Raw genomic sequence first — 55,408 nt, 5'->3', positions numbered from 1 at the left:
CGGCGGCCGACCAGCGCTCTCGCGGTTTTCTGCTGGGCGCCACGGCCGGCCGTACGACGCTCGGCGGCGAAGGCCTGCAGCATCAGGACGGTCACAGCCTCTTGATGGCCTCGACGGTGCCGAACTGTCGCTCTTACGACCCGGCCACGGCCGGCGAGTTCGCCGTCATCCTCGACCATGGCATGCGCCAGATGCTCGAGCAGCAGGAAGACTGCTTCTACTACGTGACGCTGATGAACGAAAACCAGGCCCAGCCGTCCTTGCCGGACGGGGTGGCGCAGGACGTGATCAAGGGTCTGTATCGCTGCGATGGCACGAGCGGCGAGGCACAGCTCAGGTTGCTGGGCTCCGGCACGATCTTTCACGAAGTCGCGCAGGCGGCCGCATTGCTCGCCGCCGACTGGGGGGTGCACGCCGAAGTGTGGAGCGCCACGAGCTATGCCGAACTCGCACGGGATGCAAGGGCCGTGGAACGCTGGAATCGGCTGCATCCTGGCGAGACGCCTCGTGTGAGCCATCTCGAAAGCTGCCTGTCGGGGCAGCGGCCCATCGTGGCTGCCAGCGACTACGTTCGCGCCTGGCCGCAACTGGTGGCACCGTACCTCGACGCCCGGTTCGTGGCCCTCGGCACCGACGGCTTCGGCCGCAGCGACACGCGTTCGGCGCTGCGCGCATTCTTCGAGATCGACCGCCACCACGTCGTCCTCGCAGCGCTTTCTTCGCTCGCACGCAACGGTGTCATCGAATCCAGCGTGTGCGCGCACGCGATGGAGCGCTACCAGATCAGGGTCGCCGACCACGCGCCTTGGGAGTGCTGAGCCGAAGCGCAAGCGCGCTTGGCCGTCATGTCAGCTATGCTGAAAGGGTTACCTCTTCCTCCACGTCCCTTCCGAGCAGAGGTCTTTGGGTCTGCCGGTCCAGCGAAGCATTAGCGAGGTCCACCTTTCATGGCCAGTCCTATTCCCGCCACCCTGATCCCCGGAGACGGCATCGGTCCCGAGATCGTCGATGCCGTGCTTGCGGCGCTGGATGCGCTCAAGGCGCCCTTCGCATGGGACCGCCAGATCGCCGGCCTCGAAGGCGTCAAGACTGCCGGCGACCCGCTGCCGCAAGCCACCCTCGACAGCATCCGCCGCACGCGGCTGGCACTCAAGGGCCCGCTGGAAACGCCCTCGGGCGGAGGCTATCGCTCATCGAACGTCCGTCTGCGCGAGGAGTTCAAGCTCTACGCCAACCTGCGGCCGGCCCTGACCATCATTCCGGGCGGGCGCTTCGACAAGATCGACCTCGTGGTGGTGCGCGAAAACCTCGAGGGGCTGTACATCGGTCACGAGCACTTCGTGCAGATCGACGATGACCCGCACGCCGTGGCCATGGCCACCGGCATCAACACCCGCGCCGGCAGCCGCCGACTGCTGGAGTTCGCCTTCGAGCACGCCGTCGCCACCGGCCGCAAGAAGGTGACGATCGTGCACAAGGCCAACATCATGAAGGCGCTCACCGGCATTTTCCTGGAGACCGGCCTCGAACTGTATGAGCGCAAATACAAGGGCCGCTTCGAACTCGACACCCTCATCGTCGACGCCTGCGCGATGAAACTGGTGCTCAACCCCTGGCAGTTCGACGTACTGGTCACGACCAACCTGTTCGGCGACATCCTGTCCGACCTGGTGGCGGGGCTCGTCGGCGGCCTGGGCATGGCCCCCGGTGCCAACATCGGCGCCGACGCGGCCATTTTCGAAGCGGTGCACGGTTCGGCCCCCGACATCGCCGGCAAAGGCATCGCCAACCCGACCGCGCTGCTGCTGGCCGCGGCGATGATGCTCGATCACGTCCAGCTCACCGAGAAGGCCACGCAGCTGCGTCGCGCGCTCGACGCCACGCTGAACGTCGACAAGGTGCGTACCGGCGATCTGGGCGGCACCGCGACCACGGCCGCCTTCACCAGCGCGCTCGTGAGCCGGATCACGAACGGCTGAACCCCCCGATCGGTTCAGCGTCGCAGCGCAAGGCTCGAACGACACCAGGGAAACGTCCTGTCGTTCATGCTGCGCGGATCGTGCACGCGAAGCCGGCCGCTCCCGCGCGCGATTCGCTGAAAGCGCCGAGTCAGTAGCCCGGCGCGTAATGGCTTGCATGAGACACCCTCGAGCCGTGCCGGACGAGCCCACCGGCAAGCCGTCGACCGCGGATCCCGGGCGCGGCGGGAGCGAGCAGCCGAGCGGCGCTGACGCAAGCCCCGGCGCTCGCGACGCCGAGCAGCTGCGCCAGGCTCGGGAGCTTCGACACCTCGAACTGGATCGGTTCTACAGCGAGAACTACTCGGCGCGTTCCCGCTGATCTCGGACGTCATGCGGCAGCGCACGGCAGGGAGCCGCGGCGGATCGACATAGACTGGCGACATGCCGAAGCGACACCCGAGAAATGGCGCGCCCCGCGGTGTGCGTGCGAGCGCCGCATGCTGAGCGAGATCACCGCCCTGCCCAATGTGCAGTGGCCCTATGTCGCCGTCCTGGTGAGGCTGGCGCTGGCGCTGGCGCTGGGTCTGCTGATCGGCCTGGAGCGTGAACGGCGCGGCAAGGAGGCCGGCCTGCGCACGTTCGGCTTCATCTCGCTCATGGGCGCGATGAGCGGCTCGCTCGGCGACAACTTCGCACTGCTCAGCCTTTGCATGGCAGGCCTGCTGGCCATCTTCCTGAACGTGCAGACGCTGCGCGCCAACCAGGGCACGGAGCTGACCACTTCGGCCGCGATGCTGGTCACCTGCCTGGCCGGCGTGCTGTGCGGCCAGGGCCACACCATCACCCCGGCAGCGGTGATGGTGATCGCCACCGCCCTGCTGGCCTGGAAGGAACGGCTGGCGGGCTTCTCGATGGGCCTGACGGAGGGCGAGCTGCGCTCGGCGCTGCTGCTGGCGATCCTGGCGATCGTGATCTACCCGGCGCTGCCGCAGGGCACGATCGGTCCGTGGCAGCTGATCGAGCCGCGCGCGGCCTGGGTGACCGTGATCCTGATCTCCGGCATCGGCTTCGTGAACTACATCCTGTGGAAGGTCTACGGCGCACGCGGCGCGGAGCTGTCCGGATTCCTCGGCGGCCTGGTCAACAGCAACTTCACCGTCATCGAGTTGTCCACCCGGGTGCGCGAGTCCCAGGGACGGCTGCTCGATCCGGCCTACCGCGGCATCCTGCTCGCCACCACCGCGATGGTGGCGCGCAACGCGGGCCTGCTGCTGATCCTGGCCCCGCTCGCCTTGCTGAGTTCACTGGCGGCCTTCCTGCTGATGCTGTTGACCGGCGCCGCGACGGTGCTGCTGAGCTACCGCCTGCGGGACCGCGCGTCGGCGCAGGAAACCACCGCCATCCGGCTGACGCTGCCGTTCTCGCTGCCGGTCGCGCTGAAGTACGGCTTCCTGTTCCTGCTGCTGCACATGCTCGGCAACGTCATGCAGCGGGAGTTCGGGGAAATGGGCTTCTACGCCGTCAGCGTGCTCGGCGGCCTGATGTCCAGCGCCAGTGCCGTGGCGGCGGCCGCCAACCTGGCCACGCAGGGGGCCATCTCGCCCCTCGTGGCGGGCAACGGCGCCATCGTCGCATCGTTCACCAGCGTGGTCTTCAGTCTGTCGTTCGTGCTGCGCACGCGCAACCGCGCGCTCGTCGGCAAGCTCGCGCTGGTGATGCTGTGCATCGCGGCGGCGGGCGTGCTCGGTGTCGTCGCGCGCGAGCGCCTGGAGCCGATCGTCACGCGGTGGATTCCCGGCGTGCAGCAACTCGGCCCGTCGAACAGGCCCTGAAACGAGCGCAGAGAAGATTCACGCAATCCCAGGCAATGAACGCGCGCCTCGCCCGTCTCGCAATCCTCGCGCTCGTGGTCGTCTACGGGGTGTTTGTCGGCCACTCCACGGCCCGTTGGGCGCCGCCGCCGAGAATCGGCGACTTCCTGTTCATGGTCTCGCTCACGCCGCTGTCGTACGTCTGGTACTTCCTCGACGCCAGGGAGCGCAACTATCCGCGCAGCTCCGGCCTCGGTGCAGCAGTCATCTTGATGGCGATGCTTGCCGTGCCCTACTACCTCGTTCGCAGCCGGCCCGCGGGCGCTCGGCTCCAAGCGGTGCTGCACTATGTCGGGTTCGTCGTGCTCTCGCTGATCCTGTTCTTTACCGCGGCGCTGCTGCTGGTGCTCGTGTCGCAGGTCGGCTGACCTGCCCGAGCGGCGGTCACTTCGTGTTCGTCGGCCACCGCGGCAACCCCGCGGTATCGAAGGCCGTGCCGCTCCCGCACGGGAGCGCGGCACGGCTCAGGCTCGCAGGGTGCGCTTGAAGAACGCCACCGTGCGCTGCCACGCCAGCTCGGCGGCCGCTTCGTCGTAGCGGGGCGTGGTGTCGTTGTTGAAGCCGTGCTGCACGCCCGGATAGATGAAGGCTTCGTGCGGCACGCCCGCGGCCTTCAGGGCCGCTTCGTACGCGGGCCAGCCGGCGTTGATGCGCTCGTCGGCGCCGGCATGGTGCAGCAGCAGCGGTGCCTTGATGCGCGCCGCGTCCGCCGCCGCCGGCTGCGCGCCGTAGAAGGGCACGCCACCGGCGAGGTCGGGCAGTCGCGTGGCCAGGTAGTTCACCGCACCGCCGCCGTAGCAGAAGCCCACCGCGCCCACCTTGCCGTTGCCCGCGGGCAAGGCCTTCAGGTAAGCGTAGGCGGCGACGAAGTCTTCGCGGGTCTTGGCCTGGTCGAGCATGGGGAAGAGTTCGCGCGCCTTGTCCTCGTCGCCCGGGTAGCCGCCCAGCGGCGCCAGCGCATCGGGGGCGAATGCGATGAAGCCGTCGGAGCGCCAGGCGCCGCGCAATGTCCTCGATGTGCGGGTTCAAGCCGCGGTTCTCGTGGATCACCAGCACCGTCGGCAGCTTGCCCCGGGCTTGCGCGAGCTGCACCAGATAGCCGCGCACCGTGCCATACCCTTGCGGCGACGCGATCTCGACGCGGCCGGTCTTCAGGCGAGGATCCTGCGGCGGGACCTGTTGCGCCTGGGCGAAATCGGGGCTCAGCGCGGACAGCAGGCCCGCGGCCGACAGGCCGGCCGCGGCATGCTTGGCCGCGCTGTCGAGGAAATTGCGCCGGCTGATCGCGCCATGCACGTACTGGTCAAACAGCTTCAGGACTTCGGGATGGAAGTCCTTGGCAGTGAAGCGGCTCATGAATTCACTCCGACGCACGAATTTAGCGTTCACCTGCGGTCGCGCAAGTCCGTCGCCCTCGATGTGCGCCTGCTCGCTGCCACCAGCGTCGACCTACCGCACCCCGCACGGCCTTTTTTGTCACCGTAACTCATTGTTACGACATCCGTGGCGCTCCGTGCGATAACGAATGGAAGAAGGTCCGCGGGGGCACTAGTATTTGCGCTTGCCTGTCCTGAAGACTCCCGCAGCCAGGCTTCACCCGTGATGCCGTGGGCACACCCCATGGGCATCTTGCCGGTCGAAGCCCCGGACCGTCCCGCGTCGTTGGCGCTTGACAATCCCTGAACTCGAGGAGAGCGACATGTCGAGACTGCCCCGTTCACCCTCTCTCAGTGTCTTGCTCGTTGGTTCCTGCGAACCCCAGCAACGACTGACATGTGCGATGTTGTCGCAATGGGAAATCGCAACGAAAGTGGCGCGGGATGGCGTCGAGGCGGTGCAACTCGCCAGCGAACAAGACTTCGACGTCATTTTGATTGACGTGGACACGTCTGTACTGGACAGCTTGTTCGTCACCGAGCGCATCCGGCGTTCAGAGCGTGCGCACCCTGCCCGTCGACCGGTTCCCGTGATGGCCTACACCGCGATGGACCGCCCCCCCTGTGAAGCCCTCGTGCGGCGCAGCGGCATGAACGATGTGCTGAAGAAGTCCACTGACGGCGTTGCGATGAGCGAATGCCTCCAGCGTTGGTGTGCGTCCCATTTCGACGGGTCGCCGCTCTGGAGCCGCCATGCCAAGGCTCACTCGAGACCCGGCGGCGACTCACCCGACTCGCGGGGTTGATACCCCGGCAGCCGAGCGAGACCATGCGTCTATCGAAACCCGCCCGCAGTGCTCGACATGGACGCTCCCGTTCCACCCGGCTCGCCCTCACGGCCACGACACCGTACGCTTGCCGCTCGCGAAGCCCTGTGGGCCGATCTGGTGCAGGAGCTGGCCGCGCTGCATGCCCGCCTGGAGTACCTGCGGATCCTGCTCAAGCTGGGCGTGGGCAGCGTTCAACGCTGAGGCCCCCTTCGCGTGGCTGGCCGGCGCTTCAGTCCATCAGCAGCGTGGCGAACGCGATCATGAGCACCGTCGATACCACGCTCCACACGATCCAGCGGCTGCGCAGCCCGAGCGCCTTCGGAATGATCTCGTACGGGCGGTCGCAGCCTCGGCGACCGTAGGGATCGGGGCCCGGCGTGAACCTGTACGCCCTGCCCGACTCCTGGCGTGTGGGCAACCTCAGGCTGGTATCGATCTCATGGCAAGTCGTCTCCTGCACCATCGTCCCGGCCTGGCCGTTGCACGCATCGGCGAAAACCGCGCCCGATACGCCGTCCAGCAAGGCATCGGGAACGGTGTCGGCGAATGCGGCGTCGATAGGCGGAGACTTCACGGCCGCATTGTCCCGGGGCCGCAAACCGCGGCCAAGGCGGCTGATCCCCCCGGATGCAGGATGAGGCCATCCTGAACAAGCGATCCGATCCCTTCTGACGGGTCTCGACCCCGAGCGGCGCGCAAGTACACCGCACACACCCGCCCCCCGGCCGAACGCCCGGACCGCAAGATGCCTGCTTGATCTGGGGCAAGCCCTGCCGCACGCCGTGGGGCTAGCCTTTCGCGGCGAGCCTGTCACCGACCCATCGATGCCCCGTGAACTGGAGTGCCCCATGAAGATGCTGCTGGCCGTCGACGGCTCCGCTTGCGCCCTCGAAGCGGTGAAGTTCGCGATCGCACTGGTGCGCGACGGGCTGCAGGCGCGCTTCGTGCTCGCCACCGTGCAGGAGCCCACCTGCGTCTACGAGATGGTGCTCGCACCGGACGCCGAGGTGCTCGAGCGCGTCACGGGTGCCACCGGCGAACGCGCACTCGAGGCCGCCGAGGCGATGCTCGAGGCCGCATCCGTCGCGTTCGACAGCGAGATCGGCTCGGGCATGCCGGCCGATGCGCTGGTCGAGATGGTCAAGCGCTTCGCTTGCGACGCGGTGATCATCGGTGCCCGCGGCCACGGCGTGCTGCGCAGCGCCCTGCTCGGCTCGGTCTCTCAGGCCGTGCTGCACGCGTCGCCCGTGCCGGTGACGATCGTCAAGCCGTCTTCGAGCTGACCCGAGGCCGGCGGGCTGCAGCCGATCCGGCGCTGCCGGTGCCGTGCGCGGCAGCGGCAACCGCTGTCACGCCGGCGGGCCGGCGGCGGCTCCTCGAGTCTCGTCGGCGGCACGGCCGAGCCAGGCGCCAGCCAGCGCATCGATCGAAGCCGCTCGTCCGGTGTCGACCTGCAAGGCCTGGCAGCGCTCGGCCGCGCTGAGGTCTTCACGAAGCGTCGACAAGCGCTCCAGAACGGCCACGTCCGCTTCCGAAGCGTCGTCGCCGCGCTGTTCGCGCGCCTGGATGCGCCCGCGCATGACATCGAAGTCGGCCTCGCAGTCGAGCAGCAGGAAGGGCACCCCGAGTTGACCGGCCAGCTCGACGAAGCGAGCCCGCTCGCTGCGACGCAGGCATGCCGCATCGATGATGGTCGGATAGCCGGCCCGCAGTGCGTCCTGGGCGGCATGCGCCAGGCGGGCGTAGGTCCGCGCCGTCGCGGCCTCGCCGTAGACGTACCGCGCCGCCCGGCCGCGCGAGCTTTCCAGCGGTGCCAGGCCGAACAGGCGCTTGCGTTCGACGTCCGCGCGCACGCGGATCGCGCCCACCCGCTCGAGCAGCCGCTGCGACAGGAAGGACTTGCCCGAACCGGGCAGGCCGTGCGTGACCAGTAGCCGCGGATCGCGCTGCGTCGCGAGCCGCCGTGCCAGCGCAAAGTAGTCCGGTGCCGGCTGTCCCGACGCCGCGGCCCCGCCGCCCTGCCGGCGGCGCAACAGGCCGACCTGCGCCCGGACGAGCGCGCGGTACACGAGGTAGAAGCGCAGCACCGGCAGACCGGCATAGTCGCCGGTGTGCTCCAGATAGGCGTTCAGGAAATGGAACGCGAGATCACGCCGACCGTGGGCCAGCAGGTCCATCACGAGGAAGGCGATGTCGGCGAGCACGTCGATGCAGCGCAAGGTCTCGTCGAACTCGAGGCAATCGAAGGCCGTGACCTCGTCGCCGAGGACGACGACATTGGCCAGGTGCAGGTCGCCGTGACATTCGCGCACGCGGCCTCTGGCCTGGCGTTCGGCCCACAGCGGCGCCAGCATGACGGCCTGCGCTTCGAGCCAGCGACGCAGGCGCCCGCAGCCCGTGGCAAGAGCGCTCTGCCCGATGCCGTCCAGCGCGCCCAGTGCAGCGCGAGTGACCGTGGTTGCCGCACCGTGGGACGCGCCCGCTTCGACCACCCTGGCCTCGTCGTGGAACACGGCCAGGCGCTGCGCGAGCCGGTCGAGCTGCGCCGGCTCCAGCGTGCCGGCGACGAGCCGTTCGCTCAGCAGCGCCCCGGGTGGAAAGCGGTGCATGCAGACCGCGTACTCCTGCACTGGCCCTTCGCCCACCAGGCGGGGTGCTTCAGCAGTCCCTCGGATTTCGACCACGCCGATGTACAGCGACGGCGCGAGCCGCAGGTTCAGACGCAACTCGTCCTCACAGCCCTGCCGGCGCGCCTCGAGGCTCGTGAAGTCGACGAAGCCGAATCGCACCGGCTTCTTGATCTTGTAGGCGTGGCGCTCCGTCAGCAGCACCCACGAGATGTGCGTCTCGATCAACTCCACGGCAGCGCCTTCGTCGGTCGCGAGCCGGCGACGCAGCGCCTGGGCGAGATCATCGCCTGGTGATGGATGAAGCGAGCTCAAGGTGGCGTCCAGTCGGAGCATCTTGCCCTCGGCGGCGGTTCACCCCCTTGATGCGCGTCAACCGGTCGTGCGGGCCAGCGGCGCGCGGGCCAAAGCGCAGCGACCCCAAGGTCGAGTCGTGCGCCGAGCGCGCGGCGGCATGGCCTGCCGCCGCGCGCGAGTTCCATCAGAACCGGTAGCCGATACCGATACCGAACAGCACCGGGTCGAGCTTGACAGTCGACAGCCGCGTCCCTGCGCCGTCCTTCACGTCCGATTCGATCCACACCTTCTTCAGGTCGACGTTCAGGTACCAGGGCCCGCCCAGCTTGACGTCGACACCCGCCTGCAAGGCAGCGCCGACGCTGGACTTGTCGAGGTACAGCGGCGTGACACCCGGCACCGAGAGCCTCACGTGCGAAATCCGCGTGTAGTTGATGCCGGCACCGACATACGGGCGGATGCCGCCGTCCGGCAGGAAGTGGTATTGAAGCAGGAGCGTCGGCGGCAAAGCGCGGAAAGATCCGGCATCGAAGGCGCCGATGGCGCTGTCTTTCACCCTCACGTCCAGCCGTGTGTAGGCGAGCACCAGTTCGGTCGCCAGGTTCTTGGACAGGAAGTAGGTGATGTCGAGCTCGGGCACCCACCTGCGGTTGACCTCGATCGCATCGGCCGGCACGGCAAGCGCCGCAATCGGATCGGACTTGTGGGTCGGGTCGATGAGCAGGGCGCGCGCGCGGATCATCAGCGGGCCCTCTTGCGCGTGCAGCCCCGCGCTGGCGAGCAGGCATCCCGCGGCCAGGGCCACATGCCCCATTTTTTTGGTCAGTTTCACGGTTCTCGTCTCCTCTTGTTCCACCGTTGCAAAGACCGCGGGTCGGTGGATCTCCCGCGGCAGGGATCAGGGGCATGCGGCCCGGCGGTGCCCCGGACACGGCCACGTGCTCCACGACGGCACCCGCTGCCGGGCCCGTTTGCCGCCATGCCGCCGCTTCGCGCCGCGGCTTGGGCTGCACAAGGCGCACAAGACGTGCCAGCGTCCGTCGGCGGGGCGAAGTGCATTCGACGCCGTGCCCGCACAATGAAAATCAAGGGCTTAGGCGGATGCGCCGCAGGTGACGATGCCCGTGACGCGGCCTGCCGGCCTGCAAGCTCGCCATGCTCCGCCGCGGCCTGAGCGCATACCGCGCTTGCAGTCGGAGCCGTCAGCTCAACAGAGGCCGTGTGCTGTCCACCGATGAAACCATGCGGGCCCTTGCGCAGTCGAAGCTGGCGATGTGTGCCGACGAGATGAAGCCTGTCATTCGAAGGAGACAACCATGCGACCCTGCGTCACCCGGCACCGGCTTGCCCTCGCAGCCTGCCTGCTCGCGCTGCCGAGCGTGCTGCGGGCGTTGCCGGCTTCGGCGCTGGCCGTGACGGTCGGCGAAGCGGCCCCCGCCTTCGCACTGAAGGACACGCACGGCAAGACCGTGAAGCTGTCCGACTTCAAGGGCCGGCACGTGGTGCTGGAATGGACCAATCCGGGGTGCCCCTTCGTCCAGAAGCACTACAGCTCGCGGAACATGCAGGACCTGCAGAAGGAATACACCGGCAAGGATGTCGTGTGGCTGACCATCAGCTCCACCGCCAAGGACACGAGCGACTACCTGGAGCCCTCGGCGCTGCACGACAAGTACAAGCGCTGGGGCAGCGCCGCGACGGCCCTGTTGCTGGACGACTCGGGCAGCGTCGGCAAGGCCTACTCGGCCAGGACCACACCTCACCTGTACGTAATCAACCCCGCCGGCGCGCTGATCTACGCCGGAGGCATCGACGACAGGCGTTCGGCCGATCCGGCCGACGTGAAAAGCGCGAACAACTTCGTCAAGGCGGCGCTGGCCGAATCGCTTGCCGGCAAGACCGTGACGACCGGCACCGCCACGCCCTACGGCTGCAGCGTCAGGTACGCCCGCTGAACGTCGTCTGCTGCCGATGGGACGGATCTGACGCCCGACCACCGGGCTTCGAAGCGCAGAAGGGCCGCCCCGCGCGCCCCTTCCTCGACCCCCTCGGGAAGCGGACCTGGCTGGCCGAGTCCCGGGGTGCTCAGAGCTTGAAGGGCCTTTGCCGCAGGAAGGCTGCGGCAGGTCCGAGCACGAACAGGTTCGGTGTCTGGCTCGCCGGCATGCGCGCCTTGATCTGCGCATGGAAGCTGGCGTAGTTGCCCTCGAACTTGCCCTGGTTCCACACCATCAGCAGGCGCTCGGTGAAAGCGCCGTTGTGCTCGCCGTCGAGCGAAGTCTGGTTGTCCTGGCAGCCCGAGACGAGGATCACCGCCGCCTTGAGCTGGGCGGCCAGCGCCGTCAAGCGCGGGCTGACCGCCAGCTGGGCCAGCGCGGCGTCCGGGTCGGCCGGCCTGCCGCCATCGGCACGCGCCACGTCCCGCTGCAGCTTGTCGTAGAAGGCCTGGTGGTCGCGGTAGGTCCGCATCGCCACCGCGGGCGGCATCATGCGCGACTTCGCCGGCGCGGCAGCCCCTGGCGGCGGTGGCGCGGCACGCGTCACCGTGCCGCTGTGGCAGCTGTCGGACAGCACCAGCACGCGCACGCCCTTGGCGAAGCGGCCGAGTTCGGCATACAGCTCGTCGTCGATCAGCTGACCGTCGTAGAGGCACCAGGTCTCGTCCTGCTTGTCGCTCTCTTCACCGGTCACGTCGGGGACCTGCCCGCCGTGGCCCGAGTAGCTCAGAAAGAACAGGTCACCGCTCTTGAGCGACTTGGCCGCCGCCCGGATGCTTGCCAGCACCGCGGCGCGCGTGGCCTTCTTCGTCAGCAGCACGGTGGGCTTGAGCCCCTGCCCGCGTGCCAGCGCCGCCATGTCGTTGGCGTCGAATTCGCAGGCGCTGAGTTCGCCCGTCCAGCCGCCGTAGTGGGCGCCGCTGACGAGGTTGAGCCCCGTGTGCAGCGACAGTCCTTTCGCCTTGCTTGCCTTCGTGACCATGGTCTTGTCTCCTCTGCGCCGTGTCTGCGCGATGGCGCCCCGACGTGGCTGCATCGTAGGCAGTTGCCCGCCGCAACAGCACACCTAGCTTGACGGATGGGCTGCGGCGCCAGGCAAGCGGGCGCCGACGGGAGCGAGGCGTCCTAGGCCCGCAGCGGCTCCTGCCACCAGGCCCCGTGCCATTGCCGCAGCAAGGCCAGGTCGATGCGCGCGGCACGGGCCCCGCGCAGGCGCGGTGACGGTGCGGCCGGTTGATCGAGATCGTCGCAGACGGCGAGCGCGCCCTCGAAGGAGTGGCTCGCGAAGTTCAGGCTGCGCGTGACCAGCGTCGCGATGCCGGCGGCGCATGCCGCTGCCAGGCCGTTGGGCGAATCCTCGATCGCCAGCACTTCATCGGCATCGAGCTGCAGCGCGTCGAGACAGCGCAGGTAGACCTGCGGGTCGGGTTTCCTTGCCGGCGCATCCTCGCCGCACACCGCGGCCGCGAACTGCGTGTGCCAGGCAGCGCCGAGCCGGGCGCTCAGCAGCGCGTCGAGGTTCACGCGCGAGGTGGTGGTCGTGATCGCGAGCTGCACGCCCTGCGCCGCCGCCTCGCGCATCAGGCGCTGCACGCCCGGGCGCAGCGCAATGCCGCCGCGCTCGACGATCTGCCCGTAGCGGCGGTTCTTCTCGGCGTGCAATGCAGTGACGAGCCGCTCGCGTTCGGCCGGGCTCGCCGGGGCATCGGGCTGCGTCGCCATGTCGTGCAGCAGGCGCTCGCGCCCGCCGGTCACGCGCAGCAGCTCGGCGTAGCGCTCGACGCTCCAGCGCCACGGCAGGCCGTGGGCTTCGAAGGCTTCGTTGAACGCGACGCGGTGTCCGTCGCGCTCGGTCTCGGCGAGGGTGCCATCCACGTCCCACAGCAGTGCGGCCAGCATCAGCGTCTCCCGGTGTCAGCGCTCATCATGCCTGCAGCAGGCCCAGCGCATCCACCTCGTCGGCGATGGCCGGCAGGTTCTGGAACAGCTGGTCTGGATGCGACTCCTCGATCGGCACGCCGGCGTTGTAGCCGTGCGGCACCGCCCAGGCCCGCACACCGGCATTGCGCGCGCTCTCGATGTCGATCGAGGAGTCGCCCACATGCGCGGCGTGGTTCGCACTGACCCCCTGGTGACGCAGCACATGCGCGATCACGCCCGTGTGCGGCTTCTTGACCGGCAGCGTGTCGCCGCCGATCAGCATGCTGAAAAAACCGTCGAGCCCCGTTGCCGCCAGCACGCGCTCGGCGTGGCGCTGCTCCTTGTTGGTGACGCACACCAGCCGCACCCCCAGATCGCGCAAGCGCTCCAGCGTCGAGACGCACCCCGGATAGGGCTGACCGAAGCGACCGGCCGTCTCGGCGTAGTGGTGCTCGAAGCGCTCGAGCACCGCGTCGGGCCGCACCCGCTCGGCCAGCGCCGGCTCTTCGAGCATCACGCGCGCCAGCAGCTTGAGCATCAGCTCGCGCGTGCCGCGACCGATCAGCCTGGTGATCTCGGCCTGTGGCCGGCGCGCGATGCCGAGATCGTCGAAGGCACGGTGCACGGCCTCGGCAATCTCGCCGGCAGTATCGACCAGCGTGCCGTCGAGGTCGAAGCTCACGAGGCGTATCTTCATGTTTGTCCTTTGCCGGTCGATCGGTCATCGTCACTGGAGCTGGGCACGGCGGATCTCCATCAGGCGCAGGATCATCGGGGTGAGGATCAGTTGCATCGCGAGGTCCATCTTGCCGCCCGGCACCACGATGGTATTCGCACGGCTCATGAAGGAGTTGTCGATCATCGACAGCAGGTAGGGAAAGTCGATGCCGCGCGGGCTCTTGAAGCGGATCACCGTCAGGCTCTCGCCGGCCGTGGGGATGTCGCGCGCGATGAAGGGGTTCGAGGTGTCGACCACCGGCACGCGCTGGAAGTTGATGTCGGTCTCGCCGAACTGCGGCACGATGTAGTGCACGTAGTCGTGCATGCGGCGCAGGATCACGTCGGACACCGCCTCCTTGGAGTAGCCGCGGTCCTTGGTGTCGCGGTGGATCTTCTGGATCCACTCGAGGTTGATGATCGGCACCACGCCGATCTTCAGGTCGGCGTGCCGCACCAGGTCGATGGTGTCGGTCTTCACGCAGCCGTGCAGGCCTTCGTAGAACAGCAGGTCGGTGTCGGCCGGTGTCTCGAACCACGGCGTGAAGCTGCCGGGCTCCTGCGTGTAGGGCTCGGCCTCCTCGTGGCTGTGCAGGTAGTAGCGCGACTTGCAGCGGCCGCCCTGCCCGTAGGCGCGGAACTGCTGCTCGAGCAGCGCCCACTCGTTCGTGTCGGGCCCGAAATGGCTGACGGAGTGACCTTCGCGGTCGCCCTGGGCGATGCGCTCCTTCATCTCCACGCGCGAGAAGCGGTGGAAGGCATCGCCCTCGATCACCGCCGGGCGGATGCCTTCGCGCCGGAAGATGTTTTCGAACACGCGCTTGACAGTGGTCGTGCCGGCACCGCTGGAGCCGGTCACCACGATGACGGGATGTTTGCGACTCATGATCAGGCCTGCGGTTGGATGAACAGCGAGCGCGTCTTGAACAACTGCCAGGACACGTTGGCGCTCGGGTCCTCGTGGTAGGACACGATGCGCTCCACCTCTTCGCGCGAGCCCAGGATCACCGACACCTTGTGGTGCAGCGCATCGGGCACCAGATCGAGCAGCGGACAGGTGCCGCTGGAAGCGGCGGCCCCGGCCTGCTCCATCAGCCAGGCCATCGGCGCGGCTTCGTGCAACAGGCTCAGTCGGCCGGGCTTGAACGGCTCCTTGTTGTCGCGCGGATACAGGAAAACGCCACCGCGCGTGAAGATGCGGTGGGTCTCCGCCACCAGGCTTGCCACCCAGCGCATGTTGAAGTCACGCCCGCGCGGCCCGCTCTGCCCGGCCAGGCACTCCGCCACGTAGCGCTGCACCGGCTTTTCCCAGAAGCGCTGGTTGGAGGCATTGATCGCGAACTCGGTGGTCGCCGTGGGCACCTGCACGTGCTGGCGCGTCAGCAGCCAGCGGCCCGCCTCGCAGCGGTCGTCCGGGTCGAGGGTGAACAGGTGCACGCCCTGCGCCAGGCTCAGCACCAGCACGGTCGACGGACCGTAGATCGCGTAGCCGGCCGCGACCTGCCGGCGCCCCGGCTGCATGAAGGCCGCGGCGCTGGCCGGCGTGCCGCGGAACAGGTGGGGCAGCACCGAGAAGATGCTGCCGACCGAGATGTTGGACTCGACGTTCGACGCGCCGCCCAGCGGATCGAACACCACGAGGTAGGCGCCGCCGCTGCCGTGCTCCGGCGAGACCGTCACATCGGCTTGCCTTGCACTCGCCCAGCCGGCCACATGGGCGCAGCCCGAGAGCGCCGCTGCCATGCAGGCATCGGCGTGCACGTCGAGCGGCTGCTGCGCCGCGCTCGGGGAGCCGGTTGTGCCGGCGCCACGGTGCAGACCGGCGAGCGCACCGCGCGCCGAGGCGCGCCCGATCTGCGCGCAGGCCGCCGCGACGTGCCAGATCACATCCGCCAGTGCGCACGGATGGGACGAGAGCCATTGCTCGAGGTCGATGGGGTCCATGGGCGCTCTCCTGTGCTGTCTTGTGTTCGGTCGGGTCAGCCCTGCTGGAACAGCCGGCTGCCGCGGATGTCGTCGGCGCTCAGCGTCGTCAGGTCCTCGCGGCTCAGCGCCCGGTCGCGGTCGGCGAACAGGCGGCTGGCCTGCCGCAGGCGCGCCCGGTCGAGCGCATTGCGCACCGAGCGGGCGTTGGCGAAATGCGGCTGCACGAGCCGCAGCGCGAGGTAGTCGCCGAAGGCGGCGCGGGCATCGGCCCCGGACGCAGTGCCGAACCGGTAGTTCTGCTGCTGCAGCATCAGGTCGGCGATGACCAGCAGTTCGTCCTGCGAGTAGTCCGGGAAATCGAGGTGGTGTGCAATGCGCGAACTCATGCCGGGGTTGGACTTGAAGAAGGTGTCCATGCGGTCCTTGTAGCCGGCGAGGATCACGACCAGGTCGTCGCGCTGGTTCTCCATCACCTGCAGCAGGATCTCGATCGCCTCCTGGCCGTAGTCGCGCTCGTTCTCGGGGCGGTAGAGGTAGTAGGCCTCGTCGATGAACAGCACGCCGCCCATCGCCTTCTTGAGCACCTCCTTGGTCTTGGGCGCGGTGTGGCCGATGAACTGCCCGACGAGGTCGTCGCGCGTCACCGCGACCAGGTGGCCTTTGCGCACGTAGCCCAGACGGTGCAGGATTTCCGCCATGCGCATCGCCACCGTCGTCTTGCCGGTGCCGGGGTTGCCGGTGAAGCTCATGTGCAGCGACGGGCTCTGCGCCGCCAGGCCGAGCTTGAGACGCAGTTTGTCGATCACCAGCAGTGCGGCAATGTCGCGGATGCGCTGCTTGACCGGTTTGAGGCCGATGAGATCGCGGTCGAGCTCGTCGAGCACTGCCTCGACCTGGCTGTCGGCCAGCACCTCACCCACCGTCGTCGTGCCGGACGGCTGGGCCGCGCTCGCCGGCCCAGCGGCTGACGCGGACTCGGCCGCTCCGGGGATGGCGTGCAGCGGGTGACTCATCGCGGTCTCGTCGGTGTGCATGGGTCGCGTCGATTGACGCCGTGTTGGCCTCAAGATAAGTTCGTATTGGACTAAGGGGAATTCATATCTTCTTGGCTTTGAGTTCACATTTGACTTAATGAAGAACGTCACCTTCCGCCAGCTTCGGGTTTTCACCGAGGTCGCTCGACACCTCAGCTTCGCGCGTGCGGCCGAGGCGCTGCACCTCACGCCGCCGGCCGTGACGATGCAGGTCAAGGAACTCGAATCGCAGGTCGGCATGGCCTTGTTCGAGCGCAGCGGGCGTGGCGTGTCGCTCAGCACCGCCGGCGAGTACTACCTCGTCTACGCCAAGCGCCTGCTGGCCACGCTGAAGGATGCCGACGACGCGATGGCGCGCTTCCAGCGGCTGGAAACCGGCCTGCTGACGATCGGCATGGTGAGCACCGCCAAGTACTTCGTGCCGCGGCTGCTGGCGCGCTTTCGCGAGGAACATCCGGGCGTCGACGTGCGCCTGCAGGTCTCGCAGAACCGCGAGCAGTTGCTCGAATTGCTGCACGCCAACGAGTGCGACCTGGCCGTGATGGGCCGCCCGCCGAAGGAGCTGGCCACGCGCGCCGAGCCGTTCGCGGCGCACCCGCTGGTGTTCGTGGCGCCACCCGGCCACCCGCTACTGCGCGTCGGCCACCCGCCGCTGGAGGCGTTGGCGCCTTACCAGTTCATCGTGCGAGAGCCCGGTTCGGGCACGCGCAACGCGATGGAGTGGTTCTTTCACGAGCAGCGCTTCGAGCCGCGCATCAGCATGGAGATGTCGAGCAACGAGACCATCAAGCAGGCGGTGATGGCCGGCATGGGGCTGTCGTTCCTGTCGCTGCACACGATCGGGCTCGAGGTGAAGACGGGCCTGCTGCACCTGATCGATGTCGAGGGCACGCCCGTGATGCGCAGCTGGAACGTCGTGCACCTGCTGTCCAAGCTGCTGTCGCCATCGGCCGAGGCGTTTCGCTATTTCATCCTCGAGGAGGGCGAGGCCCACCTGGTGGCACACGACACGCCGCTGCTGTCGACGAACGCAGCTTGATATTTGTCCTGCAGTTTTGCAAAGGGCAGCCGCACTGGCACCATGCGGACCGACCGACAAGACCACGAGAGGAGACTGCCGTGCGGACACCGCCCCCGAGACCGATGCTGGCCGCCTGCGCGCTGGCAGCCAGCCTGAGCGGCAGCGGCGCGCTGGCCCAGGACACGGCCAGCCTGCAGCTGCGCAGCTGGGCAGCCACCTGCGCCAACTGCCACGGCACCGACGGCAAGTCGTCGGCCGCCGAGTCCGGCCTCACGCGCCTGGCGGGACTCGACAAGCGCTACATCGTCGAGCAGCTGACCGCCTTCCGCGAGGGCAAGCGCCCCGCAACGATCATGCAGCAGCTCGCCAAGGGCTACACGCCGGCGCAGCTCGACGCGATCGCCGGCTATTTCGCCGCGCAGCAGTGAGGAGACGGGCGTGCAAAGACGTGCATTGATCCAAGGCGCCGGCGCGACCGGCCTGCTGGCGCTGCTGGGCGGCTGCGCCAGTTCGCGCGTGCCCGAGTCGGCCAAGGTGGTCGTGGTCGGCGGCGGCTACGGCGGGGCCACCGCGGCCAAGTACGTGAGGCTGCTGTCCGACCACCGGATCGACGTGGTGCTGATCGAGCCCGGCGAGACCTTCATCTCCTGCCCGCTGAGCAACCTGGTGCTCGAAGGCGTGCGCGATCTGTCGTCGCTCGCCACGAGCTACGATGCGCTGCGCAGCAGGCACGGCGTCACGGTCGTGAAGGACTGCGTCTCGGCGGTCGACCCGGCGAAGAAGACCGTGACGCTGGCGCGCGGCGGCAGCATCCGCTACGACAAGCTGGTGCTCTCGCCGGGCGTCGAACTGCAGCTCGACACCGTCCCCGGGCTGAGCGAAGCCCACGCCTCGGGCCGCGTGCTGCAAGCATGGAAGGCAGGCCCGGAAACGGTGGCCCTGCGCAGGCAGCTCGAAGACTTGCCCGACGGCGGCGTCTACGCGCTGACGGTGCCCGAAGCCCCCTACCGCTGCCCGCCCGGCCCCTACGAGCGCGTGGCGCTGGTGGCGTCCTACTTCAAGAAGGCCAAGCCGAAGTCGAAGGTGCTGCTGTTCGACGCCAACCCGGACGTCACCTCCAAGGGCGCGCTGTTCAAGAAGGCCTGGAGCGAGCTCTATCCGGGCCTGATCGAGTACCGGCCGCAGCACAAGGTGGTCGGTGTCGAAGGCAACACCCTGAAGTTCGAGGTGCAGGAGAACTTCAAGGCCGATGTGCTGAACGTGCTGCCGCAGCAGCGCGCCGGGCAGATCGCCGTGCAGACCGGCCTCGCGAACTCGAACCGGCGCTGGGTCGGCGTCGACTACCTGAACTTCGAGTCGACCGCCGCGAAGGACATCCACGTGATCGGCGACGCGATCCAGCTTGCGGCGGGCATGCCGAAGTCGGGCCACATGGCCAACTCGCACGCCAAGGTGGCGGCGGCCGCGATCGTCTCCGAACTCGCCGGCCTGGCGCCGAATCCGCGACCGATGCTGACCAACACCTGCTACAGCTTCGTCGCGCCGGAGCTGGTGGTCCACGTCGCCAGCGTGCACGAGTACGTCGAGGCCGAGAGAACCTTCAAGACCGTGGCCGGCTCCGGGGGACTGTCGGGCGAACGCAATGCGCTCGAAGCGCAGTACGCGCTGGGCTGGGCGAAGAACATCTGGGCCGACACGCTGGGGTGAATGGCACCCCCGGCTGCGGACCTACCGCAGCCACCCCCCGAGGGGGTCTCGGCCGGCTTGGGGCGGCCCGGCGCTCGGCCGATGCGATTGGCACCCTCCGCCGGGGTCTCGCCGGGTTCCCCGCCTCAGGCGACGGTGACTTCGTCGCTGCGGCGCACGCCGTGGTTGTCGGCCCACGCGAGCGACACCTTGTCGCCCGTCTTGATGCCGCGCACGCCGAACTGCAGGAAGGGGTTCTTCGACACCGCGGTGCCCCACTGCGCGCTCAGCACCGGCTGTCCGTTGACGCGCGCCACCACCTCCTGGATGTGCCAGGCGGGAACGGTGCGCCCGCTGCCGTCCTTGCGCTGGCCGCTTTCCATCTCGTGCTTCATCAGCGAGCGCACCGTCGCACCGGCGGCCGTCGGCTGAACGCGGATCAGGGTCGGCTGGGCGGCCTGCTCGGGTTCCGATTCGGCTGCCGCGCCGCCGCAGCCACCGAGCGTGATCTTGACCTCCTGGCTCGCCATCAGCACACGGCCGTCCTTCATGACGGCGAGCACGAGGACGTTCGAGGTCTCCTGCATCTTCAGGCGCGTGGACAGGTTCGGCTCCAGCGCCTCGCCAGGCTCGAAGATCGCCGACAGCAGCGTCGGATTCCTCTCGACACCGAGCAGCAGGCGCCGCACGCCCGGCAGGCTGCAGCCCAGCGTCACCGGCACGACGCTGCCGTCCTCGAACAGTTCGGGCGCCTGCAGCAGCACGTCCTTGCTCGCCACCGGCGCTGCCAGTCCGAGCGCATCGAGCAGCTGCGGCACCGTCTTGGCGTCGAAGGCGATCCGCCGGAACGACGGCAGGTCGATGGCGTGTGCGAGCGGGGCGGCAGCCGCCAGGACACCGAAGAGCAGTTCGCGACGACGCAGCATGTTCGGCAATCTGGAAATCCCTGGACCGTGGTTCGGGAATGCTAAGGGAGGCGGCGTCGCCATGTTGGCGGGGGGTTCTCGCGGCGATACTCCCGTGCCATGCCGACCCGCCATCCCCATCCCCTGCGCACCGCGCTCTACAACGAAGTTCATGCCCGTCCTTATGAGCGCATGCAGGCGCCGCTCGCGGTGTCGCACCTGGCCTTCGTGTGCGACCCCGAGACCCAGGCGGCCGACCGCACGCACCTCGAGACGCTGTTGCGCGAACTGCACCTGCCGCTGCCGGCGCCCGAAGCCAACCACCTGAGCATCGACCTGCCGGGCTGCCGGCTGCGCTGGGAGCGCCATACCGAGTTCATCAGCTACACCGTGTGGCGCCCGCTGCGCGCCGAAGAAGCGCTGGACGCCCCACCGGCCTACCGCGCGCTCCCGGACGGCTGGCTGGCCGCCGTTCCCGGGGAGCTGATGGTCGCGAGCAACCTGCTGGTGTTGACGCCACCGGAGCGGCTGCGCGGGCAGACGCTGCGCAGCCTGGCCGATGTCTGGCTCGATGCCGATTCGCTGGTCGGCGCCACCATTGCCGATGGCGACCTGCAGGTCTTCAGCGATTTCCGCCTCCATCCCGACGGCTATGGCCGCTGGCTGGTCGGCGTCAGCAATCCGGCGATCACGCCGCGCCGGCTCGGCCGCAACGTGCAGCGCCTGCTCGAGATCGACACCTACCGCATGATGGCCCTGCTCGGCCTGCCGGTGGCACGCCAGGTGACGCGCCGACTCGACGAACTCGAACGCCAGCTCGCCGGTCTGGCCGACACCGGCCCTGACAACCACGCGATCGACGAAGCGCAGCTGCTGGATGCGCTGACGCGCCTGGCGCGCGAGGTCGAAGCGGCCTACGCGCGGCACCACAGCCGCTTTTCGGCCTCGTCGGCCTACTTCGATCTGGTGGAGCAGCGCATCGACGAGTTGCGCGAGACGCGCGTCGAAGGCCTGCAGACGGTGCGCGAGTTCGTGGACCGCCGGCTCAAACCCGCGGTGACCACCACCGCCTGGGCCGAGCGGCGGCTCGGCGCGTTGTCGGAGCGTGTCTCGCGCGCCAGCGAGTTGCTGCGCACGCGCGTCGAGACGCTGCAGCAGGAGCACGCCCGCGAGCTGCTCTCGACGATGAACGCGCGCCAGCACCTCCAGCTGCGGCTGCAGGCCGCCGTCGAAGGCCTGTCGGTCGCCGCGATCACCTACTACGGCGTCGGCTTGATCGGCTACCTCGCCAAGGGCGCGCATGCCGCGCACCTGCCGGTGCCGGTGGAACTGGTGGTGGCACTCGCGGTGCCGGTGATCGCATTGAGCGCCTGGCTCGGCATGCGCCGGCTGCGGCAACGCATCGAGGGGTAAGGAAGCCCCGGACGGCCCGGCGCTCGGCCCGAAGGCTGCGCGTCAGCGCCTGGCCTGGCGGTGGATGCGGATCGGCACTGCCGCCCCGGCCTTCGCTGCGACCGGCTTGGCATCACAGCCATCGCAGCCGCAGGCGTTCGGTGCGGCGGCGGCGCGGCCCAGGGCCGCCGCCACCGGCCCGCAACGCCCGAGCACCGGCCATCGCAACAGCCAGCCGGCCAGCGGGCGGCGCAGGGCCGAAGGCAGCAGCGTCCACCCGGCGTAGACCGCGCACAGCAGCACGAGCAGTCCGACGATCAGGGTCTGCATCAGCGTCTCCTCAGCTCGTCAGCGCGAGCGCGATGCGGTAGGTCGCGAAGGCGGCGACATAGGCCAGCGCGAACAGGTAGGCGGCCATCAGCAGCGGATAGCGCCACGAATTGGTCTCGCGCTTGACCACGGCCAGCGTCGACAGGCACTGCGGCGCGAACACGAACCAGGCGAGCAAGGCGTAGGCCGTCGCGACCGACCACTGACTGGCGATCACCGGCATCAGCGTCTCGGCCACCGCGTCTTCGCTGCCCGACAGTGCGTAGACCGTGCCGAGCGCGCCGACCACCACCTCACGCGCTGCGAGGCCGGGCACCAGCGCGATCGAGATCTGCCAGTTGAAGCCGATCGGCGCGAACACATGCTCCAGCGCCTGACCCAGCCAGCCGGCCGCGCTGTACTGGATCGCCGGCCCCGTCGCACCGTCGGGCGGCGCCGGGTAACTCGACAGGAACCACAGCAGTACCGTCAGCGCGAAGATGATGCCGCCGACCCGGCGCACGAAGATGCGCGCGCGCTCCCACAGCCCGAAGCCCAGGTTGCGCAGGCTCGGCAGGCGGTAGGGCGGCAGCTCCAGCATCAGCGGCTGGTAGCTGCTCTTCATCCAGAAGCGCTTGAGCACCCAGGCCACCGCCATCGACGACAGCACGCCGGCGGCGTACAGCACGAACAGCGTGAGTCCCTGGGCGTTGAAGGGCCCGACATGGCGCGCCGGGATGAAGGCACCGATCAGCAGCGCGTACACCGGCAGGCGAGCCGAGCAGGTCATCAGCGGCGCGACCATGATGGTCGCGAGGCGGTCGCGCCAGTTGGCGATGGTGCGAGTGGCCATGATGCCGGGGATCGCGCACGCGAAGCTCGACAGCAGCGGAATGAAGGCGCGTCCCGACAGACCCACCTTGCCCATCACCGTGTCCAGCAGGAAGGCCGCGCGCGGCAGGTAGCCGGAGTCCTCGAGCAGGAGGATGAAGAAGAACAGGATCAGGATCTGCGGCAGGAACACCAGCACACCGCCCACGCCGGCGATCACACCGTCGACCAGCAGGCTGCGCAGCGGGCCGGCGGCCATGCTCGCGGTGGCCTGCTCGCCGAGCCAGACCATGCCGGCCTTGATCGCGTCCATCGGCAGATTGGCCCACGAGAAGACCGCCTGGAAGATCAGGAACAGCAGGATCCCGAGCAGCACCAGGCCCCATGCCGGATGCATCACCACCGCGTCGATGCGGTGGTCGAAGCGCTCGAAATGCAGGGCCCCCGGCGCAGCGATCGCGAGAATGCGGCGCACCTCGCGCTGCAGCTTGCTCGTGTCCAGGCTGGGCGCCGCAGCCGGCATGGCGACGCCGGCGGGCGCGGCACCGAGCCGGGCGGACTGGCGTTCGAGCTCGGCCAGCAAAGGGGCATGGCCGTTGTGCCGGATGGCGACCGTCTCGACCACCGGCACGCCCAGTTCGGCCGACAGCCGCGCCACGTCGATCTGCAGGCCGCGCGAGCGCGCCACGTCGGCCATGTTCAGCGAGACGATCATCGGGCGGCCCAGCGCCCTCAGCTCCAGCACCAGGCGCAGGTTCATGCGCAGGTTGGTCGCGTCGACCACCGCGACGATCGCATCCGGCGCCGACTCTCCGGCGCGCCGGCCGAAGACCACGTCGCGCGTGACCTCTTCGTCGGGGGTGACCGGCGTCAGGCTGTAGGTGCCGGGCAGATCGAAGACCGACACCGTCAGCCCTTCCCCGAGCGGCACGAGGCCGACCTTGCGCTCGACCGTCACCCCGGCATAGTTCGCGACCTTCTGGCGCGCGCCGGTCAGCAGGTTGAACAGCGCCGTCTTGCCGCAGTTCGGGTTGCCGACCAGGGCCACCTGCAGCAGCCCCGACTCGAGGGTGGCGGCCGGGTTCATGCCGCGCCGCCGTTCACCGCCACGTCGAGCGGCATGACCTCGATGCAGCCCGCTTCGGCCAGGCGCAGCGCGAACAGGGTGTCGCCGACTTGCACCGCCAGCGGTTCCCGCCCTCCCGGGCCACGGCGCAGCAGCCGCACCGGCTCACCCGGCAGGAAACCGAGTTCACCGAGCCGCTGCAGCAGCGATGCGTCGACTGCGCCATCGGTGAGCCGCAGCCCGGTGACGGTCGCATGCTGACCCATCTTCAGTTCTGAAAGAATCAAGGCGGACATCTCGAATCAAGAACACAGACCGGCGGCCTCGCCTGCAGCGGAGCCAGATAGAGATGGAAATGATACGCGCTCTCATTCGCCAGAAGCCCACTGTGGCCATTTCGCGTGCGAAGCGGGCTGAGCCGGCGGGTCTGCCGACAATGGCGGCATGCTGACCTGGCTCGCCAGTCCCGACGATCCATTGCCCGACACCCGCTACGCGCTGCCGGCCGGCAGCGAGGCGCCCGGGCTGCTGGCGGCCGGCGACGACCTCTCGCCGCGGCGGCTGGCGCAGGCCTATGCCCGCGGCATCTTCCCCTGGTACAGCGAGGGTCAGCCGGTGCTGTGGTGGAGCCCCGAGCCGCGCATGGTGCTGCCGGTGGCCGAGTTCAAGCTCTCGCATTCGCTGCGCAAGACGCTGCGCCGCTTCATCGCGCGACCCGGATGCGAGGTCCGCATCGACCACGCCTTCGACCGCGTGATCGGCGCTTGCGCCGGCACGCCGCGAGACGGGCAGGAAGGCACCTGGATCCAGCCCGAGCTGCGGGCCGCGTACGGCGAGTGGCACCGCCTGGGCGCCGTGCACTCCTTCGAGACCTGGATCGACGGCGTGCTGGTCGGTGGCCTGTACGGCGTCAACCTCGGGCGCATGTTCTTCGGCGAATCGATGTTCGCGCATGCCACCGACGCCTCGAAGATCGCGCTGGCGGCGCTGGTGGCGTTCTGCCGTGCCCATGGCATCGAGCTGATCGACTGCCAGCAGCGCACCGCCCATCTCGCCTCGCTGGGCGCGCGCGAGATCGACCGCCCCACGTTCGAGGGACATCTGGCGCATGCGGTGCCGCAGCGCCCACCCAGCGATTGGACCTATGATCGATCGCACTGGGCCCGGCTCGGGCTCGAGAGCGGCCCGAATCCTGCATCGCCCAGCCTGCCCGATACATCGCCCCGCCCGGCCGGACCGTGACCCATCCGAAAGAACTACCGCTCGCGTCGCTGCAGTTCTATGCGACGGCGCCCTATCCCTGCAGCTATCTGGCAGGCCGGCTGGCGCGCTCGCAGGTCGCCACGCCCAGCCACCTGATCCACGCCGACACCTACTCGGGCCTGGTGGCCAACGGCTTCCGGCGCAGCGGCATGTTCACCTACCGGCCCTATTGCGACGGCTGCCGCGCCTGCGTGCCGCTGCGCGTGCCGGTCGCCGGCTTCCAGTCCACGCGCAGCCAGCGCCGCGCCTGGAAGGCGCACCAGGGCCTGCAGTCGCGCGTGCTGCGGCTGTGCTTCGTGCCCGAGCACTACCAGCTCTACCTGCGCTACCAGGCCGGGCGCCACGCCGGCGGCGGCATGGACCACGACTCGATCGACCAGTACACGCAGTTCCTGCTGCAAAGCCGCGTCAATTCGCGCCTGGTGGAGTTCCGCGAGCCGGCGCCCGAGGGCCAGCTCGGCACGCTGAAGATGGTGTCCATCCTCGACATCCTGAACGACGGCCTGAGCGCGGTCTACACCTTCTACGAGCCCGAGCCCGACACCAGCTACGGCACCTACAACGTGCTGTGGCAGATCGAGCAGACGCGCCAGCTCAAGCTGCCGCATGTGTACCTCGGCTACTGGATCGGCGAGAGCCCGAAGATGTCGTACAAGGCGCAGTTCAAGCCGAACGAGATGCTGATCGACGGCCAGTGGACCGCCGGTCCCGCCGCCGCGCCGACGCCCCCCGCTGACGCCTCGCACGCGCCGCGCTAGGGGTGGTGCCGCATGGCACCGCGGCCCACACTGCCCGCCGCATGCCGAACCGGCACAGCGGAGGGGGACCATGCAGAACCTGTTGATGCGCGGCAGCCAGGGCGCCGACGTCGCGCGGCTGCGCGCCGAACTGGCCCGGCAACTCGGCGGCGACGCGGCCGACTTTCCCGGCCTCGCCAAGGGCGACGTGCTCGATGCCGCCTGCGAGGCCGCGATCCGCCGCTGGCAATCCGGCGTGGGCCTGATCGCCGATGGCGTGATCGGTCCCCTGTGCCAGAGCCTGCTGGGCTTGCGCGCGACGCCGGCGCTCGAAGTGCCGGCAACCTTCGAATCCGTGCGCCTGCTGTTCCCGGCCACCAAGCCGGCGAACGTGGCGCGCTACCTGCCCTATGTGGTGGCCGCGCTCGATGCCACCGGGCTGCGCGACCGGCCCATGGTCTGCGCGGCACTCGGCACCATCCGCGCCGAGAGCGAAGGCTTCGTGCCCATCGCTGAGCTGCCGTCGCGCTTCAACACGCCGCCGGGCGGCACGCCCTTTGCGGCCTACGAAACCGGCACCCGCCTCGGCAAGATGCTGGGCAACACGGAGGCCGGCGACGGCGCGCTCTTCAAGGGCCGCGGCTTCGTGCAGCTCACCGGGCGCGCCAACTACACGGCCTACGGCAAGCTGCTGGGCATGGACCTCGCGGCCAAGCCCGACCTGGCCAACGCGCCCGAGGTCGCGGCCCTGCTGCTGGCGGCCTTTCTTGCGCACCAGGCCCAGGCCATGCGCCCCGCGCTGGCCCGCGACGACCTCGCCGCCGCGCGCCGGCTCGTCAACGGCGGCAGCCACGGGCTCGACCGCTTCAGCTCCGTGTTCGAGCTGGCGGAGACCGCGCTGCCCGAGCACATGGTGAGGGCCGCCGCCCGAGCCCAGCCCCGCAAGAAGGCCGCGCCGATGGCCGCCGGGGCCGCAGCCGCCCCCGCGGGCCGCCGCCGCTCGCTGACCGTGCGCAAGGACCCCACCGATCTGCGCGACCGCCCCTACGTGCCACCGCCCGTGAGCCTGCTCGAGGAGTTTCCGCCCGCGGCCGACATCAAGCGCTACCTGCCGCGCTACAGCCGGGCCGGGCTCGTTCTCGACCAGGGCCAGCAAGGCGCCTGCACCGGCTTCGGCCTGGCCTGCGTGGCGAACTACCTGCGCTGGCGCAAGGCCGGCATCCCGGCCAAGCTGGAGAGCGTGAGCGCCGCGATGTTCTACAACTTCGCGCGCCGCTACGACGAATACGCCGGAGAAGACTACGACGGCTCCAGCTGCCGCGGCGCGCTGAAGGGCTGGTTCAACCACGGCGTGTGCCTCGAAGGCGACTGGGACTCCGAGCCGGACAGCGCGAAGCCGTGCTACGGCTACGCGCAGCGCGCGGCGCACACGACGCTGGGCGTCTACCTGCGCATCGACCTGGGCTCCATCACCGACCTGCAGGCTGCGATTCAGGAGGTGGGCGCGGTCTACGTCTCGGCCTTCACGCACGGCGGCTGGGACGACGTGCCGAGCCGCCGCAAGCCGCCCGAGGACCACGCCGCCCTGCCGCTCATTCCCTGGGACGGCCGGCCCTCCAAGCGCGACGGCCATGCGTTCGCGCTGGTGGGCTTCAACAGCCGCGGCTTCATCGTGCAGAACTCCTGGGGCGCCGAGTTCGGGCTCGGCGGCTTTGCGATGCTGAGCTACGGCGACTGGCTCGCGAACGCGATGGACGCGTGGGCCGTGGCCATCGGCGTGCCGGGCGTGGTGGTGGGCCGCGTGGGCAGCGCGATCGGCGGCACCGCCTCGATCGCCGGCGGCGGCGGCGACACCCGCAACTGGTGGAGCGAGGACCAGGCCTACCGCCACAGCGTGGTGTTCGGCAACGACGGCCGCATCGGCCGCTACCTGACCGAGGACGAGCCCAACCGCAGCCTGCTGCACCAGGTGGCCGGCCTGCCCGACCAGTGGTTCCGCACCCAGGCCCAGGGCAGCAAGAAGAAGCGGCTCGTGATCTATGCGCACGGCGGCCTCAACAGCGAGGCCGACGCCATCAAGCGCGCGCGGGCACTGGGCCGCTACCTGGTCGGCAACGACTGCTACCCGCTGTTCCTGGTGTGGAAGACCGGCATGCTGGAGTCGATAGGCAACATCGTCTCCGACGCCTTTCGCAAGCAGCCCACGCTGGCCGGCGCCGGCCTCGGCGAGATGATCTCGGAGCGCACCGATCTGCTGATCGAGAAGACCATCGGCCGCACGCTGGCGCGCCCGATCTGGAGCGAGATGAAGGAGAACGCCGAGCTGACCTTCGGCTCGGGCCGCGGCGGCGACCTGCTGATCACCGCCCTGCAGAAGCTCGCCGACACCTGGGGCCCCGACCTCGAGCTGCATTTCATGGGCCACTCGGCCGGCTCCATCATCCTGGGCCACCTGCTCACCGCGATGGCGGCGCGGCGGCTCGCGAACAGCGTGGCCTCCATCCACCTCTACGCGCCGGCCTGCACGGTGCAGTTCGCCAACCGCCACTACACGCCGCATGTGGAGCTGATGAAGCGGCTGTACCTGCACGTGCTGTCCGACGACGTGGAGCGCGACGACAACGTGGGGGCGATCTACCGCAAGTCGCTGCTGTACTTCGTGTCCAACGCGCTCGAGGTCGACCTGCGCACGCCCATCCTGGGCCTCAGCCATGTGTTCGACGCGAGCTATGCGGGCTGGGACGGCACCTCCAGCGTGGGCGAGACGCTGAAGAACTGGCGCGACGCCGCGGCCGACGCTGGCCTGAAGGAACCCAATCGCCTGACGCTCGTGAAGGACGACAATATCCTCACCGCGAAGCCCGACACACGCATCCGCGCGGGCCACGGCAGCTTCGACAACGACATCACGGTGATCGGCACGACCATCGAGCGCATCCTGGGTGGGCCGCTGGTGTTGCCGGTGGAGGATCTGCGGGGGTTCTAGGCCTGAGGGGGCTGGAAGCGCTGGGGAATTGCGATTGAAGAAGTGGTCTGACCGTCGGCTCGGCAGCGTAAGGAGCCTGTCACCGCCCGTCGCCGAACTCGCCGTAGGCGCCATCAAGCCGACGTTCAGTTCGGCGGCAATCGTGGTCGTGAGCGTCAGCAGTGCGGGTTGCAGCCGACGCTGACGTCACGGCCAGGCAGCATCAACGCCAGACCGGTTGGTCTCCAGTGACGCTGATGGCCCGAGTCGATCCAATTGTGGCCAGTCCGCCGACAAGGGAGGCAACTCAGCGAACCAAGTTGGTTCGCGTACGTCACCTACCAGCGCGAGTTGACGAGTCCCTGGCCGCCCGAACTCGGTGCTCCCGTGTAGTTCCCTATGGTCGCTGCGGCTCAGTGCAATCGGCGGCACGCTGGCGACGAGTCGGGTCGCCTCATCTGCTCAAAACGCTTGAAGTTACTTTGTTGTTGCTGTACAGTTAACTCAAAGTAACTGTGGAGAAATTCATGACCATCAGCATCATGGTGCCCGTCTCGCTCTCAAAGGGCCTCCTCCAGCGGGTTCAGTCCAAGTCAGACATGCCGGCGTTGGAGGGCCTCGAAGGCATCCTCATCCGCATCCTTGACGAGCACGACAAGGCGTACCCGAATCAGACCAAGCATGTCGTCCTGACCGTGCCACCGACCAAGGCGCCGACGCACTTTACGAGCCAGCGCGGATTCGAGTTGCCGATCGGGTTGGAGCTGTTCGCCGACTACAACGGCAAGCACTTGACCGCCAAGGTTACAACCAGCGGCATCGAATACAAAGGCAAAACGTATGAGGTAAGCCCATCCGCCTTCGCAGCCAAGAAGGACTGCGGCGCGACCGATACGGCCGCATCGACGAACGGTTGGAAGTTCTGGATGTACAAGGACAACGGTCGGTCCCTGTTCATCGACTCACTTCGTCCTCCCGTTGGGCGGAAGTAAGACACCCGACGACGAGAGAATTCAAACATGCTGACCGATGTCTTCTTCCGAAGGTACGAGAAGCGGCCTATGTTCGACGCCGTTGGTCAGCGTGAGAGCACGCTGTTCGTTCAGGCGTACCGCATCGTCAACGAGCAAATCTGGACGTACTACGGGTACGACAAGAAGGTTGACGAGTCCGTCAAGGCGATCTGGACGAGCATCCATGATCACTTGTCAATGGAGATCGGCGTAAAGGAGCTGTCACCGAAGTGGTACTCCTATCAAACAGAGTGGATGGGCAAGCCGATCACAAATAGCGGCTGGTGCAATATGAACTCTGTGGTCGAGCAGTGGCTGAATGTGAAGTTCGCGCCCGAGAAGATGGATGCGGACGCGTTCGTCAAGCGTCGACTGAGCTTCATCGAGCTGGCCTTCCGCACGCGCGAAGAACAGGTGCGAGCCGCGAACGAAAAGCTACCGGGGGTGCTGCAGCAGGCCGCGATTCAAGACCACTTGGCGAAGATGAAGACGACCGGCATCCGCCTTCCTGGCTCGCGTGTCGACGGTGTGAAGGCAGCCAACGAATCCCTGAACGCGGCGTTCCAGGCGAACGTGCATGAGCTGAACCAGCGCTTCAAGCAGGCCGGCATGCCGCTGCACTATCACAACGGTTTCATCCAGATCGCGCAGGACGAGCAGGTGCAGGCGCAGATCGAGCAGCCGTTCTGGAATCTCGTCAAGGATCCACAGTGGAAGAACGTCAGCATCGACATGGCCGAAGCGATTGACCTCCGCGATACCGGTGGCCGTGACCCGTCGTTCTACGCTGCCAAGGCGCTTGAGAGCACGATCAAGATCATCTGCACGATCAAGGGGTGGGAGAAGGGGAACGAGAAGGGCGTGTCCGATTACCTAAACCACCTTGAGAGCAAGGCGAACGGCGCCTTCATCGAAGGCTGGGAGCGGCAGTCTATGCAGCGCTTCTACAGCGATGTGCGGAACGATCTCGGACATGGTCCCGGCTCCAAGGACATGCCGAACTTCACCCCGCAGCAGATCGATCAGACCATCGACTTCTGCATGTCGTGGGTCAAGAGCTTGATCATGCGTCTCTAGCCCCTGACGAGAGAGCAGGACCATGCTAGCCAACAGTATCGCGACCTCCAATGTCATGGGAAGTTCGAGCGGGAGGCTGCAGTCGTCGTGTGTAGCCAGCCCCAAGCCTGGGACCGCTCCTCATCAATGGTGTCGACGAAGGGCTGCTTGCTGAGGTGAAGCCGCCGGCCAGTGTGCCGCGCCATGAAGGCAACTCCCGGTCCCCACCGTAATCGACCGGCGAAATTCGAGTCGCCGCAGCCAGTCTGAAGCTGCAATTCGTGCCGCTTAGCCCGAGGAAGCTAGATACCGCTGCCGTGCCGCCACATCAGCGACGAAGCGGCCGAAAGCATCGAGCAGCGGCGCGGCGTCGAAGGACGGGCCCTCCTGCATCGCCAGCGCCTGCACGGTGGCTTCCAGCGTCGAGACCTGGTCGGCGCGCCGCGCCGCGCGGATGGCGCGGTACCGCGTTGGCGCCGGAGCCTCCAGCGAAAGTCGCGGTAGCGCCGCCAGGGCCGGGTGCTCCAGAAGCATCCGCAGGCTCTTGCGCCACGTCGCGTCGATGACCACCAGCCGCAGCGGCGCGCCCACCGTCGTTGCCGGAGCCGGCGCGGGCGCGGCGGGCACGTCCGGGTAGAGCAGCTGCGTCTCGCGCCCTGGGCGGTGCAGCAGCGCCGCCAGCGCATCGGGCTCGAAGCGCTCGCCGACCACCACCTCGCAGTGCGTCAGAGACAGGCGCAGCAGCGCCACGCTGTTCTTCGCCTGGCGCTGTTCCTGCGGGTGCTGCAGCACGAGCACCTCGGTGAGGTGGGCGGTCGGCCGCACCAGCGCGCACAGGCAGGTGGCCTGCGGGCGCAGGCAGCGCGGGCAAGCCGTGCGGCGGAGAGTGGATGGTGGAGCAACAACGTTCACGCGGTCATGGTCGCACGCCTGTTCGCGCGATACGTCCTGGTCGGCACCGCGTCTGTCAGGACACGCGGTTGCTCGCTGCCGCTCCCGATGCAGCCGAACATCATCCATTCCTGCACGCGTTGTTACAGCGCCCCGCCCGAGCGTTTGTGTCGAATTTGAGTAGCCTCCGTCGTCGTACCACCATCAACGACAACAACTCGGAGAGCCGCATGAAGAAAACCTGCCTGACCGCAACGGCGCTGCTGCTGGTGGCAATGGCCGCCAGCGCCGCACCCACCGCCTATGCAATCGACCCGACGCACACCTTCCCGAGCTTCGAGGCCGACCACATGGGCATCTCGGTGTGGCGTGGCAAGCTCAACAAGAGCAGCGGCAAGGTGCTGTATGACAAGGCCGCCGGCACCGGCAGCGTCGAGATCGTGACGGAGCTGGCCAGCATCGACTTCGGCATGGACGCGCTGGCCACCTGGGCGCGCGGCAAGGACTTCTTCGACGTGAAGAAGAACCCACGCGCGGTCTTCAAGGGCGCTCTGCAGTCGCCGGTCGACGGCGTGCCGACGCAGCTCGTGGGCGAGCTCACGTTGCACGGCGTGACGCGCCCCTTGACGCTCACGGTCCACTCGCTGAAGTGCACCCAGCACCCGATGCTCAAGCGCGACTACTGCGGCGCCGACGCCAGCGGCAGCTTCAACCGCGACGAATTTGGCCTGGACGCAGGCAAGGACTATGGTTTCAAGATGAACGTCGACCTGCGCATCCAGGTCGAAGCCATTGCACAGCCTTGATGCAGACAACAGCCCTCCCCACCCGCCTCAACAAGGAGACTCCCATGCTCGCCAAGAACACCATCTGCCTCTGGTACGACGGCACCGCCGAGGAGGCTGCGCGCTTCTACGCCGCCACCTTTCCGGACAGCGCGGTCGGCACTATCCTGCGCGCGCCGACCGACTATCCCTCGGGCAAGAAAGGCGACGTGCTGACGGTCCAGTTCACCGTGCTGGGCATCCCCTGCCTCGGTCTCAACGGCGGGCCGACGTTCAAGCACAGCGAGGCCTTCTCGTTCCAGGTGGCCACCGACGACCAGGCCGAGACCGACCGCCTGTGGAATGCGATCGTCGGCAACGGCGGCCAGGAAAGCGAATGCGGCTGGTGCAAGGACAAGTGGGGCCTGTCGTGGCAGATCACGCCGCGCGCGCTCACGGACGCGATCACTGACGCCGACCCCCAGGCCGCTGCGCGGGCCTTCGAGGCGATGATGACGATGGGCAAGATCGACATCGCCACGATCGAGGCCGCGCGGCGCGGTTAGCGCGGCGCCGTCAGTCCGGCCCGGAACGACAAACGCCGCAGCACCCTCGGCGGGTGGTGCGGCGTGGTGGTGGCGAAACACCAGCGCCGTCGCGGCACCGGGTTGGCCGTGGTGCGGGCCTCAGTGCAGCGGCACGCCCGTCTTGGCCTGCACTTCCTCGCGCGTCACGCCGGCGGCCAGCTCCACGAGCTTCAGGCCCTGCGGCGTCACGTCCATCACCGCGAGGTCGGTGATGATGCGGTTGACCACGCCCACGCCCGTGAGCGGCAGCGTGCACTTCGGCAGCAACTTCAGGTCGGTCGTGCCGTCCTTCTTGGTCGCCACGTGCTCCATCAGCACGATCACGCGGCCCACGCCGGCCACCAGGTCCATCGCGCCGCCCATGCCCTTGACCATCTTGCCGGGGATCATCCAGTTGGCCAGGTCGCCGTGTTCGCTGACCTGCATCGCGCCGAGGATGCTGAGGTTGATCTTGCCGCCGCGAATCATCGCGAAGCTGTCATGCGAGCCGAAGATCGACGAGCCCGGGATCGTGGTCACCGTCTGCTTGCCGGCGTTGATCAGGTCGGCGTCGACCTCGTCCTCGGTCGGGAAAGGCCCGATGCCGAGCATGCCGTTCTCGCTCTGCAGCCAGACCTCGATGTCGGCGCGCACGTGGTTCGCCACCAGCGTGGGCAGGCCGATGCCGAGGTTCACGTAGTAGCCGTCCTGCAATTCCTTGGCGGCACGCGCCGCCATCTGGTCGTGGGTCCAGGCCATGTCAAGCCTCCTGCTGGGCCGTCCCGAAGGAGGCTTGCGTCCCCTCGGGGGACAGGAGCGTAGCGACGTAGGGGTGGTTCATCTCAGACTCCCGCCTTCTCGGTGATGGTGCGCTTCTCGATGCGTTTTTCCGGCGTGGCATTGAGCACGATGCGGTGCACGTAGATGCCCGGCAGGTGCACCGCGTCCGGATCGAAGCTGCCGGTCTCGACGATCTCCTCGACCTCGACGACCGTGAGCTTGCCGGCCATCGCGACGGCCGGGTTGAAGTTGCGCGCGGTGCGGCGGAACAGCAGGTTGCCGCTCTGGTCGGCCTTCCAGGCCTTGACCAGCGACACCTCGGGCAGCAGCGAACGCTCCATCACGTAGACCCCGCCGTCGAACTCGCGCGTCTCCTTGCCCTCGGCGACCAGCGTGCCGACGCCGGTCTTCGTGTAGAAGGCCGGGATGCCGGCGCCGCCGGCGCGCAGCTTTTCGGCCAGCGTGCCCTGCGGCGTGAATTCGAGCTCCAGCTCGCCGGCCAGGTACTGGCGCTCGAACTCCTTGTTCTCGCCGACGTAGCTCGAGATCATCTTCTTGATCTGCCGCGTGTCGAGCAGCTTGCCGAGGCCGAAGCCGTCGACGCCGGCGTTGTTCGAGATCACCGTCAGGTTCTTGACGCCGCTGTCGCGCAAGGCGTCGATCAGCGCCTCGGGGATGCCGCACAGCCCGAAGCCGCCGACGGCCAGCAGCTGACCGTCCTTGACGATGCCGTCGAGCGCGGCCTTCGCGCTCGGGTAGACCTTGTTCATGAAGCTCGCTCCTCGTCGCGCCGTCCGGCCGTCGCACAGACTGCCGTTCACACGGGTGACACCGCCGCATAGCGTACTACGTACCTGCATACGTAGAATCGCCTAAGCAATGACTAGCCCTGCCCGCGCGCCCCGCAAGCGCATCCCGAACCGCCGCGCCGCGCCCGACGAGCCGGCAGTCGACCACCGCAGCGCCTTCGAGCTGGCACCGGTCGGGCTGGTGCTGTCGCGCCACCGCATGATCGTCGATTGCAACCAGGTGGTCGCCGAGATCTTTCGCACGCCGCGCGAGGCGCTGATCGGCCAGTCCTTCGAAGTGCTCTACCCGAGCCGCGACGAGTTCGAGCGCACCGGCGCGCGCATCCTGCTCAAGCTCGACCGCCAGGGCCGCTACGCCGACGACCGCATCATGAAGCGCGAACCCGGCAACCCGCGCGGCGAGCTGTTCTGGTGCCATGTGATGGGCCGCGCGCTGAACCGCGACACGCCGCACGAAGCCGGCATCTGGAGCTTCGAGGACCTGTCCTCGCAGCGGCCGCTCACACCGGCCGGCCGCGCCGGACTCACCACCCGCGAGCGGGAAGTCGCGGCCCTGCTGATCGAAGGCCAGACCAGCAAGCAGATCGGCAAGGTGCTCGGCGTGAGCCACCGCACCGTCGACATCTACCGCGCGCGCCTGCTGCGCAAGTACGGCGCCGGCAGCACGCCGGAGCTGGTGAACAAGCTGGTGCGCGGCTGAGCGCGCGGGGCCGGCCCCACCCGTCGATGTCCCGGTGTCGACACACGCCGGTCACTGAACCGTCACACCGGCACAACCTGCGCGCCGTCCAATCCGCTGGCCGGCGTCTGCCGGCGCCCGCGTGCGCTCCGTGCCCTCCGGCTTCTACGCCCTCATCGCCGCGCAGTTCGTCTCGGGGCTCGCCGACAACGCACTGCTGATCGTCACCATCGCCCGCCTGGACGAGCTGGACGCGCCGCCATGGTGGGCACCGCTGCTCAAGCTCGGCTTCACGCTGGCCTTCGTGCTGCTCGCCCCCTTCGTCGGCGCGCTGGCCGACGCCTGGCCCAAGGCGCGGGTGATGCTCGCCAGCAATGGCCTGAAGGCGCTTGCCTGCGCCTTCATCCTGGCCGGCGGCAACCCGCTGCTCGCCTTCGCGCTGGCCGGCATCGGCGCGGCGGCCTATGCGCCCGCCAAGTACGGGCTGATCACGGAACTGCTGCCGGCCCGGCAGCTGGTGGCCGCCAACGGCTGGATCGAGGCGTGCACGGTCGGCGCCATCCTGCTCGGCACCGCACTCGGTGGCCTGCTGGTCAGCCCGCCGGCGCTGAGTGCCACGCAGTGGGCACCGCCGCTGCTGGCACTGGCCGGCGCCGGCGGCACGCGGCTGCTGCCGGCGCTGCTGGCGGTCTTGCTGCTGTTCGCGCTGGCGGCACTGCTCAACCTGTGCATCCCCGACAGCGGCGCGCGCTACCCGAGCGTGCCGCCGGGCCGGCTGCTGCGCCAGTTCTGCGCCGACAACCGCGCGCTGTGGAGCGACCCGCTGGGCCGCGTCTCGCTCGCGGTGACCACGCTGTTCTGGGGCGTCGGCGCGACGCTGCAGTTCGTCGTGCTGCGCTGGGCCGAGGAGTCGCTCGGGCTCGGCCTGCACCAGGCGGCGGGACTGCAGGCGGTCACGGCGCTGGGCCTGATCGCCGGCGCGGTCGCGGCCGGGCGCTGGCTGACGCTGCAATGCGCGACCCGGGTGCTGCCGCTGGGCATCGCGATGGGACTGCTGGTGCCGTGGATGACCGTGTTCGACCAGCCCGCCGCGGCCGGGCCGCTGCTGGCGGCGGTCGGCGCCCTGGCCGGCTTCTTCGTCGTGCCGATGAATGCGCTGCTGCAGCAGCGCGGCCACGCACTGCTGAGCGCCGGCCGCTCGATCGCGGTGCAGAACTTCAGCGAGAACCTGGGCGTGCTGGCGCTGCTGGCGCTCTATGCCGCACTCGCCGCGACCGATCTGCCGCTGCCGCTGCTGATCTGGGCCTTCGGCGCCTTCGTGGCGCTGGCGATGGCATCGATCACCACGCTGCACCGTCGCCAGACGCGCCGCGCCGCGCCACCCCCGAACGCGACACCGGAAAACGCATGAAACTGATGATCGTCACCGACGCCTGGGAGCCGCAGGTCAACGGCGTGGTGCGCACGCTCAAGATGACGCGGCGCGAACTGCACAAGCTCGGCCACGAGGTGGCATTGCTGTCGCCGCAGGGCTTTCGCAGCATGCCCTGCCCCAGCTACCCCGAGATCGAGCTGGCGCTGACCACGCGCGCCGGCGTCGCGCGGCGCATCGACGACTTCGCACCCGACTGCCTGCACATCGCCACCGAGGGGCCGCTCGGCTGGCTGGCGCGCTCGGTCGCCCGTTCGCGCGGCTGGCCGTTCACCACCGCGTACCACAGCCGCTTTCCCGAGTACCTGCACGCCCGCACGCGGCTGCCCACGGCGTGGAGCTACGCGCTGCTCAGGCGCTTCCACAACGCCGGGCTGGGCACGCTGACACCGACGCCGGCCATCGTCGACGACTTGCGCGCCCGCGGCTTCCACCATGCGCGCTGGTGGTCGCGCGGTGTCGATCTGAGCCTGTTCAGCGCCGATGGCGATCGCCTGCCGCGACCGACCGGGCCGGTGTTCCTGTACGTCGGCCGCATTGCCATCGAGAAGCAGGTCGACGCCTTCCTCAAACTCGACCTGCCGGGCGAAAAATGGATCGCCGGCGAAGGCCCCGAGCGCACACGCCTCATGTCGCGCTACCCCGGCGTGCGCTGGTTCGGCGTGCTCGACGGGCCCGCCCTGGCAACGCTCTACCGCACGGCCGACGTGATGGTGTTTCCCAGCCTCACCGACACCTTCGGCCTGGTGATGGCCGAGGCCATGGCCTGCGGCACGCCGGTCGCCGCCTTCCCGGTGCCGGGGCCGATCGATGTGGTCGGGAACTCGCCGGGCGGCGTGCTGCACACCGACCTGCGCGAGGCCTGCCTGGCCGCGCTGCGGCTTCCGCGCGACGCGGTGCGCCACCACGGCGAGCAGTATTCGTGGGCGCGCGCGACGCAGCAGTTCGTCGCGGCGCTGCGACCGATCCGCGGCGGCACGGCCGGGTCGGCAGCCGTGGCCCTCGGCTGAGGACCGCGCCCGCCGGCGCGCCAAGGCAGCGGCCCGGCGCCCTTCGGGTCGGGCGCGCAGCCGATCGCCTCGAGCCGGTCGATGTGCACTCGGGGCTCCGGGCGTCGATACGGCACCGAAGTGCCGCTCACCCGAACACGGGGAAGGGCTCGAACGGCCCACGCAGCAAGGCCTGCGTGTCCGGGCTGCCGAGCCAGCCGCTCATCACGGTGGCATAGCCGCGGCGGAAGTCGGTGGTGTGCAGCAGGTTGTCGTCGGGCGTGCGCTCGGCCAGGCTGACCGGCTGGCCGTACTGCCCGCCCTTGACCGGCTTGCCGACGATGAACATCGGCCCGGCGGTGCCGTGGTCGGTGCCGAGGCTGGTGTTCTCGGGCACGCGCCGGCCGAACTCCGAGAACGCCATCAGCACCACGTCGTCGGCACGGCCGATGCGCTCCATGTCGCGCATGAAGCCCAGCACGCCGTCGGACACGTAGGTCAGCAGCCGCTGGTGCAGGTCGGCCTGGTGCACATGGGTGTCGAAGGCATTGTTGCGGTAGGCCACGTAGTACAGGCGCGTCGGCAGGCCGGCGTCGATCAGCGCCGCGACCTTCGGCAGGTCGACCGGCAGGATGCCGTAGTCGACCGGCGTCGAGTACTTCGAGCAGGCCTGGCGCACCAGCTCGGAGGCATCGCGCGCGCCGCGGGCGATCTCGCGCAGGTAGCGGCGGTTGCCGCTCTCTGCAGCGTCGCCGTCGTCGACCCGGTCGATCAGGCCGCGCTGTTCGAAGAAGCCCTCGCGGACGAACTTCCCGGGATCGTCGAACACCACCGGCGTGTGGCGCCGGCTGCGCACCGCGAGCGACTGCGTCGAATCGATGTTGACGATGAAATTGCTGGCGCCGTCGGGCCGCATCGCGTCGGCCAGGCGGCCGACCCAGCCGTATTCCTCGCCGCTGTTGGGCGCGGCGGTGTGCCAGTAGGCCATCGACGCGAAGTGCGAGAAGTTCGGCTTGTCGTAGCCGCAGCCGTGCACGATGGCGAGCCGGCCGTCCTTGTAGAGGCGCTCGAAGCCCGCCAGGCCGGGGTTGAAGCCGTGGTGGTCGTCGATCCGCCGCAGCCGCTTGGCCGGGATGCCGAGGGTCGGCCGCAGCCGGTAGTAGGTGTCGTCGGCATAGGGCACGACGGTGTTCAGGCCGTCGTTGCCGCCCGACATTTCCAGCACCACCAGGATGCGGTTGTCGCGCGCCGGTGCCGCGGCCCGCGCGATCCCGCCGAACGGTGCCGGCACGGCGAGGCTGCCGAGGCCGGCCCGCAGCAGGGCGCGACGCGTGAGCGCGGGCGTGGGAGATGACGGGGTCATTGCAGGTCCTTCATCCGAGCTGGTAGTCGGGGCTGGCGAGCATCAGGTGCAGCAGCATGCGCAGGCCGTCCTCCATGTAGGTCGCGGCGCGTGCGATCCGGTCGGTGCCCAGCTCGCGCGTCAGGAAATCCGTCCAGGCACTGCGCTGCGAGGCACTGACGGGCGTGCTCAGGAAGCGTCGGGCGAGCACATCGACCGCATCGGCCGTGGTCTGGCCGCCGCTCGCGACGACGATGCCGGACAGGTCGACGCGGGCCATCGTTCGCGGAATCGGCTTCACCACCTCGACCGCCTTCTGCCAGCCGCGGTAGCTGCCGTAGCGGGTGTTGAACTCCTCGTCGCGGTCGCTCATGCGGTTCGACATCGCCATCGCGTCGCCGCCTGCCATGTCCTTGCCTTCGGGGACCGTCGCGGCGGTGATGTCGAGCCCGCGCGAGATCCGTTCATGCACCGCGCGGACCTCCAGGCCGGTGGCCAGGGTCGGAAAGCGATCGGTGGGCAGCGCGGTGAAGTCGGGGAACAGCACGTCGCGCGCGAAGTTGCCGCGCTCCATCAGCAGCCCGGGCGTGATCCAGCTTCGCCCGTAGGCCCAGCCCGCGACGGTGGGCGGGTACAGCAGGTGCTGGCCGAGCGCACCCGTCACGTCGTTGAAGTCGGGCACGCCCGGCACTTCGGTGAGGCCGAGCTTGCGGTAGGTCGACACCACCAGCTCCACCGGACTCTTGATGCGGTTGCCCACCACGTCGGGGCCGTAGAAGTCGCGCGACAGGAAGATCGTCTCGAGCAGCGGCGCGATCTCGTAGTGGTTGTCGCGCAGCACGGCGCCGAGCTGCCGGCGCAACTGCGGCGTGATCTCGTCGCGGGCCATGAAGCGGTAGATGCGGCCCGCCAGGTACTCGGCCGTCACCGGCTGGGCGAGGACGATGTCGATCACTTGCACGCCATCGAAGCGGCCGCGCCGGCCGAGCACTTCCTTTTCACCGTCGTCGTGCTTCGCGTCGTCGATGACGAAGCGCAGGTCCCGGGAGTTCCAGCCGGTGAAGGCACGTGCCGCCTCGCGGATGTCGCGCTCGCTGTAGTTGCCCACCCCCATGGTGAACATCTCCATGATCTCGCGCGCGAAGTTCTCGTTCGGCGCGCCCTTCACGTTCACGCCGGCGTCGAGGAAGGCCAGCATCGCCGGGCCTTGCGCCACGCCGATCATCAGGTCGCGGAAGTTGCCGAGCCCGCGCGCCTCGAACAGCTCGAGCTGCTGCAGCATCTTGCGCGCGTCGCGCACCTTGTCCTCGTGGGTGGCGAAGTGGCCGTGCCAGAACAGCGCCATCTTCTCTTCCAGCGGCCGGTGCGTGAGCAGCATGCGGTTGGCCCACCAGTAGGCGACGCGGTGCGTCTCCAGGCGGCTGGCGCGCAGCCAGTAGAAGAACTTGTTGACGACCGGCTGCAGGCGCCGGTTGCCTTCGGGCTTGACCGCCACGCCGAGTGCTTCACCGTGCTGCTGCGCCGCCTCGGTCGTTGCCGGCCGGCTCGCGGGAAAGGGTTCGAGGCCGGCCTCGTGGATGCCCGACGCATCGAACGGCGGCAGGTGGCTGTTGTCGACGGCCTGTGGCCGCACCAGTGTTGCCACCGCCTGCTGTGGCGTCATCGCCGCGAAGCGCGCGATTTCCTCGGGCGTGGCCCCGAAGCCGGCCCGTTCGAGCAGGTGGGCCGCGCGCTGCGCATTCCACTGCTCCGCGGTGATCGGCCGCAGGTCACCGCTCCAGGCCGTCGGGCCCGCGCCGGGCGCGGCGGCCAGTGCGGTGCCGCAGGCCAGCACGGCGGCGGGCAGGCAGTGCCGCAGGAGAATGTGCCATCGAACTTGCAAGCGCCGCGTGGACATGATCAGGGTCGGTTCGCACCGGTCTCGCCCTCTCGGGACGGTGCGGAATTGTCGACCACGAAGCCCGGCAAGTGCACGCTCGCGGCGCGGCGCGGGCAAGCTGCCCGGCCCCCGGCGCAATGCCGCCCGCAGCCCCCTCAGGACAGGTCGATGCCAAGCTCCGCGGCGAGCCGCTGCAGCTGCGCGCGCAGCAGCACCACCTCGGTCTGCAGGCGGTGCTGGTTCGCCCGCAGCGCATGGATCTCGCCGAGGGTCACGACGTCCTCGGGCGCCGCCGACGCCGCCGCGCCGGCCGGCTCCGGCGCGCCGCCCAGCAGATGCGCCCAGCGCACTTCGCGCGAGCCCGGTGCGCGCGGCAGCTTCGCGACCAGCGGTGGTTCGCGCTGCACCAGCTCGTCGAGGAAGCCCTCCACCGACGAGATGTCCGCGAAGCGGTGCAGCCGCTCGGTGTTGGCACGCAGCTCGGCCGCGGTCTGCGGCCCGCGCAGCATCAGCAGCGCGACGATCGCCGCCGACTGGCTCGGCACGCCCAGCACGCGCTGCAGGTTGTGCTCGTAGCGCGCAACGCGGCTGCCACTGACCTCGATCACCAGGCTCAGGCGCTTGAGCTCGTCAACCGCCGCCAGCACCTCGCTCTCGGTCGCGTTCATCACCGGCTCGCGCGCCGTCTTCTGGTTGCAGCCCAGCAGCAGCGCGTTCAGGCTCAGCGGGTAGCTGTCGGCCACCGTGTGCTGCTTCTCGACCAGCACCGCGATCACCCGCTGCTCGATCAGTGACAGCACGCGCAGCGCAGCGCGCACGGGGCGCCGGCCATCGGCGCCCGGGCCCTGCGGCGCGGTGGACTCAGACCCCGAAGCCATCGTCCGCCTGCAGCACGGCGCCATTGATGAAATGGCTCTCGTTGGCACACAGCATCAGCAGCGCGGTGTCCAGGTCCTTGGGCCGGCCGATGCGCTTGCGCGGCATCATCTCCACCAGCTTCCTGCCCTGCTCCGTGCCCCAGTGGTGGCGGTTGATCTCGGTGTCGATGTAGCCCGGGCACAGCGCGTTGACGTTGATCCCGAAGCGGCCCCACTCGAGCGCCATCGCGCGCGTCATGTGCACCACCGCGGCCTTGCTCATGCAGTACACGCCGATCTGCCCGAGCACCTTCAGGCCGCCCACCGACGCGATGTTGACGATGCGCCCGCCGGTGAAGGTGCCGGGCGCCGAGCCCTTGGCACGCGCGATCATGCGCTTGCCGACCTCCTGCGCGACGAAGAAGGCGCCGCGCGTGTTGGTGTCCATCACGTAGTCGTAGTCCTCGGGCGTCACGTCGATCAGTCGCTGCGTCGTGCTGACGCCGGAATTGTTGACCAGGATGTCGATTGCGCCGCATTCGGTCTCGGCATGCGCGACCGCCGAGCAGATGCTGTCGCGGTCGGTCACGTCGACACCGACGACATGGGCGTCGCCGCCCAGGCCCTCGATCTCCGCGCGCAGGGTCTTCAGCCGCTCGACACGGCGCCCGGCCAGCACCACGGCCGCGCCGGCACCGGCCAACGTCAGCGCGAACTGGGCGCCCAGTCCGCCGGAAGCGCCTGTCACCAGGGCAACGCGGCCCGACAAGTCGATGGTATGGCTCATGGTGGATCTCCGTTCGGCACTGTTCTCTGCCGGCCAAGATAGCACGCACGCGCGGCAGCGCCGTCGCTTGCATGACTCGCCCCCGCATCCGGTCGCGCGGCGCCTGCGTATGCGTCTCCTGCAGGGCCCGTCACCGCACTCCCAGGTGGTTCGAGCCTTGCCCCGCCCCCACCGCAACCCGAGGAGACAGCATGCTTACCTTGACCCCCCCGCGCACCGGCGGCAACCGGCGGCTCCTGGCCGTGGCCTGCGCGCTGGCCGCTGCCGGCAGCGCCGCCCTGGCCTCGAGCCATCGCGAAGCGCCGTTCATCACGACCGTGCCGAAGGTCGATGCGACGGACTTCTACATGTTCCGCAGTTACGAGACCGGCCGCGAGAACTACGTGACGCTGATCGCCAACTACCTGCCGCTGCAGGATGCCTACGGCGGCCCGAACTACTTCAAGATGGATCCGAACGCGCTGTACGAGATCCACATCGACAACAACGGCGACGCCAAGGAAGACCTCACCTTCCAGTTCCGCTTCCAGAACGCGCTGAAGGACGTCAAGGTCCCGGTGGGCGACAAGATGGTGTCGATCCCGCTGACGCAGGCCGGCGTCGTCGCCAACGTCAAGGACGCCAACCTGAACGTGGCCGAGACCTTCACGGTCGCCCTCGTGCGCGGCGACCGCCGCTCCGGCAGCCGCGCCTCGCTCACCAACGCGACCGGCGGCAGCGCCACCTTCGACAAGCCGGTCGACAACATCGGCGTCAAGACGATTGCCGACTACCCGGCCTACGCCGCCAAGCACGTCTACGGCGTCAACATCCCCGGCTGCAGCGTGCCCGGCAAGGTTTTCGTCGGTCAGCGCAAGGATCCGTTCGCGGTCAACCTCGGCACGATCTTCGACCTGGTCAATGCGCCGGCGAGCTTCATCACGAACCCGGCCAACATCAATGCCGCACCCAACACCATCGACGACAAGAACATCACCACGCTGGCGCTCGAAGTGCACAAGGACTGCCTGACCGCCGGCAGCGACCCGGTGATCGGCGGCTGGACCACCGCCAGCCTGCGCCAGGGCCAGTTGCTGTCGGGCGCGCCGAAGGCCGGCTACCAGACCGCCTCGCTGAACGCCGGGCCGTGGGTGCAGGTCTCGCGCCTGGGCATGCCGCTGGTCAACGAGGTCGTGATCGGCCTGAAGGACAAGGACAAGTTCAACGCCTCCAAGCCGCAGAACGACACGCAGTTCCTCGACTACGTGACCCACCCGACGCTGCCGGTGCTGCTCGGCGTGGTGCTCGCCGGCGGCAATGCCGCCGCGCTGGCGCCGACCAACCTGCCGCGCACCGACCTGGCGACCGTGTTCCTGACCGGCATCGCCGGCGTGAACAAGCCCACCACCGTGACGCCGGCCGAGATGCTGCGCCTGAACACGGCCATCGCGCCGGTGCCGCGCGCCCAGCAGAACCGGCTCGGCGTGGCCGGCGAGGTGCTGCGGGTCGGCGGGCCGCAGAACCTGTCGGCGGCGGTCGACCTGGCGGGCTACCCGAACGGCCGGCGGCCGAACGACGACGTGGTCGACATCTCGCTCGTCGCGGTGCTGGGCGGGCTGTGCGTGATCAACGGCGATGGCAACGCGCTGGGTCTCAACAGCGTGCCGGGCGTCCCGAGCCTCACGTCGCAGTGCAAGCCCGCCAGCGTGCCGCTCGGCGCGACCTCGGCCGCCGTGCACGACGCCGTCGACCAGGCCACCGTGCCGCTGCTGAACGTCTTCCCCTACCTGGCCACGCCGATCGGCGGCACCAGCAACTGAAACCCGAGGAGCATCCCATGAGAAGCGAACGTGTGCGTGCCGCGCTCCTCGCCGCCGCCGCCGGCGCCCTGCTGGCGGCTTGCGGCGGAGGCGGTGGTGACGCGGTGCAAGACAACAGCGTGGCGCCGGGCAGCGCGAGCGCCAGCAACCAGGGCTTCATCGACTACATCGCCAGCCTGGCGAGCCGCATGCTGGACGACAGCGAACCGGTCGACGTGAGCGCGCTCACGCTGCCGACCGACAACGTCGACCACCGCGAGCCCTCGGCCACCTCGATCGACGAGTGAGCCGCCGGCCCTCGTGAGACGACCCGCCCGCCGCTGCAGGAACCCGAGGGCGCATGCAGCGGCGGGCGGTCCCTCGTTCATCAGACAACTTGCTCCACCCCCACTGCGCCCGCCATGACCGCCCTCCGCTTCCTTCGGTGCCTGCAGGCCGGATGGCTGCTGCTCGGACTCTCGGCCCAGGCCACCGCGTTGAAGCCGGCCGGCGACAACGAGATCGTCGAGACCCTGCCGACGCTCGGCGCCTACGTGAGCGAGCAGCGCGCGCTGCGCCGCCAGCTCTCGGCGCAGCCGCGCGACGCCGGCACCGCGCTCGCCTTGTCGCGCAGCCTGCTGGAGCGCGCCCGCCACGACGGTGACGCGCGACTCGCCGGCCAGGCCCTCGGTGCGCTGCGCGCCTGGGACGACGACGCCGAGCCGCCCGCCGAGATCCGCCTGCAGCGCGCCACCCTGCGCCAGTACCTGCACGACTTCGACCGCGCAGCCGGCGAACTCGAAGCCCTGCTGCGCGGCACGCCGCGCCAGCCGCAGGCCCTGCTGACGCTGGCCACCGTGTACCGCGTGCAGGGCCGCTACGCCGACTCCGACACCGCCTGTGCCCACCTCCATGACGCCGGCCAGCCGCTGTACGCCCAGGCCTGCAGCGCCGAGAACCTGGCCCTGCGCGGCGACACGGACGCGGCGCGGCGCCGGCTCGAACAACTCCTCGCCGCCCAGCCCGGCAATCCGGGCTGGCTGTCATGGATCCGCACCACGCTCGGCGAACTCGAAACGCGCGCCGGCCGGCCGCAGGCCGCGATCCTGCAGTTCCGCGCCGCCTTGGAGGCCCAGGCCGACGACAGCTACGCTCGGATCGCGCTGGTCGACGTGCTGATCGACGCGCAGCGCTGGGCCGAGGCCGGCGCCCTGCTCGGCGCCGACGCCAGCGAGGCCGCGATGCTGCGCCGCGCGATCGTCGCACAGGCCCTGCACACGGGCGAGGCCGCCGCGCTGCGGCGCACGGTCGCCGAGCGCTATGCCCAGGCCGGGCTGCGGCCCGAGGCCGTGGCCGTGCATGCCCGCGAGCGCGCCCGCTTCGCGCTCGAGGTCGAGGGCGCGCCGCAACAGGCCCTGGCGCTGGCCCGCCTGAACCTGCAGTCGCAGCGCGAGGCGATCGACTTCGTCGTGATGCACCGGGCCGCACGGGCCGCCGGCGATGCCGGCGCACAGGCCGAAGTCGCCGCACTGGCCCGGCGCATCGGCCTGCGTGACCTGCGACTGGAGCTGCCGGCCGGGAGCCCGTCATGAAGGGCGCACCGCTGCGCGCGGTTCGCGCCGTGCTGGCACTGCTGGCCCTGCTCGCACTGCCCTTCGCCGCCGCCGCCCACCAGGCCAGCGACGCCTACCTGCGCGCCGGCGTCGACGCCGACGGCCGGCTCGCACTGCAGGTCGACGTGGCGCTGCGCGACCTCGACACCGTGCTCGAACTCGACGCGAATGCCGACGGCAAGCTGAGCTGGGGCGAAGTGCGCCCGCGAGAGGCCGACATCGCCGGTCACGTGGCGGACCGCCTGCGCTTCGACGACGGCCGCTGCCGCCTGCGTGCACTGCCGGGCCTGACGCTGGACCGCAAGGCCGACGGCGTGTACGCAGTGCTGCACTACGCCAGCGATTGCGCCGCGGCGAGCGCGCCCGCGCTGGCCTACGGCCTGTTCCGCGACACCGACCCGACGCACCGCGGCCTGCTGGTCGTCCTCGATGCACAGGGGCAGCCCAGCGGGCCGCTGCGCAGCCTGACGCCGGGCGCCACGCCGCTGCGGCTGACGCTCGCGGCGGCTGCAGGCGCAGCGACCGGCACGCCCGCCGAAGCGCCGCCGTCGCCGGGCTTCTTCGGCGAAGGCCTGCACCACATCCTGATCGGCGCGGACCATGTGCTGTTCCTGGTCTGCCTGCTGCTGCCACTGGTGCTGGGATCCGATGCGCGGCCGGGCGACTGGCGACGGCGCCTGTGGCCGCTGGTGGGGCTGGTCACCGCGTTCACGGTGGGCCACTCGGTCACGCTGGGCCTGGCGTCGCTGCGGGTGCTGAGCGTGCCGCCGCGCGTGATCGAGCCGCTGATCGCGGTGACCATCGCGCTCACGGCGCTCGACAACATCCGGCCGTTTCTTGGCCGCCGCCGTGCCTTCGCGGCCTGCGCGTTCGGCCTGATCCACGGCTTCGGTTTCGCCGGTCCGCTGATCGAGCTGCAGCTCGCCCCGTGGGCCATGGCCGGCGCGCTGCTGCAGTTCAACCTGGGGGTCGAGGCCGGCCAGCTCATCGTGGTTGGCGCGGCGACGCTGTTGCTCTGGCCACTGCGCCAGCAGGCGAACTCCGGCACGTGGCTGCGCACCGGCTCGGCATTTGCCGGCATGGTGGCCATGGTGTGGCTGGCGGAGCGCCTGTTCGACTTCAAGCTGCTGCCGCTGTAGCCGCCGCCGAGCGGCCTCGATTGCAGGCTCCGCACCGAATAGAACGACCGTTCGTTTTCATCGCTCCGCGGCTTAGAATCCGCGCGACCTTCGGAGGCCTTCCGAAGCGATGAACAGGAACGAGACATGACCCCGCAAGCCCTCCTCGACCAGTACGGCCCGCGCGAGGCGATGGCCTGCGACGTGGTGGTGGTGGGGGCGGGCCCCGGGGGCCTGGCCACGGCGATCCGCCTGAAGCAGCTCGCTGCCGAGCGCGGCCAGGAGGTCTCGGTCGTCGTGCTCGAGAAGGGCTCCGAGCCCGGCGCCCACATCCTGTCGGGCGCGGTGATGGACCCGCGCGCGCTCACCGAACTGTTCCCCGACTGGCAGGAACGCGGCGCGCCGCTGAACCAGCCCGTCAGCGGCGACGACGTGCTATTCCTCAGCGAGACCGGCGCCACCCGCACCCCCGACTGGCTGGTGCCCGAGTGCTTCCACAACCAGGGCAACCACGTCATCAGCCTGGGCGCCGTCACCCAGTGGCTGGCCCGGCAGGCCGAGGCGCTGGGCGTGGAGATCTTCCCCGGCTTCGCCGCCGCCGAAGTGCTGTACGACGAAGCCGGCGCGGTGCGCGGTGTGGCCACCGGCAACCTCGGCATCGGCAAGGACGGCGCACCGACCGAGAACTTCCAGCTCGGCATGGAACTGACCGCCAAATACACCGTGTTCGCCGAAGGCGCCCGCGGCCACCTGGGCCGCCAGCTCATCGCCAGGTACCGGCTCGACGCCGGCAAGGACCCGCAGAGCTACGCGCTCGGCGTCAAGGAGCTGTGGGAGATCGACCCGAAGCAGCACCGCCCCGGCCACGTGGTGCACACCGCCGGCTGGCCGATGGACAGCCAGACCTACGGCGGCGGCTTCCTCTACCACCTGGAAGGCAACAAGGTGACGCTCGGCTTCGTCACCGGGCTGGACTACCGGAACCCCTGGCTCAGCCCCTTCGAGGAGATGCAGCGCTGGAAGACCCACCCGGCGATCCGTGCAGTGCTCGAAGGCGGCAAGCGCCTGGGCTACGGTGCACGCGCCATCACCGCCGGCGGCATCCTCAGCCTGCCCAAGCTGGTGTTCCCCGGCGGCGCACTGGTGGGCTGCGAGGCCGGCACGCTGAACGCCGCACGCATCAAGGGCAGCCACGCGGCGATCAAGACCGGCATGCTGTGCGCCGAGGCGGTGGTCGAGGCGCTGAGCGCCGGGCGCCAGCACGACGAACTCGCGGCCTACCCGCAGGCTTTCGAGGCCAGTTGGCTGCACGCCGAGCTGCAGCGCTCGAAGAACTTCAAACAGTGGTTCAAGAAGGGCAACACGGTCGGCGCGCTGATGACCGGCATCGAGCAGTGGCTGCTGCCCAAGCTGGGGATGCAGAGCCCGCCGTGGACGATCCATCGCACCGAGGCCGACCACGAGCGGCTCGAGCCGGCCGACCAGTGCAAGCCCATCACCTACCCCAAACCGGACGGCAAGCTCACCTTCGACCGGCTCAGCTCGGTATTCATCAGCAACACCAACCACGAGGAGAACCAGCCGGCGCACCTGACGCTCAAGGACGCGGGCGTGCCGGTGGCTGTCAACCTGGCGACCTACGGCGGGCCGGAGAGCCGCTACTGTCCGGCCGGCGTCTACGAGTTCGTGAAGACCGAGGCCGGGGAAGACCGGCTGCAGATCAACGCGCAGAACTGCGTGCACTGCAAGACCTGCGACATCAAGGACCCGACGCAGAACATCGTCTGGGTCACGCCGGAGGGCGGCGGGGGACCGAACTACGCGGGGATGTAGAAGACAGCGGCGATCGTGACAGCCGCCTGCAGGTACCGCGCGTTGCTGGCGAGGACGCCGGGCGAGCGGCTCCGCTCATGCCCGGCCGCTTGTATCGCGGCCGGGCGTTCAGCAGCCGACAGGCGCCTTCCGGCGCCTCTCGCGCGGCTTCACTCCCCCGGGTCGGCCTGGGGCCGACACCTCCTCCTCTACTTCGCTGCGCCGCTCACCCGACGCCCTCGCCAGCACTCACCGTCGCCGCTTGCACAGGCCGTCAAGACCCGCCGATCGCGGTGGTGGCAGCGCTGGGGTGGGTCGCTGTGTGGAGTGAAGTAGAGGAGGAGGGGTCGGCCGTCAGGCCGACACCGGGGGACATGAACGCAACACAGCGACCCGGCGCAGCGCCCCCGCCGACGCCTTTGAATGCAATGCCGTATCAGTCTCGCCCCCCCCACGGGATAGCCCTCCCCCAACCGCTCCACCCCCTCACTACATTCGATCCCGTTCCCCCGCGATCGACATGAGCACAGGGCCGGCACCCCGGCCCCGCCACGGCACAGCAGCACAGCAGGAGACCCCCATGCAGAATGACATCCGCCAGGCCGCCGACGCAGTTCTCGCCGCCACGGTCGGCCGCGCCGGCGGTGCGCCCGGCGTCGTCGCGATGGCGACCGACGCGCGAGGCAATTTCTACGAAGGCGCCGCGGGCCGCCGCGAGCTGGGCACGGACCCGCCGATGACGGCCGACACCGTGATGTGCCTGTTCTCGTGCACCAAGGCCCTCACCGGCGTGACCCTGATGCAGCTGGTCGAGGAAGGGCTGGTGAGCCTGGACGATCCCGCCAAGAAGCATGTCCCCGACATCGGAGCGATCCAGGTGCTCGACGGCTTCGATGCCAAGGGCGTTCCGAAGACGCGCGCGCCGCGCCGCGACATCACGGTCAACGACCTGATGCTGCACACCGCCGGCTTCGGCTACGAGTTCTTCAGCGCCGAGGATCTTGCCTACCGCCGCGCGAAGGGCATCCCGACCATCATCGCGAACTGCTACGACGCCATCAAGTCCGTGCTGCTGTTCGATCCCGGCGAGCGCTGGAACTACGGCGTCAACATCGACTGGATCGGCAAGGTGGTCGAGGCCGTGCGCGGCCGACGGCTCGGCGAGGTGATGGCTGAGCACCTGTTCATGCCGCTGGGCATGGCCGACACCGCCTTCGTGCTGACGCCCGCGATGCAGTCGCGGCGCGCGTCGCTGCACATGCGCGCGCCGGACGGCAAGTTGACGCCGGTGCCCGACCTGGTGCTGCCGCAGCCGCCCGAGATGGACATGGGCGGCCATGGCCTGTACGGCACGGCCGGCGACTACATGAAGTTCATCCGCATGCTGCTCAACGACGGCGCCGGCGCGAACGGCCGCGTGCTGCGCGCCGAGACCGTGCAGCGCATGTCGCGCAACGGACTCGGCGCCCTGAAGAGCGGCGGCTGGGTCACGTCGAACCCTTCGCTGTCGAACACCGGCGAGTTCTTCCCCGGGCTGTCGAAGTCCTGGGCCTACACCTTCATGGTCAACGACGAGGACGCGCCCACCGGCCGCCCGGCCGGCTCGCTGATGTGGGCCGGCCTGGGCAACCTCTACTACTGGATCGACCGCAAGAACGGCATCGGCGGCTTCTGGGGCACGCAGATCCTGCCGTTCCAGGACGTCGCGTCCTACCCGGGTTTCGTCGACTTCGAAAGCGCCGTCTACCGCTGCCTGAAGCGCTGAGCGCGCCTACTCGAAACGCGCGCTGATCCCCGTCGTCAGCAAGGTGTCGGTCTTCTTCAGGCCGACGCCCGGCTCGCTGTCGTGGCGCGAGGCGATGCCCACCGTGAGGCCCGGGGCCTCGGGTTGCAGACCCCGTGACGGCGCGGTTCTGCACAATCTCGTGCAACCATCCGCCACCACATGCCGACATCGCACCGACCTCACCCCCGTGGCCTGCCGCGCCCCCCTTGAGAACGAACCTGGCTGCATGAACGCCGACGACGCCCGCCAGGTCCTGCTCGTTCGCAGCTTCGAGGCCCCACCGACACCGCCCTGGACACCGGCCGACGCAGCCTGGGCGAGCGAGCAGGCCGCGCGTGCCGGCGGCGAACGGGCCGCGCCGGCGGCGCTGATCGCGCAACGGGCCCGCATCGCCATCACCCGGCTGACCGAGCGCGAGCCCGCCGTACGCACGGTGCTCGCGGCCACCGCCTGGCCGGCCTGGCTGGGCAATGTGCTCATGGTGCTGGCGCTGCTGGCCGGCATCGCGACCGATGCGATCGGGCCTTCCCAGCGCATCAACATCCTCGCGCCGCCGCTGCTCGCCCTGCTGGCCTGGAACCTCGTCGTCTACGCGGCACTCGCGCTGAGCGGCCTGCGCGCACAGCGCCGGGGCCCCGCGGCGCCGGCCGATCGCGGAGGGATCCGCCGCGCCCTGAACCGACTGGTCGAGCGCGCAGGCGCTGCCTCGCTGCGTCGCGCGTCGTCGCCGGCGCTGCGGCGCTTCGTGTCGGGCTGGGCCGAGGCCTCCGCGGCCTTGCACGGCGCCCGCATCGCCGCGCTGCTGCATGCCGCCGCGGCGGCGTTCGCGATCGGTGCGCTGGCTTCGCTCTACCTGCGCGGACTCGCGTTCGAATACCGCGCTGGCTGGGACAGCACCTTCCTGACGCCGCAGCACGTGCACCAGTTGCTGAGCCTGGTGCTCGCACCGGCCTCGGCCCTGGCGCAGCTGCCCCTGCCCGACGTGGCCCGGCTCGCGAGCCTGCGCTTCTCCGCCGGCCCGGGCGAGAACGCCGCGCGCTGGATCCATCTGCATGCGCTGACGATCGCGCTGGCGGTGCTGCTGCCGCGTGCCCTGCTCGCGCTGGCGGCCGCCTGGCGGGCGCGACGCCTGACGCAGCACTTCCCGCTGCGGCTGGACGAGCCTTACTACCAGCGCCTGCTGCCGGCGTGCGACGGCGAGCCTCGCCCCGTGCAGGTGCTGCCGTACAGCTACCAGTTGCCACCGGCACTGCAACCCGCGCTGGCCGCCGTGCTGGCGCGCGGGTTGGGTCCGCATGTGGCCTTGACCGTGAGCGAGCCGGTTCCGCTGGGCGGCGAGGACGAGCTCGCGGCGCTGCCGCAGCGCGCGCCGCGATCGACCGTCATCGCGCTGTTCGCACTGACCGCCACGCCCGAGCGCGAGAACCACGGCGCCTTCGTGCAAGCCCTCGCGGCGCGTGCCCCGGCCGGCCAGCGCCTCGCGGTGCTGGTCGACGAGTCGGGCTTTCGCGCACGCTTCGGCGACGCGGACGGCGCCACGCGGCGCGAGCAGCGGCGTGCGGCCTGGCGGCAGATGCTGGGTGAACTGGGGCAGGCGCCGGTCTTCGTCGACCTCGCGGCCCCCGACCTCGATGCGGTCGAAGCCGAACCGGGGCTGCGTGCATGAGCCCGGACACGGGCATCGCCACCGTTGCGCTGAGCCTCGTCTCGCACACCAACGTCGGCAAGACCACGCTGGCGCGCACCCTGCTGCGGCGCGACATCGGCGAGGTGCGCGACGAGGCGCACGTGACGCGCAGCGCCGAGCAGCACACGCTGATCGAATCGCCCGCCGGCGACCGGTTGCTGCTGTGGGACACCCCCGGCTTCGGCGACAGCGTGCGGCTCGCCAAGCGCCTCGCGCAGGCCGGCAACCCGATCGGCTGGTTCATGACCGAGGTCTGGGACCGCCTGCGCGACCGCGGCTTCTGGTCCAGCCAGCGCGCGGTGCGCAACGTGCTCGAGCAGGCCGACGCGGTGCTCTACCTCGTCAACGCCTCCGAATCGCCGCAGGACGCCGGCTACCTCGACGCGGAGCTGCGGGTGCTCGACCTGATCGGCAAGCCGGTGCTGGTGCTGCTCAACCAGCTGGGCCCTCCGCAGCCGCCGCAGGCCGAGGCCGCCGAGCTGCAGCGCTGGCGCGAGCACCTGCGCCCCTGCGCCTGCGTGCGCGAGGTGCTCGCGCTGGACGCCTTCGCGCGCTGCTGGGTGCAGGAGGGCCGGCTGCTGCGGGCCGTGGACAGCGTGCTGCCGGCGGCGCGGCGGGTCGCGCTCGATCGGCTGCGTGCCGCCTGGGACGCCCGCGGTCGCGCCACCTGGTCGGCCGCGATGGCGGTGCTGGCCGAACGGCTGGCGCGCGCGGCGCTGGACCGCGAACCGGTGGCCGAGGCCGGCTGGAGCGGCCGGCTGCGGCAAGTGGGCGCGGCCTTGGGCCTGCGCCGCGAGGACACGGCCACGCCGCGCGAGCTGGCGATGCAGGCGCTGGCCGCACGGCTGGGCGCCGACATCCGCACGTCGACCGATCGCCTGATCCGCCTGCACGGCCTGGACGGCCACGCGACCGATGCGGTGCTGACCCGCCTGGCCGAGCACTATGCGGTGCAGCAGCCGGTCAGCGAGGGCAAGGCCGCGGTGCTGGGCGGGCTGCTGACCGGCGCGCTGGCCGGCCTCAAGGCCGACATCGCCACCGGCGGGCTCACGCTCGGCGGCGGCCTGCTGGCCGGTGGCGTGCTCGGTGCACTGAGCGCCGCTGGCCTGGCGCGCGGCTACAACCTCGTGCGCGGCGTCGAGACGCCGTCGCTCGCCTGGACCGGCGAGGTGCTGAACGAGCTGACCCACTCGGCCCTGCTGGGCTACCTGGCCGTGGCCCACTACGGCCGCGGCCGCGGCGACTGGACCGCGGCCGAGCACCCCGACTTCTGGCACGACGCCGTGGCGCAGGTGCTGGCGCAGCGCGCCGACGCGTTCGAGGCGATCTGGTCGGCCCGCGGCAGCGCCGACGCCCTCGACGAGGCGCCGCAGCTCGCCGCGCAGTTGCAGCAGCTGCTGACGGACAGCAGCCGCGAGCTGCTGCAGCGGCTCTACCCGGGCGCCGGCGAGGCCCTTGAAGCCCCGACGGCGGGCTGAGACCGCAGCCCGAAGCAGCCCCCCGGCCCGAGCTGTGGCCTAATCCCCGGTTTACCTTTTCCTACCGGAGCCGACATGGGCAACCAGATCAAGACCGAAGCCGACCGCCGTGCCACCCCCCGCCCCGCCACGCCGACCGGCGTGGTGTTCACCCCCGGCCGTGGCCAGAAGGTCAGCCTGGAGCGCGGCTCGCACACCCGCAGCAAGAAGAACCCGGGCAAGCGCTCCAAGAAGGGCGGCTGATCCTGCGGGCACCGCGCGGTCGCGCCGACACCGGCCGGCGACCGCGGTGCCCGAGTTGAGCGCAGCCCGGCCCGGGCCTCGCACCGATGCTGCGAATCACCGAACTGCGCTTGCCGCTGAACCACGCCGAGGACGCGCTGCGTCCCGCAGTCGTGGCGCGCCTCGGCATCGCCGACGCCGAGTTGCTGGGCTTCACCGTCTTCAAGCGCAGCCACGACGCGCGCAAGAAGTCCGCCGTGGTGCTGATCTACACCATCGACTGCGAGCTGAGCGACGAGGCCGCGGTGCTGGCCCGGCTGGGCAGCGACCCGCACCTGCGGCCGGCGCCGGACACGCGCTACCGCTTCGTCGGCCATGCGCCGGCCGACTTCTACGGCGCGCGCCCCGCAGCCGGAGCGGGCGGCAGCAGCGAGCCCATCGGGCCGGCCCGGCCGCTGGTCATCGGCTTCGGCCCCTGCGGCATCTTCGCCGCGCTGGTCCTCGCGCAGATGGGCCTGCGCCCGATCGTGCTGGAACGGGGCAAGGCGGTGCGCGAACGCACACTGGACACCTGGGGACTGTGGCGCCGGGGCGTGCTCGACCCGGAGTCGAACGTGCAGTTCGGCGAGGGCGGCGCGGGCACCTTCTCGGACGGCAAGCTGTGGAGCCAGATCAGCGACCCGCGCCACCTCACGCGCAAGGTGCTGACCGAGTTCGTCAAGGCCGGCGCGCCCGAAGAGATCCTCTACGTCGCCAAGCCGCACATCGGCACCTTCCGGCTGGTCGGCATGGTCGAGAAGATGCGCGCCGACATCGAGGCCCTGGGCGGCGAGATCCGCTTCCGGCAGCGCGTGACCGATGTGCTGATCGAGGACGACCGCATCCGCGGCAGCGAGCGGAAAACACGCCACATCCGCGGCAGCGATGGGGAAACACGCCACATCCGCGGCGTGGTGCTGGCCTCCGGCGAGCAACTGCGTGCCGACCACGTGGTGCTGGCGCTCGGCCACAGCGCGCGCGACAGCTTCGAGATGCTGCAGCGGCGCGGCGTCTACATGGAGGCCAAGCCCTTCTCGATCGGCTACCGCGTCGAGCACCCGCAGAGCCTCATCGACCGCGCCCGCTTCGGCCCGAATGCCGGCCACCCCCTCCTCGGCGCGGCCGACTACAAGCTGGTCCACCACGCCGGCAACGGCCGCTCGGTCTACAGCTTCTGCATGTGCCCGGGTGGCACGGTGGTCGCCGCGACCTCGGAGCCCGGGCGCGTGGTGACCAACGGCATGAGCCAGTACTCGCGCAACGAACGCAATGCCAATGCGGGCATCGTCGTCGGCATCAC

54 protein-coding genes and 1 pseudogene (2 of these 55 cut by a window edge) are annotated in these 55,408 nt (G+C 69.6%); 33 read left to right on the top strand and 22 right to left on the bottom strand.

What is annotated here, in order from left to right:
• The 5 genes from mdeB to ACQY9S_RS04235 all read left to right on the top strand — a co-directional run.
• A protein-coding gene (gene mdeB / locus ACQY9S_RS04255) for an alpha-ketoglutarate dehydrogenase (RefSeq protein WP_428423319.1) crosses the window boundary here: on the top strand, positions 1-818 show its 3' portion. The gene continues 1,870 nt to the left of window position 1, outside the view; 818 of the gene's 2,688 nt are visible here — the last part of the coding sequence; its start codon lies off the left edge, out of view; the stop codon is at positions 816-818.
• A 129-nt stretch (positions 819-947) separates the two neighbouring features.
• On the top strand, positions 948-1,979 hold the full coding sequence (locus ACQY9S_RS04250) for an isocitrate/isopropylmalate family dehydrogenase (RefSeq protein ID WP_428423318.1): 1,032 nt from the start codon (positions 948-950) through the stop codon (positions 1,977-1,979).
• Positions 1,980-2,136: 157 nt separating this feature from the next.
• Positions 2,137-2,340, top strand: a complete 204-nt coding sequence (locus tag ACQY9S_RS04245) for a hypothetical protein (RefSeq protein ID WP_428423317.1) — start codon at positions 2,137-2,139, stop codon at positions 2,338-2,340.
• Between the two features lie 118 nt (positions 2,341-2,458).
• On the top strand, positions 2,459-3,793 hold the full coding sequence (locus tag ACQY9S_RS04240) for an MgtC/SapB family protein (protein WP_428423316.1): 1,335 nt from the start codon (positions 2,459-2,461) through the stop codon (positions 3,791-3,793).
• 35 nt (positions 3,794-3,828) lie between these two features.
• Positions 3,829-4,200, top strand: coding sequence for a hypothetical protein (locus ACQY9S_RS04235; RefSeq protein ID WP_428423315.1), 372 nt, complete (start codon positions 3,829-3,831; stop codon positions 4,198-4,200).
• Between the two features lie 96 nt (positions 4,201-4,296).
• Here the strand turns inward: ACQY9S_RS04235 and ACQY9S_RS04230 are convergent, their stop codons facing one another.
• Together ACQY9S_RS04230 and ACQY9S_RS04225 are read right to left on the bottom strand one after the other, a co-directional pair.
• Positions 4,297-4,839 (bottom strand): dienelactone hydrolase family protein, encoded by a 543-nt coding sequence (locus tag ACQY9S_RS04230; RefSeq protein ID WP_428423314.1) that lies wholly within the window; start codon positions 4,837-4,839, stop codon positions 4,297-4,299.
• Between the two features lie 292 nt (positions 4,840-5,131).
• Positions 5,132-5,188 (bottom strand): annotated as a pseudogene (locus ACQY9S_RS04225) (hypothetical protein); the annotation flags it as partial.
• Positions 5,189-5,531: 343 nt separating this feature from the next.
• Between ACQY9S_RS04225 and ACQY9S_RS04220 the strand changes: the two are divergent.
• On the top strand, positions 5,532-6,014 hold the full coding sequence (locus tag ACQY9S_RS04220) for a response regulator (protein WP_428423313.1): 483 nt from the start codon (positions 5,532-5,534) through the stop codon (positions 6,012-6,014).
• A gap of 57 nt (positions 6,015-6,071) precedes the next feature.
• On the top strand, positions 6,072-6,239 hold the full coding sequence (locus ACQY9S_RS04215) for a hypothetical protein (RefSeq protein ID WP_428423312.1): 168 nt from the start codon (positions 6,072-6,074) through the stop codon (positions 6,237-6,239).
• Positions 6,240-6,267: 28 nt separating this feature from the next.
• On the opposite strand, the gene ACQY9S_RS04210 is transcribed toward ACQY9S_RS04215, so the two are convergent.
• The gene (locus tag ACQY9S_RS04210; RefSeq protein WP_428423311.1) at positions 6,268-6,612 is read right to left on the bottom strand and encodes a hypothetical protein; all 345 of its coding nucleotides are present in this window, start codon (positions 6,610-6,612) and stop codon (positions 6,268-6,270) included.
• A gap of 274 nt (positions 6,613-6,886) precedes the next feature.
• Between ACQY9S_RS04210 and ACQY9S_RS04205 the strand changes: the two genes are divergently transcribed.
• Complete coding sequence (locus tag ACQY9S_RS04205; protein ID WP_428423310.1) at positions 6,887-7,321, top strand: universal stress protein; 435 nt, start codon at positions 6,887-6,889, stop codon at positions 7,319-7,321.
• Between the two features lie 66 nt (positions 7,322-7,387).
• Here ACQY9S_RS04205 and ACQY9S_RS04200 read toward each other — a convergent pair whose 3' ends face one another.
• Positions 7,388-8,980: an AAA family ATPase gene (locus ACQY9S_RS04200; protein WP_428423309.1), complete on the bottom strand. Its 1,593-nt coding sequence runs from the start codon at positions 8,978-8,980 to the stop codon at positions 7,388-7,390.
• Positions 8,981-9,146: 166 nt separating this feature from the next.
• On the bottom strand, positions 9,147-9,776 hold the full coding sequence (locus ACQY9S_RS04195; protein WP_428425579.1) for an OmpW/AlkL family protein: 630 nt from the start codon (positions 9,774-9,776) through the stop codon (positions 9,147-9,149).
• A gap of 502 nt (positions 9,777-10,278) precedes the next feature.
• On the opposite strand from ACQY9S_RS04195, the gene ACQY9S_RS04190 reads away from it, so the two are divergent.
• On the top strand, positions 10,279-10,917 hold the full coding sequence (locus ACQY9S_RS04190; RefSeq protein ID WP_428423308.1) for a thioredoxin family protein: 639 nt from the start codon (positions 10,279-10,281) through the stop codon (positions 10,915-10,917).
• 130 nt (positions 10,918-11,047) lie between these two features.
• Here ACQY9S_RS04190 and ACQY9S_RS04185 read toward each other — a convergent pair whose 3' ends face one another.
• The 6 genes from ACQY9S_RS04185 to cbbX form a co-directional block, all read right to left on the bottom strand.
• Positions 11,048-11,941, bottom strand: coding sequence for a caspase family protein (locus ACQY9S_RS04185; RefSeq protein ID WP_428423307.1), 894 nt, complete (start codon positions 11,939-11,941; stop codon positions 11,048-11,050).
• 143 nt (positions 11,942-12,084) lie between these two features.
• Entirely contained in the window at positions 12,085-12,858 is a 774-nt protein-coding gene (locus ACQY9S_RS04180) for an HAD-IA family hydrolase (RefSeq protein ID WP_428423306.1), read from the bottom strand.
• Positions 12,859-12,883: 25 nt separating this feature from the next.
• Positions 12,884-13,576 (bottom strand): HAD-IA family hydrolase, encoded by a 693-nt coding sequence (locus tag ACQY9S_RS04175; protein WP_428423305.1) that lies wholly within the window; start codon positions 13,574-13,576, stop codon positions 12,884-12,886.
• Between the two features lie 30 nt (positions 13,577-13,606).
• Positions 13,607-14,482: a phosphoribulokinase gene (locus ACQY9S_RS04170; protein WP_428423304.1), complete on the bottom strand. Its 876-nt coding sequence runs from the start codon at positions 14,480-14,482 to the stop codon at positions 13,607-13,609.
• Positions 14,483-14,484: 2 nt separating this feature from the next.
• Entirely contained in the window at positions 14,485-15,540 is a 1,056-nt protein-coding gene (locus ACQY9S_RS04165; protein WP_428423303.1) for a class 1 fructose-bisphosphatase, read from the bottom strand.
• Between the two features lie 35 nt (positions 15,541-15,575).
• Positions 15,576-16,535: a CbbX protein gene (gene cbbX, locus ACQY9S_RS04160; RefSeq protein ID WP_428423302.1), complete on the bottom strand. Its 960-nt coding sequence runs from the start codon at positions 16,533-16,535 to the stop codon at positions 15,576-15,578.
• Positions 16,536-16,653: 118 nt separating this feature from the next.
• On the opposite strand from cbbX, the gene ACQY9S_RS04155 reads away from it, so the two are divergent.
• From ACQY9S_RS04155 to ACQY9S_RS04145, 3 genes are all read left to right on the top strand, one after another.
• Positions 16,654-17,595, top strand: coding sequence for a LysR family transcriptional regulator (locus ACQY9S_RS04155; RefSeq protein ID WP_428423301.1), 942 nt, complete (start codon positions 16,654-16,656; stop codon positions 17,593-17,595).
• 80 nt (positions 17,596-17,675) lie between these two features.
• Complete coding sequence (locus ACQY9S_RS04150) at positions 17,676-18,005, top strand: c-type cytochrome (protein WP_428423300.1); 330 nt, start codon at positions 17,676-17,678, stop codon at positions 18,003-18,005.
• Positions 18,006-18,015: 10 nt separating this feature from the next.
• Positions 18,016-19,284: an FCSD flavin-binding domain-containing protein gene (locus tag ACQY9S_RS04145; protein WP_428423299.1), complete on the top strand. Its 1,269-nt coding sequence runs from the start codon at positions 18,016-18,018 to the stop codon at positions 19,282-19,284.
• A 125-nt stretch (positions 19,285-19,409) separates the two neighbouring features.
• Here ACQY9S_RS04145 and soxZ read toward each other — a convergent pair whose 3' ends face one another.
• Positions 19,410-20,189, bottom strand: a complete 780-nt coding sequence (gene soxZ, locus ACQY9S_RS04140) for a thiosulfate oxidation carrier complex protein SoxZ (protein WP_428423298.1) — start codon at positions 20,187-20,189, stop codon at positions 19,410-19,412.
• Between the two features lie 99 nt (positions 20,190-20,288).
• Here soxZ and ACQY9S_RS04135 point away from each other — a divergent pair, with 99 nt between their 5' ends.
• On the top strand, positions 20,289-21,581 hold the full coding sequence (locus ACQY9S_RS04135) for a DUF3422 family protein (RefSeq protein ID WP_428423297.1): 1,293 nt from the start codon (positions 20,289-20,291) through the stop codon (positions 21,579-21,581).
• Between the two features lie 42 nt (positions 21,582-21,623).
• Here ACQY9S_RS04135 and ACQY9S_RS04130 read toward each other — a convergent pair whose 3' ends face one another.
• The 3 genes from ACQY9S_RS04130 to ACQY9S_RS04120 are packed head-to-tail and all read right to left on the bottom strand — an operon-like array spanning position 21,624 to position 24,053.
• A complete protein-coding gene (locus ACQY9S_RS04130; protein ID WP_428423296.1) occupies positions 21,624-21,890 on the bottom strand; it encodes a DUF6587 family protein in 267 nt (88 codons plus the stop codon).
• 10 nt (positions 21,891-21,900) lie between these two features.
• Positions 21,901-23,787 (bottom strand): ferrous iron transporter B, encoded by a 1,887-nt coding sequence (feoB, locus tag ACQY9S_RS04125; protein WP_428423295.1) that lies wholly within the window; start codon positions 23,785-23,787, stop codon positions 21,901-21,903.
• Positions 23,784-24,053 carry a FeoA family protein gene (locus ACQY9S_RS04120; protein WP_428423294.1) on the bottom strand — a complete coding sequence of 90 codons (270 nt, stop codon included), beginning with the start codon at positions 24,051-24,053 and terminating at the stop codon, positions 23,784-23,786. The genes feoB and ACQY9S_RS04120 overlap by 4 nt, the downstream gene beginning before the upstream one ends.
• Positions 24,054-24,210: 157 nt before the next feature.
• Between ACQY9S_RS04120 and aat the strand changes: the two genes are divergently transcribed.
• From aat to ACQY9S_RS04095, 5 genes are all read left to right on the top strand, one after another.
• Positions 24,211-25,008, top strand: a complete 798-nt coding sequence (gene aat / locus ACQY9S_RS04115; RefSeq protein WP_428423293.1) for a leucyl/phenylalanyl-tRNA--protein transferase — start codon at positions 24,211-24,213, stop codon at positions 25,006-25,008.
• On the top strand, positions 25,005-25,787 hold the full coding sequence (locus ACQY9S_RS04110; RefSeq protein WP_428423292.1) for an arginyltransferase: 783 nt from the start codon (positions 25,005-25,007) through the stop codon (positions 25,785-25,787). Before aat ends, ACQY9S_RS04110 begins: the two co-directional genes overlap by 4 nt.
• A gap of 70 nt (positions 25,788-25,857) precedes the next feature.
• The gene (locus ACQY9S_RS04105) at positions 25,858-28,752 is read left to right on the top strand and encodes a C1 family peptidase (RefSeq protein WP_428423291.1); all 2,895 of its coding nucleotides are present in this window, start codon (positions 25,858-25,860) and stop codon (positions 28,750-28,752) included.
• A 506-nt stretch (positions 28,753-29,258) separates the two neighbouring features.
• The gene (locus tag ACQY9S_RS04100; RefSeq protein ID WP_428423290.1) at positions 29,259-29,723 is read left to right on the top strand and encodes a hypothetical protein; all 465 of its coding nucleotides are present in this window, start codon (positions 29,259-29,261) and stop codon (positions 29,721-29,723) included.
• A gap of 27 nt (positions 29,724-29,750) precedes the next feature.
• A complete protein-coding gene (locus ACQY9S_RS04095) occupies positions 29,751-30,821 on the top strand; it encodes an AbiJ-NTD4 domain-containing protein (RefSeq protein WP_428423289.1) in 1,071 nt (356 codons plus the stop codon).
• A gap of 267 nt (positions 30,822-31,088) precedes the next feature.
• On the opposite strand, the gene ACQY9S_RS04090 is transcribed toward ACQY9S_RS04095, so the two are convergent.
• A complete protein-coding gene (locus ACQY9S_RS04090; RefSeq protein ID WP_428423288.1) occupies positions 31,089-31,712 on the bottom strand; it encodes a tRNA-uridine aminocarboxypropyltransferase in 624 nt (207 codons plus the stop codon).
• Positions 31,713-31,921: 209 nt separating this feature from the next.
• Here ACQY9S_RS04090 and ACQY9S_RS04085 point away from each other — a divergent pair, with 209 nt between their 5' ends.
• Complete coding sequence (locus tag ACQY9S_RS04085; protein WP_428423287.1) at positions 31,922-32,497, top strand: YceI family protein; 576 nt, start codon at positions 31,922-31,924, stop codon at positions 32,495-32,497.
• A 44-nt stretch (positions 32,498-32,541) separates the two neighbouring features.
• The gene (locus tag ACQY9S_RS04080; RefSeq protein ID WP_428423286.1) at positions 32,542-33,021 is read left to right on the top strand and encodes a VOC family protein; all 480 of its coding nucleotides are present in this window, start codon (positions 32,542-32,544) and stop codon (positions 33,019-33,021) included.
• Positions 33,022-33,141: 120 nt separating this feature from the next.
• Here the strand turns inward: ACQY9S_RS04080 and ACQY9S_RS04075 are convergent, their stop codons facing one another.
• The gene (locus ACQY9S_RS04075; protein WP_428423285.1) at positions 33,142-33,780 is read right to left on the bottom strand and encodes a CoA transferase subunit B; all 639 of its coding nucleotides are present in this window, start codon (positions 33,778-33,780) and stop codon (positions 33,142-33,144) included.
• An 83-nt stretch (positions 33,781-33,863) separates the two neighbouring features.
• Positions 33,864-34,571 (bottom strand): CoA transferase subunit A, encoded by a 708-nt coding sequence (locus ACQY9S_RS04070; RefSeq protein ID WP_428423284.1) that lies wholly within the window; start codon positions 34,569-34,571, stop codon positions 33,864-33,866.
• A 109-nt stretch (positions 34,572-34,680) separates the two neighbouring features.
• On the opposite strand from ACQY9S_RS04070, the gene ACQY9S_RS04065 reads away from it, so the two are divergent.
• The 3 genes from ACQY9S_RS04065 to ACQY9S_RS04055 all read left to right on the top strand — a co-directional run bounded on the left by ACQY9S_RS04065 (position 34,681) and on the right by ACQY9S_RS04055 (position 37,731).
• The gene (locus tag ACQY9S_RS04065) at positions 34,681-35,310 is read left to right on the top strand and encodes a LuxR C-terminal-related transcriptional regulator (protein WP_428423283.1); all 630 of its coding nucleotides are present in this window, start codon (positions 34,681-34,683) and stop codon (positions 35,308-35,310) included.
• A 121-nt stretch (positions 35,311-35,431) separates the two neighbouring features.
• Positions 35,432-36,700, top strand: a complete 1,269-nt coding sequence (gene lplT / locus ACQY9S_RS04060; RefSeq protein ID WP_428423282.1) for a lysophospholipid transporter LplT — start codon at positions 35,432-35,434, stop codon at positions 36,698-36,700.
• The gene (locus ACQY9S_RS04055; RefSeq protein ID WP_428423281.1) at positions 36,697-37,731 is read left to right on the top strand and encodes a glycosyltransferase family 4 protein; all 1,035 of its coding nucleotides are present in this window, start codon (positions 36,697-36,699) and stop codon (positions 37,729-37,731) included. The genes lplT and ACQY9S_RS04055 overlap by 4 nt, the downstream gene beginning before the upstream one ends.
• Positions 37,732-37,858: 127 nt before the next feature.
• Here the strand turns inward: ACQY9S_RS04055 and ACQY9S_RS04050 are convergent, their stop codons facing one another.
• The 4 genes from ACQY9S_RS04050 to ACQY9S_RS04035 all read right to left on the bottom strand — a co-directional run bounded on the left by ACQY9S_RS04050 (position 37,859) and on the right by ACQY9S_RS04035 (position 42,575).
• Positions 37,859-39,073, bottom strand: a complete 1,215-nt coding sequence (locus ACQY9S_RS04050; protein WP_428423280.1) for a DUF1501 domain-containing protein — start codon at positions 39,071-39,073, stop codon at positions 37,859-37,861.
• Between the two features lie 10 nt (positions 39,074-39,083).
• Positions 39,084-40,949, bottom strand: a complete 1,866-nt coding sequence (locus ACQY9S_RS04045; protein WP_428423279.1) for a DUF1800 domain-containing protein — start codon at positions 40,947-40,949, stop codon at positions 39,084-39,086.
• Positions 40,950-41,086: 137 nt separating this feature from the next.
• Complete coding sequence (locus ACQY9S_RS04040; protein ID WP_428423278.1) at positions 41,087-41,809, bottom strand: YceH family protein; 723 nt, start codon at positions 41,807-41,809, stop codon at positions 41,087-41,089.
• Positions 41,793-42,575 carry an SDR family oxidoreductase gene (locus ACQY9S_RS04035; protein WP_428423277.1) on the bottom strand — a complete coding sequence of 261 codons (783 nt, stop codon included), beginning with the start codon at positions 42,573-42,575 and terminating at the stop codon, positions 41,793-41,795. Before ACQY9S_RS04035 ends, ACQY9S_RS04040 begins: the two co-directional genes overlap by 17 nt.
• Before the next feature lie 191 nt (positions 42,576-42,766).
• Here ACQY9S_RS04035 and ACQY9S_RS04030 point away from each other — a divergent pair, with 191 nt between their 5' ends.
• From ACQY9S_RS04030 to ACQY9S_RS03985, 10 genes are all read left to right on the top strand, one after another.
• Positions 42,767-44,374, top strand: a complete 1,608-nt coding sequence (locus ACQY9S_RS04030) for a DUF4331 domain-containing protein (protein ID WP_428423276.1) — start codon at positions 42,767-42,769, stop codon at positions 44,372-44,374.
• 17 nt (positions 44,375-44,391) lie between these two features.
• Positions 44,392-44,661: a hypothetical protein gene (locus tag ACQY9S_RS04025; protein WP_428423275.1), complete on the top strand. Its 270-nt coding sequence runs from the start codon at positions 44,392-44,394 to the stop codon at positions 44,659-44,661.
• 114 nt (positions 44,662-44,775) lie between these two features.
• Positions 44,776-45,945 (top strand): tetratricopeptide repeat protein, encoded by a 1,170-nt coding sequence (locus ACQY9S_RS04020; protein ID WP_428423274.1) that lies wholly within the window; start codon positions 44,776-44,778, stop codon positions 45,943-45,945.
• Positions 45,942-47,105: a HupE/UreJ family protein gene (locus ACQY9S_RS04015; protein WP_428423273.1), complete on the top strand. Its 1,164-nt coding sequence runs from the start codon at positions 45,942-45,944 to the stop codon at positions 47,103-47,105. The genes ACQY9S_RS04020 and ACQY9S_RS04015 overlap by 4 nt, the downstream gene beginning before the upstream one ends.
• 126 nt (positions 47,106-47,231) lie before the next feature.
• Positions 47,232-48,917, top strand: a complete 1,686-nt coding sequence (locus ACQY9S_RS04010; protein ID WP_428423272.1) for an electron transfer flavoprotein-ubiquinone oxidoreductase — start codon at positions 47,232-47,234, stop codon at positions 48,915-48,917.
• 559 nt (positions 48,918-49,476) lie between these two features.
• Positions 49,477-50,661 (top strand): serine hydrolase domain-containing protein, encoded by a 1,185-nt coding sequence (locus ACQY9S_RS04005; RefSeq protein WP_428423271.1) that lies wholly within the window; start codon positions 49,477-49,479, stop codon positions 50,659-50,661.
• A gap of 247 nt (positions 50,662-50,908) precedes the next feature.
• Positions 50,909-52,348: a DUF2868 domain-containing protein gene (locus tag ACQY9S_RS04000; RefSeq protein WP_428423270.1), complete on the top strand. Its 1,440-nt coding sequence runs from the start codon at positions 50,909-50,911 to the stop codon at positions 52,346-52,348.
• Complete coding sequence (locus tag ACQY9S_RS03995; protein WP_428423269.1) at positions 52,345-53,847, top strand: GTPase; 1,503 nt, start codon at positions 52,345-52,347, stop codon at positions 53,845-53,847. The genes ACQY9S_RS04000 and ACQY9S_RS03995 overlap by 4 nt, the downstream gene beginning before the upstream one ends.
• Positions 53,848-53,922: 75 nt before the next feature.
• Positions 53,923-54,090 carry a hypothetical protein gene (locus ACQY9S_RS03990; protein WP_164481722.1) on the top strand — a complete coding sequence of 56 codons (168 nt, stop codon included), beginning with the start codon at positions 53,923-53,925 and terminating at the stop codon, positions 54,088-54,090.
• 86 nt (positions 54,091-54,176) lie between these two features.
• A protein-coding gene (locus tag ACQY9S_RS03985; RefSeq protein ID WP_428423268.1) for an NAD(P)/FAD-dependent oxidoreductase crosses the window boundary here: on the top strand, positions 54,177-55,408 show its 5' portion. It continues 523 nt past the right edge of the window; only the first 1,232 of its 1,755 coding nucleotides appear in the window; the start codon lies at positions 54,177-54,179; the stop codon falls past the right edge of the window.

The sequence above is a fragment of the Methylibium sp. genome (assembly GCF_965279545.1).
Taxonomy (GTDB): domain Bacteria; phylum Pseudomonadota; class Gammaproteobacteria; order Burkholderiales; family Burkholderiaceae_C; genus Methylibium.
The sequence above is the reverse complement of the archived record's forward strand: the minus strand, read 5'-3'. Positions and strand labels throughout refer to the sequence as shown.

Excerpts from the sequence above, each read along its gene's own strand:
- ACQY9S_RS04250 (WP_428423318.1), top strand. The coding sequence starts at position 948 with ATGGCCAGTCCTATTCCCGCCACCCTGATCCCCGGAGACGGCATCGGT.
- ACQY9S_RS04245 (WP_428423317.1), top strand. The coding sequence starts at position 2,137 with ATGAGACACCCTCGAGCCGTGCCGGACGAGCCCACCGGCAAGCCGTCG.
- ACQY9S_RS04240 (WP_428423316.1), top strand. The coding sequence starts at position 2,459 with ATGCTGAGCGAGATCACCGCCCTGCCCAATGTGCAGTGGCCCTATGTC.
- ACQY9S_RS04235 (WP_428423315.1), top strand. The coding sequence starts at position 3,829 with ATGAACGCGCGCCTCGCCCGTCTCGCAATCCTCGCGCTCGTGGTCGTC.
- ACQY9S_RS04220 (WP_428423313.1), top strand. The coding sequence starts at position 5,532 with ATGTCGAGACTGCCCCGTTCACCCTCTCTCAGTGTCTTGCTCGTTGGT.
- ACQY9S_RS04215 (WP_428423312.1), top strand. The coding sequence starts at position 6,072 with ATGGACGCTCCCGTTCCACCCGGCTCGCCCTCACGGCCACGACACCGT.
- ACQY9S_RS04205 (WP_428423310.1), top strand. The coding sequence starts at position 6,887 with ATGAAGATGCTGCTGGCCGTCGACGGCTCCGCTTGCGCCCTCGAAGCG.
- ACQY9S_RS04195 (WP_428425579.1), bottom strand. The coding sequence starts at position 9,776 with ATGGGGCATGTGGCCCTGGCCGCGGGATGCCTGCTCGCCAGCGCGGGG.
- ACQY9S_RS04190 (WP_428423308.1), top strand. The coding sequence starts at position 10,279 with ATGCGACCCTGCGTCACCCGGCACCGGCTTGCCCTCGCAGCCTGCCTG.
- ACQY9S_RS04185 (WP_428423307.1), bottom strand. The coding sequence starts at position 11,941 with ATGGTCACGAAGGCAAGCAAGGCGAAAGGACTGTCGCTGCACACGGGG.
- ACQY9S_RS04180 (WP_428423306.1), bottom strand. The coding sequence starts at position 12,858 with ATGCTGGCCGCACTGCTGTGGGACGTGGATGGCACCCTCGCCGAGACC.
- ACQY9S_RS04175 (WP_428423305.1), bottom strand. The coding sequence starts at position 13,576 with ATGAAGATACGCCTCGTGAGCTTCGACCTCGACGGCACGCTGGTCGAT.
- ACQY9S_RS04170 (WP_428423304.1), bottom strand. The coding sequence starts at position 14,482 with ATGAGTCGCAAACATCCCGTCATCGTGGTGACCGGCTCCAGCGGTGCC.
- ACQY9S_RS04165 (WP_428423303.1), bottom strand. The coding sequence starts at position 15,540 with ATGGACCCCATCGACCTCGAGCAATGGCTCTCGTCCCATCCGTGCGCA.
- cbbX (WP_428423302.1), bottom strand. The coding sequence starts at position 16,535 with ATGAGTCACCCGCTGCACGCCATCCCCGGAGCGGCCGAGTCCGCGTCA.
- ACQY9S_RS04155 (WP_428423301.1), top strand. The coding sequence starts at position 16,654 with ATGAAGAACGTCACCTTCCGCCAGCTTCGGGTTTTCACCGAGGTCGCT.
- soxZ (WP_428423298.1), bottom strand. The coding sequence starts at position 20,189 with ATGCTGCGTCGTCGCGAACTGCTCTTCGGTGTCCTGGCGGCTGCCGCC.
- ACQY9S_RS04135 (WP_428423297.1), top strand. The coding sequence starts at position 20,289 with ATGCCGACCCGCCATCCCCATCCCCTGCGCACCGCGCTCTACAACGAA.
- ACQY9S_RS04130 (WP_428423296.1), bottom strand. The coding sequence starts at position 21,890 with ATGCAGACCCTGATCGTCGGACTGCTCGTGCTGCTGTGCGCGGTCTAC.
- feoB (WP_428423295.1), bottom strand. The coding sequence starts at position 23,787 with ATGAACCCGGCCGCCACCCTCGAGTCGGGGCTGCTGCAGGTGGCCCTG.
- aat (WP_428423293.1), top strand. The coding sequence starts at position 24,211 with ATGCTGACCTGGCTCGCCAGTCCCGACGATCCATTGCCCGACACCCGC.
- ACQY9S_RS04105 (WP_428423291.1), top strand. The coding sequence starts at position 25,858 with ATGCAGAACCTGTTGATGCGCGGCAGCCAGGGCGCCGACGTCGCGCGG.
- ACQY9S_RS04100 (WP_428423290.1), top strand. The coding sequence starts at position 29,259 with ATGACCATCAGCATCATGGTGCCCGTCTCGCTCTCAAAGGGCCTCCTC.
- ACQY9S_RS04095 (WP_428423289.1), top strand. The coding sequence starts at position 29,751 with ATGCTGACCGATGTCTTCTTCCGAAGGTACGAGAAGCGGCCTATGTTC.
- ACQY9S_RS04085 (WP_428423287.1), top strand. The coding sequence starts at position 31,922 with ATGAAGAAAACCTGCCTGACCGCAACGGCGCTGCTGCTGGTGGCAATG.
- ACQY9S_RS04080 (WP_428423286.1), top strand. The coding sequence starts at position 32,542 with ATGCTCGCCAAGAACACCATCTGCCTCTGGTACGACGGCACCGCCGAG.
- ACQY9S_RS04075 (WP_428423285.1), bottom strand. The coding sequence starts at position 33,780 with ATGGCCTGGACCCACGACCAGATGGCGGCGCGTGCCGCCAAGGAATTG.
- ACQY9S_RS04070 (WP_428423284.1), bottom strand. The coding sequence starts at position 34,571 with ATGAACAAGGTCTACCCGAGCGCGAAGGCCGCGCTCGACGGCATCGTC.
- ACQY9S_RS04065 (WP_428423283.1), top strand. The coding sequence starts at position 34,681 with ATGACTAGCCCTGCCCGCGCGCCCCGCAAGCGCATCCCGAACCGCCGC.
- ACQY9S_RS04055 (WP_428423281.1), top strand. The coding sequence starts at position 36,697 with ATGAAACTGATGATCGTCACCGACGCCTGGGAGCCGCAGGTCAACGGC.
- ACQY9S_RS04050 (WP_428423280.1), bottom strand. The coding sequence starts at position 39,073 with ATGACCCCGTCATCTCCCACGCCCGCGCTCACGCGTCGCGCCCTGCTG.
- ACQY9S_RS04045 (WP_428423279.1), bottom strand. The coding sequence starts at position 40,949 with ATGTCCACGCGGCGCTTGCAAGTTCGATGGCACATTCTCCTGCGGCAC.
- ACQY9S_RS04040 (WP_428423278.1), bottom strand. The coding sequence starts at position 41,809 with ATGGCTTCGGGGTCTGAGTCCACCGCGCCGCAGGGCCCGGGCGCCGAT.
- ACQY9S_RS04035 (WP_428423277.1), bottom strand. The coding sequence starts at position 42,575 with ATGAGCCATACCATCGACTTGTCGGGCCGCGTTGCCCTGGTGACAGGC.
- ACQY9S_RS04030 (WP_428423276.1), top strand. The coding sequence starts at position 42,767 with ATGCTTACCTTGACCCCCCCGCGCACCGGCGGCAACCGGCGGCTCCTG.
- ACQY9S_RS04025 (WP_428423275.1), top strand. The coding sequence starts at position 44,392 with ATGAGAAGCGAACGTGTGCGTGCCGCGCTCCTCGCCGCCGCCGCCGGC.
- ACQY9S_RS04020 (WP_428423274.1), top strand. The coding sequence starts at position 44,776 with ATGACCGCCCTCCGCTTCCTTCGGTGCCTGCAGGCCGGATGGCTGCTG.
- ACQY9S_RS04015 (WP_428423273.1), top strand. The coding sequence starts at position 45,942 with ATGAAGGGCGCACCGCTGCGCGCGGTTCGCGCCGTGCTGGCACTGCTG.
- ACQY9S_RS04010 (WP_428423272.1), top strand. The coding sequence starts at position 47,232 with ATGACCCCGCAAGCCCTCCTCGACCAGTACGGCCCGCGCGAGGCGATG.
- ACQY9S_RS04005 (WP_428423271.1), top strand. The coding sequence starts at position 49,477 with ATGCAGAATGACATCCGCCAGGCCGCCGACGCAGTTCTCGCCGCCACG.
- ACQY9S_RS04000 (WP_428423270.1), top strand. The coding sequence starts at position 50,909 with ATGAACGCCGACGACGCCCGCCAGGTCCTGCTCGTTCGCAGCTTCGAG.
- ACQY9S_RS03995 (WP_428423269.1), top strand. The coding sequence starts at position 52,345 with ATGAGCCCGGACACGGGCATCGCCACCGTTGCGCTGAGCCTCGTCTCG.
- ACQY9S_RS03990 (WP_164481722.1), top strand. The coding sequence starts at position 53,923 with ATGGGCAACCAGATCAAGACCGAAGCCGACCGCCGTGCCACCCCCCGC.